Annotated in this window: 48 protein-coding genes and 5 pseudogenes (1 of these 53 running past the window's edge); 12 read left to right on the forward strand and 41 right to left on the reverse strand. The window is 58.7% G+C overall.

The window, feature by feature from the left end:
* Positions 1-123: 123 nt before the first annotated feature.
* Positions 124-201, forward strand: a pseudogene (locus PY649_RS26895) (integrase core domain-containing protein); the annotation flags it as partial.
* Between the two features lie 5 nt (positions 202-206).
* On the opposite strand, the pseudogene PY649_RS35200 reads toward PY649_RS26895, so the two are convergent.
* Positions 207-391, reverse strand: a pseudogene (locus PY649_RS35200) (IS110 family transposase); the annotation flags it as partial.
* Positions 392-466: 75 nt separating this feature from the next.
* Here PY649_RS35200 and PY649_RS26900 point away from each other — a divergent pair.
* Positions 467-655 (forward strand): annotated as a pseudogene (locus tag PY649_RS26900) (IS3 family transposase); the annotation flags it as partial.
* A 106-nt stretch (positions 656-761) separates the two neighbouring features.
* Here the strand turns inward: PY649_RS26900 and PY649_RS26905 are convergent.
* Both PY649_RS26905 and PY649_RS26910 read right to left on the reverse strand, forming a co-directional pair.
* Positions 762-1,697, reverse strand: coding sequence for a diguanylate cyclase domain-containing protein (locus tag PY649_RS26905; protein WP_285871924.1), 936 nt, complete (start codon positions 1,695-1,697; stop codon positions 762-764).
* 304 nt (positions 1,698-2,001) lie between these two features.
* Positions 2,002-2,217, reverse strand: a complete 216-nt coding sequence (locus PY649_RS26910; protein ID WP_285871925.1) for a hypothetical protein — start codon at positions 2,215-2,217, stop codon at positions 2,002-2,004.
* A 334-nt stretch (positions 2,218-2,551) separates the two neighbouring features.
* Here PY649_RS26910 and PY649_RS26915 point away from each other — a divergent pair.
* Positions 2,552-3,835: pseudogene (locus PY649_RS26915) on the forward strand (cystathionine gamma-synthase family protein).
* Positions 3,836-3,871: 36 nt separating this feature from the next.
* Here the strand turns inward: PY649_RS26915 and PY649_RS26920 are convergent.
* The 17 genes from PY649_RS26920 to PY649_RS26995 form a co-directional block, all read right to left on the reverse strand.
* The gene (locus tag PY649_RS26920; RefSeq protein ID WP_285871926.1) at positions 3,872-4,777 is read right to left on the reverse strand and encodes a tryptophan 7-halogenase; all 906 of its coding nucleotides are present in this window, start codon (positions 4,775-4,777) and stop codon (positions 3,872-3,874) included.
* Positions 4,689-5,018 carry an FAD-dependent monooxygenase gene (locus PY649_RS35205; protein ID WP_432761417.1) on the reverse strand — a complete coding sequence of 110 codons (330 nt, stop codon included), beginning with the start codon at positions 5,016-5,018 and terminating at the stop codon, positions 4,689-4,691. Before PY649_RS35205 ends, PY649_RS26920 begins: the two co-directional genes overlap by 89 nt.
* Positions 5,019-5,039: 21 nt before the next feature.
* Positions 5,040-6,947 carry a LodA/GoxA family CTQ-dependent oxidase gene (locus PY649_RS26925; RefSeq protein WP_285871927.1) on the reverse strand — a complete coding sequence of 636 codons (1,908 nt, stop codon included), beginning with the start codon at positions 6,945-6,947 and terminating at the stop codon, positions 5,040-5,042.
* A gap of 136 nt (positions 6,948-7,083) precedes the next feature.
* Positions 7,084-8,451, reverse strand: a complete 1,368-nt coding sequence (locus tag PY649_RS26930; RefSeq protein ID WP_285871928.1) for a T6SS phospholipase effector Tle1-like catalytic domain-containing protein — start codon at positions 8,449-8,451, stop codon at positions 7,084-7,086.
* Between the two features lie 80 nt (positions 8,452-8,531).
* The gene (locus PY649_RS26935) at positions 8,532-9,497 is read right to left on the reverse strand and encodes a hypothetical protein (protein WP_285871929.1); all 966 of its coding nucleotides are present in this window, start codon (positions 9,495-9,497) and stop codon (positions 8,532-8,534) included.
* A 201-nt stretch (positions 9,498-9,698) separates the two neighbouring features.
* Positions 9,699-11,120, reverse strand: coding sequence for a peptidoglycan-binding protein (locus PY649_RS26940; protein WP_285871930.1), 1,422 nt, complete (start codon positions 11,118-11,120; stop codon positions 9,699-9,701).
* 387 nt (positions 11,121-11,507) lie between these two features.
* Positions 11,508-13,040, reverse strand: a complete 1,533-nt coding sequence (locus PY649_RS26945; RefSeq protein ID WP_285871931.1) for an FAD-dependent oxidoreductase — start codon at positions 13,038-13,040, stop codon at positions 11,508-11,510.
* 356 nt (positions 13,041-13,396) lie between these two features.
* Positions 13,397-14,605 (reverse strand): NO-inducible flavohemoprotein, encoded by a 1,209-nt coding sequence (gene hmpA, locus PY649_RS26950; RefSeq protein WP_285871932.1) that lies wholly within the window; start codon positions 14,603-14,605, stop codon positions 13,397-13,399.
* 204 nt (positions 14,606-14,809) lie between these two features.
* Positions 14,810-15,753, reverse strand: a protein-coding gene (locus PY649_RS26955) for an IS630 family transposase (protein ID WP_285871933.1) whose coding sequence is annotated in 2 segments (ribosomal slippage) — positions 14,810-15,417 and positions 15,417-15,753 — 945 coding nt in all. Because the reading frame shifts where the segments join, the coding sequence is not laid out codon by codon here.
* A 315-nt stretch (positions 15,754-16,068) separates the two neighbouring features.
* Positions 16,069-17,691 (reverse strand): FGGY-family carbohydrate kinase, encoded by a 1,623-nt coding sequence (locus PY649_RS26960; RefSeq protein ID WP_285871934.1) that lies wholly within the window; start codon positions 17,689-17,691, stop codon positions 16,069-16,071.
* A gap of 2 nt (positions 17,692-17,693) precedes the next feature.
* Positions 17,694-18,422, reverse strand: a complete 729-nt coding sequence (locus tag PY649_RS26965; protein ID WP_285871935.1) for an SDR family oxidoreductase — start codon at positions 18,420-18,422, stop codon at positions 17,694-17,696.
* Positions 18,423-18,524: 102 nt separating this feature from the next.
* On the reverse strand, positions 18,525-19,586 hold the full coding sequence (locus tag PY649_RS26970; RefSeq protein WP_285871936.1) for an ABC transporter ATP-binding protein: 1,062 nt from the start codon (positions 19,584-19,586) through the stop codon (positions 18,525-18,527).
* 90 nt (positions 19,587-19,676) lie between these two features.
* Positions 19,677-21,110: an FAD-dependent oxidoreductase gene (locus tag PY649_RS26975; RefSeq protein WP_285871937.1), complete on the reverse strand. Its 1,434-nt coding sequence runs from the start codon at positions 21,108-21,110 to the stop codon at positions 19,677-19,679.
* A gap of 93 nt (positions 21,111-21,203) precedes the next feature.
* On the reverse strand, positions 21,204-22,502 hold the full coding sequence (locus PY649_RS26980) for an ABC transporter substrate-binding protein (protein WP_285871938.1): 1,299 nt from the start codon (positions 22,500-22,502) through the stop codon (positions 21,204-21,206).
* 24 nt (positions 22,503-22,526) lie between these two features.
* Complete coding sequence (locus tag PY649_RS26985; protein ID WP_285871939.1) at positions 22,527-23,360, reverse strand: carbohydrate ABC transporter permease; 834 nt, start codon at positions 23,358-23,360, stop codon at positions 22,527-22,529.
* Complete coding sequence (locus tag PY649_RS26990; RefSeq protein ID WP_285871940.1) at positions 23,350-24,219, reverse strand: carbohydrate ABC transporter permease; 870 nt, start codon at positions 24,217-24,219, stop codon at positions 23,350-23,352. Before PY649_RS26990 ends, PY649_RS26985 begins: the two co-directional genes overlap by 11 nt.
* Before the next feature lie 55 nt (positions 24,220-24,274).
* Entirely contained in the window at positions 24,275-25,378 is a 1,104-nt protein-coding gene (locus PY649_RS26995) for a LacI family DNA-binding transcriptional regulator (protein ID WP_285871942.1), read from the reverse strand.
* Between the two features lie 99 nt (positions 25,379-25,477).
* On the opposite strand from PY649_RS26995, the gene PY649_RS27000 reads away from it, so the two are divergent.
* Entirely contained in the window at positions 25,478-25,759 is a 282-nt protein-coding gene (locus PY649_RS27000) for a hypothetical protein (protein WP_285871943.1), read from the forward strand.
* A gap of 14 nt (positions 25,760-25,773) precedes the next feature.
* Here PY649_RS27000 and PY649_RS27005 read toward each other — a convergent pair whose 3' ends face one another.
* Genes PY649_RS27005 through PY649_RS27020 form a run of 4 tightly spaced genes read right to left on the reverse strand, consistent with a single transcriptional unit; the run spans position 25,774 to position 32,585 of the window.
* Positions 25,774-26,478: an alpha/beta fold hydrolase gene (locus tag PY649_RS27005; protein ID WP_285871944.1), complete on the reverse strand. Its 705-nt coding sequence runs from the start codon at positions 26,476-26,478 to the stop codon at positions 25,774-25,776.
* Between the two features lie 12 nt (positions 26,479-26,490).
* Positions 26,491-28,233 (reverse strand): alpha/beta hydrolase, encoded by a 1,743-nt coding sequence (locus PY649_RS27010; protein ID WP_285871945.1) that lies wholly within the window; start codon positions 28,231-28,233, stop codon positions 26,491-26,493.
* 27 nt (positions 28,234-28,260) lie between these two features.
* Positions 28,261-31,416: an efflux RND transporter permease subunit gene (locus PY649_RS27015; protein WP_285871946.1), complete on the reverse strand. Its 3,156-nt coding sequence runs from the start codon at positions 31,414-31,416 to the stop codon at positions 28,261-28,263.
* Positions 31,413-32,585 (reverse strand): efflux RND transporter periplasmic adaptor subunit, encoded by a 1,173-nt coding sequence (locus tag PY649_RS27020; protein ID WP_285871947.1) that lies wholly within the window; start codon positions 32,583-32,585, stop codon positions 31,413-31,415. The genes PY649_RS27015 and PY649_RS27020 overlap by 4 nt, the downstream gene beginning before the upstream one ends.
* Positions 32,586-33,045: 460 nt before the next feature.
* On the opposite strand from PY649_RS27020, the gene PY649_RS27025 reads away from it, so the two are divergent.
* A complete protein-coding gene (locus PY649_RS27025) occupies positions 33,046-33,546 on the forward strand; it encodes a YqhA family protein (RefSeq protein WP_285871948.1) in 501 nt (166 codons plus the stop codon).
* Positions 33,547-33,688: 142 nt separating this feature from the next.
* Here the strand turns inward: PY649_RS27025 and PY649_RS27030 are convergent.
* From PY649_RS27030 to PY649_RS27040, 3 genes and pseudogenes are all read right to left on the reverse strand, one after another.
* Positions 33,689-34,709 (reverse strand): annotated as a pseudogene (locus PY649_RS27030) (porin).
* 466 nt (positions 34,710-35,175) lie between these two features.
* Positions 35,176-35,463 carry a hypothetical protein gene (locus PY649_RS27035; RefSeq protein ID WP_285871949.1) on the reverse strand — a complete coding sequence of 96 codons (288 nt, stop codon included), beginning with the start codon at positions 35,461-35,463 and terminating at the stop codon, positions 35,176-35,178.
* 84 nt (positions 35,464-35,547) lie between these two features.
* Entirely contained in the window at positions 35,548-36,873 is a 1,326-nt protein-coding gene (locus PY649_RS27040; RefSeq protein WP_285871950.1) for a helix-turn-helix domain-containing protein, read from the reverse strand.
* A gap of 649 nt (positions 36,874-37,522) precedes the next feature.
* On the opposite strand from PY649_RS27040, the gene PY649_RS27045 reads away from it, so the two are divergent.
* From PY649_RS27045 to PY649_RS27070, 6 genes are all read left to right on the forward strand, one after another.
* The gene (locus PY649_RS27045; RefSeq protein ID WP_285871951.1) at positions 37,523-38,170 is read left to right on the forward strand and encodes a hydrolase; all 648 of its coding nucleotides are present in this window, start codon (positions 37,523-37,525) and stop codon (positions 38,168-38,170) included.
* A gap of 38 nt (positions 38,171-38,208) precedes the next feature.
* Positions 38,209-38,487: a XapX domain-containing protein gene (locus tag PY649_RS27050; RefSeq protein WP_285871952.1), complete on the forward strand. Its 279-nt coding sequence runs from the start codon at positions 38,209-38,211 to the stop codon at positions 38,485-38,487.
* Positions 38,484-40,370 (forward strand): amidohydrolase, encoded by a 1,887-nt coding sequence (locus PY649_RS27055; RefSeq protein ID WP_285871953.1) that lies wholly within the window; start codon positions 38,484-38,486, stop codon positions 40,368-40,370. Before PY649_RS27050 ends, PY649_RS27055 begins: the two co-directional genes overlap by 4 nt.
* Before the next feature lie 13 nt (positions 40,371-40,383).
* Positions 40,384-40,857, forward strand: a complete 474-nt coding sequence (locus tag PY649_RS27060) for a DoxX family protein (protein WP_285871955.1) — start codon at positions 40,384-40,386, stop codon at positions 40,855-40,857.
* Between the two features lie 230 nt (positions 40,858-41,087).
* Positions 41,088-42,437, forward strand: coding sequence for an alginate export family protein (locus PY649_RS27065; protein WP_285871957.1), 1,350 nt, complete (start codon positions 41,088-41,090; stop codon positions 42,435-42,437).
* 90 nt (positions 42,438-42,527) lie between these two features.
* Positions 42,528-43,217 (forward strand): YoaK family protein, encoded by a 690-nt coding sequence (locus tag PY649_RS27070; RefSeq protein WP_285871958.1) that lies wholly within the window; start codon positions 42,528-42,530, stop codon positions 43,215-43,217.
* 4 nt (positions 43,218-43,221) lie between these two features.
* On the opposite strand, the gene PY649_RS27075 is transcribed toward PY649_RS27070, so the two are convergent.
* From PY649_RS27075 to PY649_RS27130, 12 genes are all read right to left on the reverse strand, one after another.
* Positions 43,222-44,229 (reverse strand): ScyD/ScyE family protein, encoded by a 1,008-nt coding sequence (locus PY649_RS27075; protein ID WP_285871959.1) that lies wholly within the window; start codon positions 44,227-44,229, stop codon positions 43,222-43,224.
* The gene (locus PY649_RS27080) at positions 44,208-44,996 is read right to left on the reverse strand and encodes a formylglycine-generating enzyme family protein (protein WP_285871960.1); all 789 of its coding nucleotides are present in this window, start codon (positions 44,994-44,996) and stop codon (positions 44,208-44,210) included. Before PY649_RS27080 ends, PY649_RS27075 begins: the two co-directional genes overlap by 22 nt.
* Positions 44,965-46,026 carry an ABC transporter ATP-binding protein gene (locus PY649_RS27085; RefSeq protein WP_285871961.1) on the reverse strand — a complete coding sequence of 354 codons (1,062 nt, stop codon included), beginning with the start codon at positions 46,024-46,026 and terminating at the stop codon, positions 44,965-44,967. The genes PY649_RS27080 and PY649_RS27085 overlap by 32 nt, the downstream gene beginning before the upstream one ends.
* Before the next feature lie 4 nt (positions 46,027-46,030).
* A complete protein-coding gene (locus tag PY649_RS27090) occupies positions 46,031-46,843 on the reverse strand; it encodes a carbohydrate ABC transporter permease (protein ID WP_285871962.1) in 813 nt (270 codons plus the stop codon).
* A 57-nt stretch (positions 46,844-46,900) separates the two neighbouring features.
* Complete coding sequence (locus tag PY649_RS27095) at positions 46,901-47,824, reverse strand: carbohydrate ABC transporter permease (RefSeq protein ID WP_285871963.1); 924 nt, start codon at positions 47,822-47,824, stop codon at positions 46,901-46,903.
* 185 nt (positions 47,825-48,009) lie between these two features.
* Entirely contained in the window at positions 48,010-49,272 is a 1,263-nt protein-coding gene (locus PY649_RS27100) for an ABC transporter substrate-binding protein (RefSeq protein ID WP_285871964.1), read from the reverse strand.
* 365 nt (positions 49,273-49,637) lie between these two features.
* Entirely contained in the window at positions 49,638-50,495 is an 858-nt protein-coding gene (locus tag PY649_RS27105; protein WP_432761415.1) for an ABC transporter permease, read from the reverse strand.
* The gene (locus PY649_RS27110) at positions 50,488-51,255 is read right to left on the reverse strand and encodes an ABC transporter ATP-binding protein (RefSeq protein WP_285871965.1); all 768 of its coding nucleotides are present in this window, start codon (positions 51,253-51,255) and stop codon (positions 50,488-50,490) included. Before PY649_RS27110 ends, PY649_RS27105 begins: the two co-directional genes overlap by 8 nt.
* 52 nt (positions 51,256-51,307) lie before the next feature.
* Positions 51,308-52,333 carry an ABC transporter substrate-binding protein gene (locus PY649_RS27115; protein ID WP_285871966.1) on the reverse strand — a complete coding sequence of 342 codons (1,026 nt, stop codon included), beginning with the start codon at positions 52,331-52,333 and terminating at the stop codon, positions 51,308-51,310.
* Positions 52,334-52,549: 216 nt separating this feature from the next.
* Positions 52,550-53,317: an ATP-binding cassette domain-containing protein gene (locus PY649_RS27120; RefSeq protein WP_285871967.1), complete on the reverse strand. Its 768-nt coding sequence runs from the start codon at positions 53,315-53,317 to the stop codon at positions 52,550-52,552.
* A gap of 3 nt (positions 53,318-53,320) precedes the next feature.
* Positions 53,321-54,307: an ABC transporter permease gene (locus PY649_RS27125; protein WP_285871968.1), complete on the reverse strand. Its 987-nt coding sequence runs from the start codon at positions 54,305-54,307 to the stop codon at positions 53,321-53,323.
* Positions 54,308-54,378: 71 nt separating this feature from the next.
* A complete protein-coding gene (locus PY649_RS27130) occupies positions 54,379-55,308 on the reverse strand; it encodes a substrate-binding domain-containing protein (protein ID WP_285872026.1) in 930 nt (309 codons plus the stop codon).
* A gap of 413 nt (positions 55,309-55,721) precedes the next feature.
* Between PY649_RS27130 and PY649_RS27135 the strand changes: the two genes are divergently transcribed.
* Complete coding sequence (locus PY649_RS27135) at positions 55,722-56,636, forward strand: DMT family transporter (RefSeq protein ID WP_285871969.1); 915 nt, start codon at positions 55,722-55,724, stop codon at positions 56,634-56,636.
* A gap of 197 nt (positions 56,637-56,833) precedes the next feature.
* On the opposite strand, the gene PY649_RS27140 is transcribed toward PY649_RS27135, so the two are convergent.
* Together PY649_RS27140 and PY649_RS27145 are read right to left on the reverse strand one after the other, a co-directional pair.
* The gene (locus tag PY649_RS27140) at positions 56,834-57,271 is read right to left on the reverse strand and encodes a hypothetical protein (RefSeq protein WP_285871970.1); all 438 of its coding nucleotides are present in this window, start codon (positions 57,269-57,271) and stop codon (positions 56,834-56,836) included.
* A 201-nt stretch (positions 57,272-57,472) separates the two neighbouring features.
* On the reverse strand, positions 57,473-57,671 hold the final stretch of the coding sequence (locus PY649_RS27145) for a GlxA family transcriptional regulator (protein WP_285871971.1). Its footprint extends 752 nt past the window's final position; 199 of the gene's 951 nt are visible here — the last part of the coding sequence; its start codon lies beyond the right edge, outside the window; it ends in the stop codon at positions 57,473-57,475.

Raw genomic sequence — 57,671 nt, forward strand, 5'->3', positions numbered from 1 at the left:
TAATTTGTTCGTCCGTGAAACGGTTGCGCTTCATTCCCTGGTCCTCTCAATGGGCCAGAGCTTACTTCAAAATGGATTATTTCAACGGGGCAAGGTCAAATGTTCCCCCAGCTTTCGTAACGCGCCATCGCTGAATGGGCGGATGATTATAACCATTTCCGGCCGCACCCATCGCTGGGATATCAGACCCCGGCAGACTATGGCTAGCGAGCCCAATAATCTGCGGTTGCGCAAGCCTCGATGCCGACGAGGCAAGGTTTGGTCGCCTTAGAGAATTTGATCATCTCACTGCGCCGAAGGCCGCAGATTTAACAACAGCGCTATCCGCATCCACAACGTGAACATGAAAGCTGTACTTGGCGAGATCAAGACCTATCGTATTGGCAATCATAGTTGTCACTCCCCGCTGAAGAAGGGCCAATCATACCCCGGTCGAGCCGGAGCGGGGCCGTCTTCTCCATCAACGGGTCGGATGCGCGATGAACTGCTAAACGAAAGCCTGTTCTTTGGCCTCGATCATGCCCGCAGCGTGCGGGAGCCATCGCCGCAACCGGCTCCAACGCTGCGCAGTGAAAGCCTCGCGTTTCCAACGGTTGCTCACACCGCGCCGCTTGGCGTATTCAAAACCGCTGGGGCTCTAGTCGCCGCTGGATGAAAGTTCCATGGCAGGTCAGTTCACGGAGAACGAGTGGATACGATGGTTGCTCCTCAGCGCACGCGTGCTCATGCAGGTCACGATGGCGGCCGCGAACGGCCGAGAATCAATCAGGTGGCTGGCGTGAAGATCCTCGAAAAGTGGCGGCGCCGATAGCCGCTTTCGCGGCGTACAGCGCACGGTCAGCTCTTGTGAATAAGGCAGTCGGCGTCTCCCCTTCCGTGAAGGCAAATCCAATGGAGGCGCCGACCCGAAAAACGTGTCCGGAGCAATTCATCGGTTCTTGTGCCGCAGCGCTCAGACGCTCGGCGATGCCTTCGATTTTTTGCAGGCGCGTAGCTGGGCCAAAGAGCACGGCGAACTCGTCACCGCCAATACGGGCAATGAGCTCGGCGGATTGGCACACCACCGAGAGCCGGCGGGCAAACTCGACCAGACACTCGTCCCCAATGGCGTGCCCGAGAGTATCGTTGACGCTCTTGAAGCCATCGAGGTCGATGAGCATCAATGCGCCACCCGGTCCCCCGGGTTCACAGATTTCGGCAAGCCGGTTTTGAAACTGAGTGCGATTGGCAAGGCCGGTCATCGCATCGTGTTCAGCGCGATACCGCATTCCTTCGAGCAGCTTCCTTTCCTCGGTAATGTCCTGCTTGATACCGAAGAGACGGATCGGCTCGCCATTTCGGCACTCGACCGCTGCTGATATTCTAATCCATCGCTTCCCGACCCCAGGGGGCCGGATCTCGGCTTCCAGCGCGAAGCCGGAACCCGTCTCGATGGCATTGCTGCGGACCCTTTGCAGGCGATCGAGCGATTCTTCCGAATAGCTCTTCAAAACTTCGCTGCGCGCGACTTCGCTGCCGCGCTGAAGGCCGAATAGGTCATAGCTCCCATTGCTCCAGGTCAATTGTTCGCTGGGTAGTTGGCATTGCCAAACGCCCATGCGAGCCGCAGCAGAGGCCCGCTCGAAAATCTCAGCCTGAACGAGATCGGCCTCAAGCCGGCGGATGAGGCTGGTTTGATGCTCGATTTGCTGACGCAATTGCCAAATGGTCCGAGCGTGCAATGGGCTCATCAAAGCGGAGCGTAGACGACCTAGTAGGGAATAAAGCGCAGACTCCGGTGGACGAACCCCATCGCAACCGAGTTGAACGGCACCAGTGACCGTTTCATCTGCCGGATTCCCCATCTATGCCACCCATATTCTTTATAATATCTGTTTCTGGATGACCTTCATCCCGGAAATATTAAGCGCAGGGATGTTGTCATCACATTGTTAAAGACATTGCACAGAGCATCCGAGAGCACGTCAATTAGTCCATTCCGTTTGAGACGCGGTGTGAAAATCATGGGGTGATTTCACCGACCCGCGGATCATCCCAGCGGGTGATGATTTTAGAACTGTCGATACAGCCCACGCGAATATCGACGATCGACTGAAAGGCGGGCCATAAGTGCCACTGGTCGACAGCGAGTTTCATCAATTTGCGCAGCGCAGGCTTCAGAGCGGTTTCGATTGCAACCCTTTCGGGAACGCCATACTCGCTTTTTCGTTCTGCCATCGTTTCTCGCCCGGGGTCGGCCTATGACTGCCAATCTAGCACGCGCTTATTCGAGCTTTCCATTGAATAGTGGTTATTAATGAAGGAACGTTGAAAGAAAGCACTCGATTCTTCGCGGGATAGCTCGTTTATATCTGTCAATTCGGAAAATCGCAGCCGATTAAGCCGACAGCTCCGGACGACAAGGGCGCATGGATTTCCGCATCGACCGCAAAAGGATGCAGGCTGAAACGGCTCTACATTCCATCATCCCCAATTCGCTGCAAATCAAGCCGCCGATGTGATTTTGATGTATTTTGTCCTATCGGCAACGGCCCCGATACAGGAGATCATCATGACCGCTCCGCATCCTTCCAAAACCCACATCGGCAATCACGAACTGCATCCCGAAACACAGATGCTGAATTACGGCTATGATCCCGAACTCTCCGAAGGGGCAGTCAAGCCGCCGGTATTTCTCACGTCCACCTTCGTGTTCAAGACGGCCGAGGACGGCCGTGACTTCTTCGATTATGTTTCCGGCCGCCGCGAGCCACCTGCGGGAAAGGGGGCAGGGCTCGTCTATTCGCGCTTCAACCATCCAAATAGCGAGATTGTCGAAGACAGGCTCGCCGTCTACGAACGGACCGAAAGCGGCGTGGTGTTTTCTTCGGGCATGTCGGCAATTGCCACGACCTTGCTTACCTTCGTCCGGCCGGGAGATGCGATCCTGCATTCGCAGCCGCTCTATGGGGGAACGGAAACATTGCTGGCCAAGACCTTCCTCAACCTCGGCGTCGCCGCCGTTGGGTTTGCCGATGGAGTGAATGAAGGCTCGGTGCAGGAGGCGTCGGAAGAGGCAATGGCCAAGGGCCGTATCTCCGTCATCTTGATCGAGACACCTGCCAATCCAACCAACAGCCTGGTCGATATCGCGATGATCCGACGGGTGGCGGATGCAATCGGCGCAAAACAGGGACATATGCCAATCATCGTCTGCGACAACACACTGCTCGGACCAGTGTTCCAGCGGCCGATCGAGTACGGGGCCGATATCTCGCTCTATTCACTGACAAAATATGTCGGCGGCCATTCCGATCTGATCGCGGGCGCCGTTCTCGGTCGTAGATCGCTAATAAAGTAGATCAAGGCCCTTCGCGGCGCGATCGGCACTCAGCTTGACCCGCATTCCTGCTGGATGCTCGGCCGTTCGCTGGAGACGCTGCAAATCAGGATGGAGCGGGCAAACAACAACGGCCGTGCCGTCGCCGATTTTCTGCGTAATCACCCGAAGGTCGAGAAGGTCCACTACCTGCCCTATAACGATCCGGAATCACCTACCGGCCGGACTTTCGTCGCGCAATGCACCGGCGCCGGCTCCACTTTCTCCTTCGACATTCGCGGCGGTCAGCCCGCCTCCTTCAAATTTCTGAATGCGCTTCAAGTCTTCAAGCTTGCGGTCAGCCTTGGAGGGACGGAATCGCTCGCGAGCCATCCGGCCACGATGACACATTCCGGCGTTCCGGCCGATGTCCGCCAACGCATTGGCGTTCTGGAATCGACCATTCGCCTTTCGATTGGCATCGAGCATCCGGACGACTTGATCGCCGACTTGGAGCTGGCGCTGCAGGCTGCCTGACACCAGCGCAGCGCCAGTCTCTGTGGTCAGCAGGTCCTAGTCGGTGTGGGTCTGCGTCCCAGATCCGGCGACGCCGGGTCGCGTAGGGACGCTCCGCCTGCTCCAAAAGGGCTGATCTGGCCATCGCGTTTCCAATGCGTACCAGGCGGCCAAGTGAGCACGGTAAGCATCGACGACCCGAGCCATCGTTTGTGCGTAGTGTGCGAAAGCATCCGTGTCGCCGGCCAAGTCTCTTCTCAAGGCGCGAGCGGCCATGAGCCCTGAATAAAGCGCGTTGAGCAGGCCTTGCGAAGACAGTGGGTCGCACGCTAACGCAGCGTCACCCACCGCCAGCCAGCCGGGGCCGGCGGCGGCTTCCATCCAACTGCTATGCGCCGCGCAGTATCCGGCGTTGCCGACAGGCTGGAATCCCACTGTTGACAAAAGAGAGGCCAGATCGGTTTGCCTGCGAGCGCGGGCCAGCAAGCGTTCAGCTCCAGCCAACTCCTTCGCGACGGGCAAATCCGAATCGGTGTGGAAGGCCAGTACTCTTCGACCGTTCGGCAGGGGTGCGGTGTACCACCAGCCGTCCCGCTCGGCGATGGTGACGGTGACGCCGAGATCCCCCGATGACACGCCGTGACACCAAAGACAGGCGAGGCGATCGCCCGCTCGGTGGTGGTGTCCTAGCATTCTGGCCAAGGGCGCGGTGCGGCCGCCGGCATCGACCAGGAACCTACATCTGACGGTCAGACGACCGCTATGCCGGAGCAGCGTCAGTTGCCATCCATCGGCGGTCGAAATCAACTCCGTTGCCCGGGCCGGTGCTACCAAAGCCGCGCCCCGTTCGCTGGCGCTCCGGCGCAGCCAAGCGTCAAAAACGAGCGCGATCCAGATGCCATCCCGGTCCATCAGGATCGCGGATGCTGTCAGTCCATATCGTTTGCGGCCTGCCCCAAACACTGCGGGTCCCGTAGCGGGGGGCGTGGCCTTGGTTCTGGAAGTCCTGCCACAATCCCATATCCTGTAGCAGCCGACGGGCGGCGGCCGGAAGAGATTCCCCGATGCGGGCTACGGATGGCACCCTGTCATCCGCTTCGGCTCGCTCGACCAGAAGCGTTCGGTGAAACGGGGCGAGCAGCAGGGCAGTGGCCGCCCCGGCTGGCCCAGCCCCGACCACTACCACATCGGCAGTCAAATCCATCGTCACGGCGGTCTCGACCGCTTAGCGATGCAGCGATCGGGGCAGGCGGCGCACCTTGTCAATGGTGGACAGATCGGTAATGCCAGCGTCGTCGACAGCCGTCCTCTTCAGCAGCATGGCGCCACCGATAGGTTCATGGCGATCCTGCACCTCCATGACCGTGGGGAAGTCGCCACCCGAAGGACCCGGTCGGCTTTCCACCACGCCCAGATGATCAAAGTGTGCGATCATGTTGTTGATCTGGGTGACATAGGAGGCCTTAAGGTCCAGGGGCGCGTCCCAGTCGGCGCGGCGAGCGAAAGCGGCTTGCCGCTCCGCCAAGGGACGCTCAACATCCATGACGATATCGTAATCCTGACGAGACAGCACCTGGTTGGGAACCCGCGCCGGCCAGAAGGTCGGCACGTAGGGATCGTAGGCCTTTTCGTAGCCAGATCGGCAGCTAGCGGTGTCGCACTGCCAAGGCACGGCCATCCATCGGCTGATGCCGCCAGGTATCTGCGGGCCCAAGCAACCGTTGGGTGCCGACGCCGTGGCATAGGTTAGCGTCATCCCATAGTCGGGTTCTATCCATCCAACTGGGGCATGAGCGAAGCGGAACGGCGCGCGATACATGGTCAGTTCCCGCACGGGCCAGGTCATCTCGCAACCGGGATGGAAGGCATCGGCCAAGCAGAAATCCAGTGCTGCCTTGGTCAAGCTGTCGCCTTGTGCAGCCACCGGCACGTCCTCGATCCGGCGCGGGATCGGTCGGGCAGGGTCATAATCGGCATCGAAGTCACCGGCGGCCCATTGCTGCAATTGAGACAATTGCAGGTTTGTCAGGCTACTGTTCTGGCGCGGGGATAGGGCCGACGGCACATTCATGGCGTCGCCATAGAGCCAGGGCCAGGGCACTGGCGACCAGCTGTCGACCGTGTCGTTCCGTTCCAGACTGCCGGTTCGGAATTGGTTGGCGATAACCTTGCGCCATTCAGCGTTCACCGGATCGGGCGCCGCCAGTCGGGCGACAGTGGCTGGAGTAAGATCGAACAGGCCTTTCCAGCCGAAACCCGCAGCGAATCCCTCGTTTACCCATTGCAGACCGGCCAATCGCTCGAAGATCGGCAGGATATCGTTGGTAAAGGACGGGCGCTTGGGCTTGGTCAGCCAGTGATTCTGTACCGCAAGATCGCGCATCAGATCCCACATCGTGCGAACGGACTTACGGCACGGGCCATAATTGGGAGGAGCAATCACCACCCAGGCTGGTTCCACCGGCAGCGCCTTCCCGGCCAACTTCACCCCAGCCGTAACAGGCCCATCGGCAACGTCGTCATACCATGTGTCGTTGTTGGCAAAAGTCACTGCGATGGCGTCTGTATAGGACGCAGACATGCCATGCCCGCCCAGAACTAGCAACCGCCCGGCCTCGTCCGTTAGGACCGATCCGAGATAGACGGGAATACCCATGAAGGCGCCATCGTCGAACCGCTGTTCGGGCTGGCTTCCTCCGGAAATGGAACGTGGTGCAGGAGTGATTGCCAGCGCCTTGCGATCAGCAATTAGGGGATTGCGCAAGGTGGTCGGTGTCGAGCCCGGCGCCGACGCTTCAGGAATATCTAGTGCCAGTTGAAAACCGTACCAGGCAGCCTTTGTGTTTGCCAGTTGCACGGTCCATGCGATGTCGGCTTCCGCGTCGGTCAACTCCCGAACGATCGATCCCGCGGCATTCAGACCGTAGACGCGGAAACATGCCGCTTGGCGCTTCAATGCGCCGGTGCTGTCACGATACGAACCTGGGGGAAGTGGTAGAGGATCTGGCACCTCAGGCCCTATATACCACTCGGTCAAGCTATTTCCGACACGCGCAATGCCGATGGATGGATAAATTGCGGCCTTGACGATGACCTCGTCCAGCGCCCCATTGTCCGCAGCAACCTTCTCCATTGGTCGTTCCCCCGGTTTGCAACCGATGTTGCCTGTGAATTAGACAGCCGCATCGGTGACGAGTATGATAGATTAAAATACATCTCAGAGTTTGCATTTTAAATTGATCGCCACTGAGATCTTTTGTCCCGGTTACCTACATCAAAAATTTCAGCCGCTTCTTGGCAGCATGAAGAGCACCTAAGGCGCCCTCGCAATCCTCGGATGTTTGCGGAGCGAGTGGATTTCCGCTCCAGTCTACGATCAAGATATCGCGCGCAACGCTCGTTCCTTCCCTCTGCGCGGCATAGGTCCCGATGATCTGTGGCAGTACTGCGAGAAGGTTGCGGGGGGAATATATCCATTTTTCGTTGTCGATCTGGATGGTTTGGCCGAGGCGCTCGATTGCGGAAATATGCACCATTTCGCCGATCGGCTCGGCGTGTCTGTCTCGTGATACCTCAACTTGTCGTCGGAGCAATGACCCGAGCGGATAGTTCGAAATTGCACGAAGCGCCTGCGGATAAATCCTGTAATAGGATTTGCGCGGTTCGTGTTGGCGAGCAAGCGACCAGTCTTTGGTGACGGAATTTGGTGCGCCAGCATCGCAAGGAAAATCTTTAAAGTGGTGTTTGAGCCGCCGGATCATCCAGTCCAGCGTGATGTCGTCGAGAGCTTGCGGATAGTCGGCGGCGCGTCGTTCTTCTGGAACATAGCCGCCGCCAATGTCGCCATGAGCACCGGAGAACCACACCTGCTCGGTGACGCTTTTGAAATTCTTGAATCTTGGCTTCCGCCAAACCGTTGCTTCAAAGGGTTTGCGGTGTTCATCGATCGCAACTGCGTGCAGGTTGACCTTCGTGATCGAGGACAGATCGACATTGTGAAAGGCGAAGCGATCACGATTTGCTAGGAAGAATGGATCCAAGGGAACACCGAGCGCACCCACCGTGTCGAACACGCCGACGCAATCAACGCTGAATTTATCATGATCATGGGTGTATTGGTTGAGTTCACACCAAGTCCCCGGCAGGCGGTCATTCGGGTCGGTGCGGTAATAGCCCCAGGCGATCGGCTCCAGCTTGTCTGTGCAGTGCTCGGGTTTCAACAGACCAGCGGCCCCGAGATAGCCAACCAGGGACCGGGCGGTATAGGCACCGCGTGAAAACCCAAAGATGAAAATGCTGTCGCCGGGCGTGAAATGAAAGGACAGAAATTTGTATGCGCGGCGGACCTTAAGAGCGAGCCCATCGCCAAACGCGCCACCGCGAAGGCGGTCATGCGCGCTGGTGCCGACACCTCGCTCATAGTAGACAATGTTTTCCTGCCCATCACTGGTGAAGCCCTTCACCAATTTGGCATCGGTTGAACCGGCTCGCCCGGCCGGGGAGGGGGAGCTCGATGCGGCCGAGCCGACGGTCTCTGCAATGATTGTTTGGAGGCGCACGATATTCGTGTCGTTCGCCCCGACATCCTCGTCGTTCCAGGTGCCGTCAAGTAGCAGGATGATGCGTTTCGTTGCCATCGGCATCGCCTCTCAGCCAGGACTTTTATATGCAGACGTCGACCTAGCGATTTCGCTCCGCCATCGGGCGGCAGCCAACGCTAGGATTTGAAGAACATATTGACCAAATCGCCGGGCAGCGTCTGATCGCCCCTTGCAGCTTTCTCCGCCGTGAAGAACGACTTCAGACTTTCGCGAGCGCCGGGTTCGCGTATGGCACGCGATAGCGCGGCCCTCAGCTGCTCCGTGCGAAGATTGGCATTATCCGGACTGCCGCTCATCAAGTGGTTATACAGGATCCTTGCGATGAGAGCGTTCAGCCCAGGGTCCTCTCGGTCACTTTCCGTCAGTTGCCAGCGATCAATCGCCGAGACGAGGAACTGGAGCTCCTTCGGATCCTTCACCTGCACCGAGTTTGCCAGTATGGCGCTAAGCGATTGGGCACTGGTCAAGCCACTGCCGCCGGCGAGCATGCCAAGCGTTTGCGTTAAGGCGGCGGTGAGGTAGAGCCGGGTAATCAGGTATATGCCCAGAAATGCCAGCGCGAAGAAATAGACAAGCAGCAGGATCACCGGCCCATAGATTTGGCCTTTGTCGGTCCAAAGATATTCCGCGAATCCCTTTACAGACCGAATAATCGTCCCAATCTGTACGAGGGTCGCGCCAATCAGGAGCGTGGTAAGCCAATCCGATATGCGCTCCAGATTGGTGTTGGCAGCCAACATGGCATTCGTCTTGTCGGCTACGCTGCCGTCTGCGGCCGCACCCGCGACCGCCGCCCTTGCAGCGGGGTCGAGCGTTCTGGGAATGCCGAAGATGAAGCCCGCGACGCTTCCCGCTGCCGCGGCGGCGGCAGCCACGAGCAAATAGAGGCCGAAAAACTGGATAAAGGTGGTGTTTGATGAGGCCGGTAGGTTGTAAGCCGCGAGAAAAGCCACCGCTACCCCGAAAAGACCGAAGAGGCAGGTGATAGCTCCAATCTGGTAGGATGCATCATTGATCCTCCTCTCGCCGTCTTTAAGTTCCTGTACCGCGTGGCCGTTTCGCCGCCGCAAGTTATAATGCACAAGCGCGATACCTCCGCTGCAAACGACCAAAGCGCCCACAAGCGGCCAAACTGGCGGACCTGTCGCCGTGCTATCCGCACCGGCCGCCAGCCTGGGCCAAAAGAGCCCGAGCCCAAGGAGAATGCAGAATTCCTTCCGGAAATATCGATTTGGACAATTGCCATGGCGCATTTGCAGCTCGCTCGTTCGTTCTGCCCTTTGCTAGAGGGTCACCACCCCATCGTTTGTGAGCTGCTTCAAGATGACCGCAGCGCCGGGTTGCTTCGAAACGGCATCGTTGCTCCAGACGCCGTCGCCGATGTACTTTCCTTTCTTGTAGTAATTGGAATAGCTCCAGAGATAAGCGGTCGCATGTTTCTTGCGCCGTGGGCCCATGCCATTGAATTTTTCGAACAGGTATAGGATTCGGCTCAAGCTCCAATCCGATTGATCGGTGTAGCCCTCGTAGGCAAGAGCGTCCCGAGCGCTTTCTTCCCAGCTGAAGTTCGAGCGGTCCGGTGCCGGGCGTCCTTTGGGTACGTGGAAGGTGGGCGCAGTCAGAGGGTCGCCGTTGTGAAGATGCGTCTTGAAAACGCCAACGTCCCCCGATGCCTCCATTGCATGAAGCAGGGCGACAAAGAACCAAGGCATGTTTTCGCCAGGTTTGCCCTTCAACGTTGTGATGAATGATTCGTACCGTGGGCGGTTGTTCGCAATGCGCCGCGCCAGTTCGCTAATTTCTTCCCTTTTGTCTTGAACGACGCAGGTCGCGAAGAGGCGCTGATACTCGTTCTTGATATTGCCGTAGCTTGTCGAGTCCATCACTATCGCGCCAAAGTCGTCTGTCTGAAGAGCCATGGGCGTACTTGTGTGGTTATCGCTGGCCGAACCGCCGTTTGGGTTGCCGTCGAGTGATTGTGTCTCGTCAGGCCAGTACGGGAGGCCCAATGCCGCGCCGGTTTGAGGACCGACTTCGCCATCGGCAACGAGGCCCGTTGCGGCTTGGAAGGAATACACGGCTGCCTCAGTCGCGGGACCGAAAAGGCCGTCCACTTTTCCTGGATCGCACCCTTTATCTTTCAAGGCAATCTGTAGTTCCACGACATGGTCGTCGAAGATCGGCTCCTGTTGCTGCCTTAGGATCAATACTGTCGCAGCGCCGTTCTCAGCATCGCTGTTATTAGCTAGGCTCTGCGAATAGTCCACGCCGGGGAGAAGAACACCCAAATCCCAGCGTCGCCCTGCTATGGGGCCGATGCGAACCCCATATTGTGCACCTGCCGCCTCGTAGACGCGGCCGTCACCGATTGCTATCGCCACGTGGCCGATGCGCTTGATCGGCGAGTTCACAGGCTTCCTGATCAAAAAAGCGCCGGGAGTACCCGTTGCGACCGATACGGGAACTTGCCGACTGCTCGATTGAGCTTCATTGGCCCAATAACCAGAGTAAGGATCTGCGTGTTCCAAGTCGTTCGAGCCGCAGCCGAAGATGATCCCATAGGTTTGGTAGGCTAGCCATGAGCAATATTCAGCACAATCCCAAGGGCCATGCCAAGAAGCATTCGCCAGGGGAGCATGCGCTCCCAATACATATTTTTCTCCAAGATGATCGGCGGCATTCTTTAGAATTTCATCCCCACCCATAACCCCTCCATAAGCACAAAGGAGTACGCAACCGCAAATTACTTGCAGGTTTGTACATCGTGACAGTAGAGAGGCGCCCCCTGGAAATATTAATGCGGCACTTGATAAGGAAATGCAATCACAAATTTATTAGCTAACGCGAATGTATTGTCTTTGCAGTTATCTCTGGTTTATCAGACCCGCAGCAGAATTCGGTTAGGTTCCTCCCGGTCTAAGTCCGGCCACCGGATTGTTCGACACATAAATCCGGCGGATCGGGGCCATCAATTTAAGCGGGTTCGTGATGTCCTGGCGGACATTCCGCATTGGCCAGCTGAGCCTTTGCGGTCGCCTCGGAGCAGCCGAGGTCAAGCAGACGTCGGTCGCGCGGCACGATCCGATGACCCTTCAGGCCGTGCCCCTTTCCATCGCCAGTTCTGCCTCGAGGCTTTCGGTATCGCGGAAGATCGTGACGACCGCCAGAACCTGGCCGCCACGCTTGAAGCGCAGGAGACAGTCCTTCGCGGCAATGTCCCCCTCGAGGTCGATTGCATCCCATCCCTCGGCATGGCCGACATAGTTGATCGGAATGTCGTAATGCTGGCTCCAGAAGAATGGCACATCCGTGAACTTTACCCGGCGTCCGAGCATGTTGAGCGCCGCGGTCGCACCTTGCCTTTGCGCCACCACCCAGTGCTCCACCCTGATGTTCGCGCCGCTGCGGGGGTCGGGCCACCGGGCGATATCGCCGGCCGCATATATCCCTGGCACGCTGGTCTCGAGATAGGCATCGACCAGGACGCCCCGATCGGTGGTGAGACCGGCTGCCTCTGCGAGATCGACCCGTGGCCGCACGCCGATGCCGGCAACAATCAAGTCGGCGGCCAGCGTGCTGCCGCTTTTCAGTACGACCTGGTCCGAGCCGATGCTCGTCGCGGTTTCGCCAAGATGGAAGACGACGCCATTTTCCTCGTGCAGCCTGCGGATGAAGTCGCCCATTTTGGGGCCAAGCACTCGCTCCATCGGTCGTTCCTCAGGTGCCACTACATGCACTTCGACACCGCGGGTCCGAAGGGACGCGGCAACCTCGAGGCCGATGAAGCTGGCGCCGAGCACGACAGCGCACCGCGCTGCGCCAATTTGCGCGATAATCCTGCGGCTGTCGGCAAGCGAGCGCAGTGTGTGGACATGAGGCTGATCAGCGCCGGGTATAGTCAAACGCAGCGGTTCGGCGCCGGTCGCGAGCAGCAATTTGTCGAAGGCGACCTGTTCCCCACCGGCGAGCACGACCTCACGGGCACGGACATCGATGCCGGCGACCTTGGTTCCGAGACGCAGTTCGATGTTGTTCTTGGCATAAAAGGCTTCGCTGCGCAGCGGGATCCAGTCTTCGGGAGCCTTGCCCGCGAGATAGTCCTTCGAAAGGTTGGGGCGGTCGACGGGCGGCGCGTCGTCGTCGCTGATCATGACGATGGCGCCCTGATATTGTTCACGCCGCAATCTTTCTGCCGCGGCAAAACCGGCCGCGCCACCGCCGATGAGAACGATCCTTTCAGGAGATGGCCCGGCATTGCTTTCGCGCGCGGCCGGCGAGGGCTTTTTGCGCTTCTCGCCGACAAAAATCTTTCCATCGCGCTGCTCGACCGACCAGCAAGCGAGCGGTGATAGCGCCGGCGCGCGCAGGGCCTCTCCGGTGCGCAGGTCGAAGCAGGCGTGATGCCAGGGACAGCGGACGGTGTCGTCGGCGACGAGGCCGTCGATCAGCGGCCCGCCATAGTGCGAACACTTGGCGCCGACCGCGAATATCTCTGCTCCGCGACGCACCAGGAGCACGGGCTCGCCGTCGCGATGACCGACCAGCTTGCCGCCATCGGGAAGATCGGTGAGCGCAATGCCGAGGGCCAGATCTGGTCCGTTCGAGTTTGAATTGCTACCGGCCATTTTCTCCTCCGAAGGACACGCTGCCGGGATCGCCCCTTGCGATGTACGGTTACCCGCCAGGCAGCTTTTCTTGAGTTTTCCGCTATTTCGGCTCTTAGGCAAATGAATTCAGTGCGCGGCGGAGTGGAATTTACCTGATGAAGTCAGATGCGAGTTGCTTTCAGAAGACAGATAAACGGCGTCGATTTCTGGTCTGAGGAGGGCAGGGGATGTCGCCAGAGCATGTGGATGCGGTCAATGTGCACGGTCACTTTGACGAGTAAACCCCTCTGGAGGACCCGCGATGTCGATGCTCAGAAGCTGTCGGCATAATAGCATCAGGCGGCGGAGCGAACTCCTGCCGCCTGACACTCACCTTAAGCTGCCAGTTCGTCGGCTGGGCCGAAGAACTCGTAGTGGATCCTGTCCTTGGGAACACCCGCCCTGGCAAGTCCATTCACGAACACCGCGAGAAACGGCTTTGGTCCGCAGAGATAGATGTCGGCATCTCTGAGCGGCGTGTTCTCAGCAAGCCAGTCGAGGGTCACAAAGCCTTCCTGGTCGTAGTGAACGCCCTTCCGATCGTCGGAACGCGGCGTGCGATAGAAGATCGTGGACCTCATGCCGTCGCGGCCGAAGGTCAGCTTGCGGACATGATCACCCATCGCATGGACCTTGCCGTCCTCCGCACCGTGAACGTAGTAAACATTCGCAGCGCTCTCTTTTGCCGCTATGTCTTCGAGCATGCTTACCATTGGTGTCAGGCCGACTCCGCCGCTCAGCAAGACCACCGGTCGCGACGTATCCTCCTTGAGGAAGAAATCGCCCGCCGGCGGCGCCACCTCAAGCACATCACCGACGGCCACTTGGTCATGCAGGTAGTTCGAAATCAGGCCCGAGGGCTCGCGCTTGACGGAAATTCTGTATGTCTCACCGTTCGGCGCGGAGGAAATACTGTAGTTGCGGCGGTACTCACCCTTTCCTGGTACCTCGATCCGGAATGTCAGATACTGACCTGGGCGATGGCGGATGACCGGACCGTTATCTTCCGGCTTTAGGACGAAGGAGGTGATGATGTCGCTCTCAAGACGCTTCTCTGCGACGCGGAAGCGGCGCCAGCCGGACCACCCGCCCTCAGCAGAGCCCAGCTCGTCGTAGACCTGCTTTTCCCTGCCGATGAGGATATCCGCCAGGAACCAGTAGGCCTCGCCCCAGGCGGCGAGCACTTCGTCGGTCGCAGCCTCGCCCAGAACCTGTTTGATGGCGGCGAGCAGCGCATTGGCGACATGCGGATAATGGTGCTCCTGGATCTGAAGGCCCACGTGCTTTTGCGCTATGCGCTCAACCGCCGGCCCGAGCACGCCGAGGTTGTCGATATTTTGCGCATAGGCGAGGATCGCCTGTGCCAAGGCCTTCGTCTGCCGGCCGCCTTCGCCCTGGTTGGACTGGTTGAAGAGGTTGCGAACCTCCTCGTCCTTGAAAAGCAGGACATACATGGCGGCGGTGATATCCGTGCCACGGGCCGCAAGGGCAGGTACGGTGGCCTGCACGATTGCCTTGGTTGCCGCGCTCAATTCTTTGGCCATTTCGGATCTCCATGATTTCGATGATAGCGGGATCGATTTATGGCCTTAAACATTCATCTACAATATATCTTTTAGTTGCTAGGCTGTTCTGTGCGGTTCTGTCACAGGCGGGTGCAGTGAAAACGGGGTGGCATACGGGACGACTTGGGGGCTCGCGTAGGGGGCTGATAGTCGCGATCTGGCCGGTGTTAGAGCAGATCCTGTTCAATCCGGGTCATATCCGGCAGCCCTGAAGTAGTTGGCGCATTCTGGAGGAGTGAAGCGGGGTATCAAAGCACCGACTGCGTCCCACAAGGCATCGATCTTCCTCTCGGCCCTGCCGCGCAACATGGCCTTCAGTTTCGAGAATGCGTTTTCGATGGGATTGAAGTTGGGGCTATAGGGCGGGGGGAACATGAGCTTGGCACCGACACGCTCGATGGCATCGCGCACACCGGATGTTTTGTGGGCCGGTAGGTTGTCCATCACCACAACGTCACCGGCCTGAAGGGTCGGCAACAACACCTGCTCGACGTAGGCCAGAAAGACGTTACCGTTCATGGCGCCATCGTAGACAAACGGTGCGGTCATTCCGGTGAGGCGCAACGCTCCGGTAAAGGTCGTTGTTTTCCAATGGCCATGCGGCACACCGGCTCGGCAACGGTCGCCTCGAAGTGCACGTCCGCGCAGACGTGCCATCTTCGTCGAAAGGCCGGTTTCGTCTATGAAGATGAGTTTGTCCGGATCGAGGTCGAGCTGACCATCGAACCAGACGCGCCGGCGCTTCAGGACATCCGGCCGGTCTTGCTCCAGTGCATGTGCGGACTTTTTTTAAACGTCCATCCGCGGCCTCGCAGCCAGGCACCGAGCGCGCTCCGGCTAATCCTCAATTGCCGTTCAATGGACAAGCGCCCGACCATTTCATCGAGCGTAATATCTTTGCGCTCTTCGATCAGCTCAACAACGAATGCCTCGTGCGCATCCAGCGCAGACGGTCGTCTCCAACCTTGCGGCCGCGACGTCGGTTCACCGTCTTTCGCTCTTGCGATCCACCGTATTGCCGTCGAAATCCCAACTCCGAACCGAGCTGCGGCCTGCCGCGCCGACATGCCCGACGCAGACGCCTTCAATACGCGTAACCGAAGATCATCGCTCAGTGCCTGTGCCATCATCCACCTTTTCGCTGTGGATGTTGAATCAGATACGGCTCGCTACGTCACCTCACAATCGATTCATCGATCGCAGGACCTGCTCTAGCCGTCGGAAACGCCAGTTTAGCGGGCGGGAATTGTCCCGGCCTCGAGACCGGCTGGATCCTGTCGCCGCTTGTTTGCCGCCGGTAGTGAGAGGCCGGCGGCTTAGTCATGGCAAACGGAGAGGGCTGCAGACGCCCAGCAGCAGATAATGGGTTTGATCCGGCTTGTACGATCACATCCACGATCACCAGGCTGAGCCTGAACAATCACATCGCGACGCGCTCGCCATCAAGTATTGGATGAAATCTGCCTTGCCGCGTCCTGCAGATGCTGAAAAACCAGATACCTCTTTTTGTGAAGATCGCGAATCTTATCTCCGTGCGGGCGGTATATGGTGGAGAGACGCGACATCGATGTCATGGCTTCCAGCAGCGTCTCATACTGTCCCGCCGCCGTTGCGCCGAGCATGGCAGCACCCAGTAGGACCGGCTCCTCGGTATCGGCAATGGCCACAGGAAGGTTTGTTGTGTCCGCCAGCAACTGGCGGACCAAATTGCTTTGCGCGGCACCACCGCTTGCAACGATCGTATCGACCGCTATGCCGTCTCGCGAGAGCGTTTCCAGAAGCTGCCTGAGACCGTAGCCGATGCCACACAATCCGGCGATGTAAAGTGAAATCAGGCTGGGAATATCCGTTTCCAGGCCTAGTCCGGCGATGACCGCTCGCGCATTCGGATCGGCATGAGGCGACCGGTTGCCCAGGAATTCGGGCACCACATTAACGGAACCGGCGAGCTCCACCGCCTGTCCGAGACTCGGGGACAATCTCGTTGCCTGACGATCGAGCCAGGCGACAAGGGGCAGACCCTCGGCATCCGCGGCGTCGCGTGCGGCAGCTGAGGCTGGATGCATCGTCACAAGATGGTCAATCGCCGCTCCTGCCGCCGACTGGCCGCCTTCCGTCAGCCATAGATCCGGGACCATCGATGAATAATATGGCCCCCACACCCCCTTCACGAAGATCGGTCGGGCGCTCGACGCCATCGAGCATGCCGACGTACCGAAGATATAGGCTAGCCTCGTTTGGACGTCGCTTTGCCCTTTCTCGTCAGAACAGCCGAGCGTGCCTATGCCGCCGGCATGGGCATCGATCAGGCCCGCACCGACGGGCGTGCCGGCGACGAGCCCGAGCTCTCCGGCCGCCTTTTCCGTCAAGCCGTTGGCTAAGGGGGTACCCGGCTCGACGATATCGTTTCCAATCCGGACGAAGCCTTCGTCCGCGAGTTCTTCAAGACCGATCGCGCTGAAATAGGAGGCATCCCAACGTCTTACGTGCGCCAGATAGGTCCATTTGCAGGTGACGGTGCAGATGGAGCGGGCAAGCGATGCCGTCGCTCGCCAGCCGAGATAGTCTGCAAGATCGAAGAAATGTCCCGCATCGGCAAAGGACTGGCGCAGATTGCGCTTCAGCCAGAGCAGTTTCGGGCTTTCCATTTCCGGCGAGATGGTCCCGCCGACAAAGCGAAGCACATCATGCGTGCCCCGATTGATTTCGGCGGCTTCGCCGATGGCGCGATGGTCCATCCAGACGATGATGTTGCGCGCCGGGTCGCCCGAGGGGCCGACGGCGACAGGTGCGCCCTCAGGCGAAACCACAACGAGCGAGCATGTTGCATCGAAGCCGAGCCCGGCAATATCCGATACTGAGATGCTGGCCTTCGCGACGGCTTCGCGGACGCTCTCGCAAACCGCTTGCCAGATCTGCTCGCTGGATTGTTCGACGATATTGCCCGGCTCATGCCAGATGGCAATCTGGCGCTTCGCCGATGCCAGGAGGTGGCCGCCCTTGTCGAACACGCCTGCGCGGGCACTTCCCGTTCCAACATCGACGCCGATGAAAAACGCGCTCATGGTCAGAGATCCGTACTGAGGGGCAAGATCACAAGGTCGCGGATGGTGACATTGCGTGGCCGCGATAGCATGAACATAACGGCCTCGGCCACCTCCGTCGCCTCCATCAAGCCGCCGGCTGCGATCGCGTCATCGAGCTTCGCCTGAGGCCAATCGCTGATCAAGGCCGTGATGACGGGTCCCGGCGCGACGGCCCCCACGCGGATACCGTGCTTGGCGACTTGACGCCTGACGGTATGCACGAAGGCTTGGACAGCGTGTTTGGATGCGGTATAGATCGGTTCCCATACGACCGGTACCAGTCCCGCGATCGAGCTCGTCATGATGATGTCGCCGGTTTTCCGTTCCACCATATGCGGCAGGACAGCCTGCACGGATCGGAACGCGGCGTTGATATTGAGATTGAGCATGCGATCCCATGCGTCCGGATCGCCATCGACGACCTCACCGCCAATATAGGCACCGGCGTTGGCATGGAAAATGTCCAGCTTTCCAAACTGCGCCAGGATTTGCGGCATCATCGTCGATACGCTGGCGGGATCGGTCAGATCGATCGTCAGAGGGAAGGCGCTCGGGCCCAGCTCTTCACTTAATGCCGCAAGCGTATCGGCGGCTCGATCGATCAGAGCCACGCTGGCGCCCTCGCGCAGCAGGGAGCGGGCGCATTCGAGACCAATGCCCGAGGCAGCGCCGGTGACGGCTGCAACCTTTCCAGAGAACTCCTGTTTCATGTCTTTCCTTTGCTTCAATTGATGTCACGCAATGCGTGGTTATGGCTTGAGCCAACCTCCCAGGAGCGCGGAGCGGAATGCCCGCCCTGTCCTGTTTGGCGATCATTGGAAAAGATGGGCAGCACCGGGATCGAAAAGGAATTCGGCGTGGTCGCCGAATGCGAGCTCGACGTCGACAGGGATGGAAGCGACCACGCGCTCGCCGCCGCTCGTCTCGACCGCCACGATCGTTTCGGTTCCCAGCCGTTCGACCAGTCCAATCTTGCCGCCAACACCGGCTTCGCCATTGGCTGCCTTTCCCGGCTTCAGATATTGCGGGCGAATTGCGAGCCATGCAGCACTGCCTGCCGAAAAGCCCTTGCTGCGCACCGCGACCGGCGCGATGGCATCGGACGCGACGGTCGCCACATCACCGTCGACCGATTGAACGGCAACCTTGAGAAAGTTCATCTTCGGAGCGCCGATGAAGCCGGCTACGAACTTGTTCACCGGATTTTTGTAAAGCTCCATCGGCGAGCCGACCTGTTGCACCAGGCCACCGTCAAGAACGACGATTTTGTCCGCCAGCGTCATCGCCTCGATCTGGTCATGTGTGACGTAGATCATTGTTGCGCCGAGTTCCCGATGCAGTTTGGCAAGCTCCATGCGCATGTCCACGCGGAGCGCTGCATCGAGATTCGAAAGCGGCTCGTCGAAAAGGAAGACGCCGGGCTTGCGAACGATCGCACGGCCAATGGCCACACGTTGCCTTTGGCCGCCCGACAACTGGCTGGGCTTGCGATCAAGCAGATGCTCCATTTTGAGGATTCGCGCCGCTTCACGCACCCGCACGTCGAGTTCGGCTTTCGGTGTCTTGTTGAGCGAAAGGCCGAAACCCATGTTCTCATAAACGCTCATATGCGGATAAAGCGCATATGATTGAAAGACCATGGCGATCTCGCGCTCGCGGGGCTGCAACTCGTTGCAGAGCCGACCGCCGATGAACAGCTTGCCATCAGATATGTCCTCAAGCCCGGCGATCATCCTGAGAAGGGTGGACTTGCCGCAACCGGAAGGGCCGACAAAGACCACAAATTCGCCGTCCTTCACCTCCAGGTCGACGCCTTTGATGACGTCGACCGCGCCAAAGCTTTTCTTGAGCCCGGTCAGGCTTAAACTTGCCATGCTACCTCGCTTTTATTCCGGACAGGATGCTGTCGGCCGGCTATGCCGAGGACGTCAGCATCCAGTCTGCCTCTTGATCCCAACCGCGTCTCAGGCGTCTTCCAGGTCCCGCGCGCGCTCGGTGCTGTCTTTTGTGCGCAGATAGGCGCCCTTGGCGATCAGCTGGCGGCGAAGTTCCTTGACGTCGATATCGGCTGGCGCACGATTGCCGCGCACCGAGATCTTGGCCGCCCGCCCGGCCGCCTCGCCCATCGCCATGCAGGTCGCCATCACACGGATAGCGCCCATCGCCTCGTGTGTGGTGGAGATTGCTCTTCCCGCGACGATCAGGTTTTTCACCTTGGTCGGGATCAGCGAACGATAGGGAATGTCATAGCAGTCGCCGCACCAGATCAGCGTGCAGCCATCGTCAGCGGGGCGGTGGATATCGATTGGATAGCTTGCAACGGCAATGGCGTCGTCGAAATGGCGGCAGTCGAGGACATCTTCCTGCGTCATGACATATTCGCCGATGATGCGGCGCGTCTCTCGAATGCCGAGGAAGGGAGCCGTCTTGGTGAAATAGGCCTTTTCGAAACCGGGGACGTAGTTGATGAGATAGGTGACGATGTCGTCGATCTGCGCACGCGCCTCGATTTCGCCCATGGTGAGGCTGGCGGCCTCAGTGCCGTCGACGCCCTTGACGCGGGTCATGTTGATCCAGACCTCGCCCGCTTTCAGTCCGGTGATGATGATGGTGCGTTCGTTTGGTATCGTCAGGCCCATCTCCGCCTGGGCCTTGGCGATCTGTTCGCGCAGGCCGACGATGATGAACTGGTTGTTTTGGCCGAAATATTCCGCCGGGATAAAATCGGTCAGATAGGTGCGCGCCTGCGGTGGCTGGTTGGCAATGCTGAGGCGCAGCTTTTCGGTGTCGACGCCGGCCAGGCAGAACATCAGGGTCGGCGGTTGCATACCGCCGTTTTCATTGCCCTTTTCGCACGGCACGCCGGCACGATAGGCAACGTCTGCATCCCCGGTGCAATCGATGACGACCTTGCCGAGGATTGCGCCGCGGCCGCTCTTGCTTTCGGTGATGACGCCCCGGATCGTGTCGCCATCCATGACCACGCCGGCGCAGAACGTATAGAACAGCACCTCGACACCTGCCTCAGTCAGCATCTCGAGCCCAACGGTCTTCACCGCTTCCGGCTCGACGAGCGTGATACCCATGTGCAGGGGGCATGGGCGGTGTTCGCTGGCGGCATTGCGGACTTTCAGTCGGTCGATGAATTTTTGCGGCAGGCCTTCGATGATCTGGTTGCCCTTCTGTCCGAGGAAGCCGAGCACCGGCAGGCCAATGGTCATGTTGCCCCCGACGAAGCTGCGGCTTTCGATCAAGCCCACTCGAAGGCCGTCTTCGGCAGCGGCAAGCGCTGAAGTCAGGCCGGACGGTCCGCCGCCAATGACGAGCACGTCGTACTCGGCCATGACGGGGGTCGCCCGCGCGGGCTCCTGGATCGATCGGGTGGTGGTATTCAGCATTGTCCTGGTCTTTCTCGTGATGGACCCGTGAGGTCCGCATCAATCATGGCGATATCGCTCGTCCGGGCTCTGAGCCCGGACGAGCGTCGGATTTCAGGCTTGGAGCAGCGGCTTCACGCGCGTGCTGATCGAGGCAACCGCATCCTTGACCTCTTTGCGGCCGAGAACCGCGAGCTGGACTTCCTCGAGGAAGATCGATTGTGCGCGGGCCGCTTCGGGGAAGGGCGGGAAGGCGCCGCGGGCATTTTTCAAGACAGCGGCCGCGACATTTGCGACCGGATCGCTGGCTGCGAAAGATTGATCCGCATAAGTCGAGACGCGAACCGGGCCATTGCCGTTTTTCGCCATGCCGAGCGTGACGCGCTTGCTGGACAGTTCCTTGATAAACTTCCAGGACAGTTCCTTGTCACGGGAGTTCGCGGGGATGACCATGCCCCATGCCTCGACGATCGAGGACATCGGGATCTTGCCCTTGAGTTCGGCGGAGACAGGGAATTCGATCGCCTTGATCTTGCCGGGGAATTTGCTCTGTTCCTTGTTGTTGAGCTGTGCGAAGCGGGCGAAAGGAAGAACGGTAAAGGCGGCGCGGCCCTGTTGCAGCCAGGTCACCTGGTCATCATTCTTGGTGGTCGCATAGCTGCGCGGCAATGCGCCGCTTTCGAACATTTTGCGAAGAACTGTCAGACCCTTTTCCATCGCGTCGGGATTGGGCAGCAGCTCGAACTTCGCATTGATGAAATCACCGCCGAAAGCGCGAGCAAACATGACGGGGAAGACGGCCAGATCGCTTGCCAGCACCATGCCAGCGACCGGCGTGCCGGCTTTCGAGGTGAAGGTCAGCTTGTGGGCCTGTTCCACCAGTTCTTCCAGAGTGGTCGGTGGCGCAGAAATACCCTGTTCTTCGAGAAGGGCCTCGTTGTAGAACAGGCCCTGCGTCGCATGGCGGACCGGAATGCCGATGAGCTTGCCATCGACGGTCATGCCCTGCACGAGGCCGGGGGCAATATCGCCGAAATCCTCGATCCCGTCCTTTTTCATGTAGTCGTCGAGCGGCTCGAACATTGCGGCAACCTGTTTGGTTGCGCGGTTGTCGATGATGTAGCCGACGTTGAAGTCCGTCGTCTTGAGACTGGCCTCGCGGAAGAGGCGATCCTGCAACGGATTGGAATCGAACGTCGTCCAAACGATGTCTGCGTCGTTGGCGGATCGCCAATCCTTTATAAGATCGCCATCGCCCGTGCCGAGTACGGTCTGGTGCACCTTGTGACTGAGAACATTAAGTGTCTTGCCCGCCGCAAAGGAGGGCCTGGTGGTGAGCATGGCTGCGCCGCCTATGGCGGCTGCCCCTAGGAAGCCGCGTCTGGTGATATGCGTAGGTTTGTTGTCTGTCATAATTTTCCTCCCTTTCAGACAGAATTAGCCTTTGGTCGCGCCGGCGGTCAGGCCGGCCACGAGATACCGGTTCATAAAGACGACGAAGAGCAGCACTGGAATGAGCTGAACGGTCGATGCGGCAAACAGCACGCCCCAGTCGACGCCATCGATCGAGCCGATCATTTCCGAAATCACAAGCGGGGCGGTCTTGGCTCGAGTGGCGGTGAAGATGAAGGCGAACAGGAACTCGTTCCAGGCGAACACCACCACGAAAACGGCAACAGCCAGAATGCCCGGCGCCGCAAGCGGCACAATGACCCGCCGAAGGATCGTAAGACGCCCCGCACCATCGATCTGCGCAGCTTCGTCCAGCTCCCTTGGAATCTGATCGATGAAGGTTCGCATCAGGACGGTGCCGAGCGACACGAAGAAGGTCGCGTCAAGCACCATCAGAACAATATGCGTGTCGTTCAGACCAATCGCATTGATGATTGGAAAGAGCGGCAGGGTGACGACGATCGGCGGAATGAGACGGACAATGATCAGGAACATCACGCTCGCATCGAGCATCCGGCTGCTGTAGCGCGAATAGACATAGCCGGCTGCCGTGCTGGCGGTGATCGCGATGATCGTGGCTCCGGCGGTGATGATGGTGCTGTTCAGCAGGCCGTCGAAGAAAGTGCCCCAATTGTTCCAGAGTTCGACGTAATGCAGAACCGTTGGCGAAAAGACGAATTTCGGCGGTACCGCGAAAATGTCCTGCCCCGGCTTGAAGGACGATAGGACGATGAAGGCGATCGGGAACAGCGACCAGGCGAGGACTGCTGCGACGGCGATCGCTTTCCCTATTCCGATGGCGAGCTTTTCAATGCGCATTGCCGGCCACCTTCTTGCGAAGAAGGAAGACATATCCCGCCGCGAGGATGAGTGAGGCGAGAACCATGATCCAGGCGGTGGCCGCTGCCGTGCCGAAAGCGTTGAAGCTGAATGCTTCCTGATAGAGATAGACCGCAACCACTTCCGTCGAGCGGGCAGGGCCGCCCTGGGTCAGCAACCAGACCTCGGAAAAGATGCGGAAAGCAAAGATGTAGCGGAAGAGCAGTGCCACGACGATTGCCGGTCCCAGCAGCGGCATGGTTACCCGGCGGAAGGCGTCGAAGGGGCTCGCGCCGTCGATTCGTGCGGCCTCATAGAGGTCTTTCGGGATCGCCAGCCGTGCTGCGTAAAGAATGATGAAGGTGAAGGGCAGATGCAGCCAGATGGTCAGAAGACCGATCATGATCAATGCATGCGACGGCTCGAAGGACCAGTCGAGCATCGGCAGCCCGAGCCATGTCAGCATGGCGGTCACAGGGCCGATATCTGGATCGAAGAGAAAGCGCCACATGGCGACCGCGATGACTTCGCTGACCGCATACGGCGCCAACACGCAGACGAGCAGGATGCGCCGGCATGGCAGGCCGCTCGCAAAAAGGAGCGCTATTCCCAATCCCAACGCCAATTCGAGATGAACGGCGAAAACGACGATGAGCACCGTGTTTCCAAGCGCGACTAGGAAGGCTGGATCGCTCAACACCTTGAAATAATTGTCGAGGCCGACGAACGTCGCCGACTGGCCGAAACTCGAGGCGTTGAGGCTCAGCCACACGACGTAGAGCGACGGAATGACGATGACGCTCAGGGTCAGTATTTGCACCGGTGCGAGAAAAGGTATCGCCTCGGTGATCTTATTCATGCGCAAAATGAAGCTCCTCCCATGCGAGCATGTTTTGCCGGCGCCATTTCGGCACCTAATGGATTCGGTTGGGCCTCTCTTTGGCCGCGTTGTCTATGGTCTCTCCCGGCTGCTCCTCCGCCGGCTTGAGACCTTCCCCTCGCGATGGATCGGCAAGTCTGCGGGTTGATTCTCTGACCTTAAGGCTTGTGTTGAGAATGCTGGGGTGCGGTTCGGAGACATCGCCTCCGATGCGGATCTGCAGGCGCTCCCATGCAAGGCGTGCGATTTCGTCGACGGGCTGGCGAATGGCCGTCAACGCCGTCTTACGGGCGCTCATCCAGGTGTAATCGTCGAAGCCGATGATCGAGACCTGCTCGGGAATATCGACACGCTGCCTTGCGAGGGCGGTCAGCGCCGCAAGTGTCGTGACATTCGTCAGTGCGAAGACGGCCGATGGCAACGGGTGACGTTCCAGCCAATGTGCGAAAATTTCAGCGCCGCGCTCTGCGTTTGATCCAAGCTCGATTGCGGTGGGCTCGCGACCTGACATTTTGTGAATGATGGACACGGCACCGCGGACGCGTTCGCGGATCGGCGCGATGTCGAGACTCGATGCTGCGAGCACGATGTCCTTGTGCCCCATCTCGACAAGATAGCGCCCGGCAATCTCGCCCGCTTCGAAATTGTCGATCGTCACGGTATCGGCCACGGCAGATTGGGTGATGACGCGGTCGACCAGAACAGTTGGGATATGAGCCACTTCGCGCGCGAGCACCGCCGGCACGATATCCGAACACGGGACGGCAATAATGCCGGAAGGCCGCCAGCCCAACAGCGTTTGAAGCCGCGACTCCTCAAGCTGTTTGTCGTCGCGAGAGCTGGCCACGATGACGTCGTAACTGTCCTTCAACGCCATGACTTCGATACGGGAAATGAGCGAGGTGAAGAACGTATCGTCGAGATCCGGCACGAGCACCCCAACCACCCGCGCCTTGCCGGACTTCAATTGCGAGGCTGCGCGATCGATCTGGAAAGAGAGCTCTTTTGCGGCCTTCTCGACCCTTTTCTTCAGCTCGTCGTTTACCGGCTTGCGGCCGCTGAAGACATTCGAGACGGTCGCAATGGAAACTCCGGCGCGCTTGGCCACTTCCGTCAATGTCGCTCGCTTACGCGTCACCGCATCCTCGCTGTTAAACGTTTTACAGTTAAACGTTTAACAGCTTTTGGACTTTCCACAAGAGGCAAATTGCCTTTACCCTTCAAAATCTGGATCTATATGTCGGAAGTGGCTCGTGAGCGGATTTGGGCCGAATGGATTGATCGGCCACAGCACTGGATGGACACCTATCACAAAGGCGGCCACCAGGTGTTTCTGGAGCGCTTCTGGCTCGATCACGTCAGCAGATGGCAGGATTTATTGCCCGGCCAAATTGTCTCTTGGAAATCGCATGTGCGGCAGGCGCTTTATGACGATGAAAGTGGGGACGGCTCGATCCCGGATGGAGCTCGGGTCGTGATCTTTCACGGCAAGCCGCGTCCTTGGGATATCGGGTGGTAGCGCGGCCTTCTTCTTCACCGAAGCATTGTAAGGATGGTCGCACTCGCCTCCTGCAATGTTAGGCCGTGATGAAATGCGCCCCGTTCCAGGAAGTTGATGGTCTCGGCAACCACGATCGGATTGAACATCATGAACGTGTGGGTGGCATGCACGACCAAATGATCCTGCGCGCCATCCAACCGTGTCGACGCGACGGATACCTTTCCATCGTTGGGGCCATCGATGATCGAATTGAAAACCGGATTGACGGATATGTCGCCGGCGATGATTCCCACCGGATAGTCGGGTTTCGGCAGAAGTTCCGGCACGGCTTGCGCGCCGGTTCCGAGTTCGAGACCTGCCGGGCCGTTGATCCAAGCAAATGGCGGCATGTCGCCGAAGATATCCACGATCTCCGAACCATGGTTGGGTGGGGCGAGCATGACGACCCGTCCCAAATTCTGAGGCCGCGACTGTGCCAGCCAGTGGCGAACCAGAATTCCTCCCATGGAATGGGTAACGAAATTCACTCGCCGCGCGCCGCAGGCCTCGACTGCACCTCCGACATGGCGCGCAAGCTCGGCAATCGGCGCGCGCGTTGAAGGATATGCTCTATTGACGATCAGAAATCCCCGCCGCGCCAACACCTTCTCGATAAGCCAGAACGATCCGCTGCCGCGAGCAAGCCCGTGCATCAATACGACGGATTCCGTCTCGTCTCTTTCGTTGCTTATCGCCATACCGACAAATGCTTAGCCTCCTCGTCCTTCGTAACCGGGCTGCGGAGCTTCCTTGGTCGATGTTGAGCCAGCCTTTTCCGGCGCTTCGAAATGCTTCTTGAGGGCGGCCAGTTGATCCTGGGACCATCCGTTCACATCCGTCACCGCAATCCAGGCGTCGATATAGTGTTGGGGCGCGTAGACATGACCGAATCCCATCGGTGTTTTGTTGGCGACGAGCATATCCAGTATCAGCTGGAAGCCGGTTATGATCGGATACCATCTGAGTTGCGGCGACACATCTTGCCCTAGCGGCTCGCGCATCCAGTCGGGCGCCTTGTAGAAATCCTTGACGTTGAAAAAGACAATCGGATCGCTGGCATATTGGAGATACACGATCCGGATCGGGCCCCAGGGCTGTGACGTCTCCTGTGGGGGAAAGCCGTTTTGGTTCATGAAACGGATCATCCTGCCGTCGCGAAACTGCGGCAGCCGCGCGAGCGATCCGGCATTTCGCTCGTCGGTGACGGTTTGCCAGGTGGGGCTGACAAAAGGTGGACCGCTCCAGAGCGCGCCTTGTATGGGATCGTCCATCATTTCGAAAAGCCGGGCGGATTGCTGCGAGTTCATCGCGCCGAGGCTCAGCCCGTGAAGATACAATCTCGGCCGCCTGTCTTTCGGCAACGTCGTCCAATAGCCGTAGATCTGCGAGAACAAGGCTCTTGCCGTCTCCGCACCATATTCGGACTGGGCAAGCAGGGAAAGCGGACTGCTGAGATAGGAATATTGGACGGCCACGCTCGCGATATCACCATCGTGAAGATATTCGACGGGGTTTATGGCGGCCGGGTCGATCCAGCCCGTACCGGTCGGGGTGATCACGATCAAAACCGAACGAGAAAAGCCTCCCTGGCGCTTTAGCTCCTCCAGGGCTAGCCTCGCTCGCTCCTGCGGCGTGCTCTCCGATTGCAGCCCCACATAGACGCGGATCGGTTCAAGGGCAGGTCTTCCGGTGACGGCGCTGATGTCGCTCGCACGCGCACCGGAGGCTACGAATTCTCTCCCGGCCCGGCCAAGCTCATTCCACGCTACAAGCGAACCAGCGGCTCCAGTCCTGCCGTTTTCGAGAGGCTGGGGCCGTTCGGGTTCAAGCAACGCATCGAATTGACGGTATGACGCATCGAGTACCTCGAAGGCTGCCCGAGCCAGGACGCCGTTTGCCATGGACCAAAATAGGAGGGCTGTCACCGCGATCGCCAAGACCATTGCGATGCGTTGCGGGATGTATCGTCGCATCAGTCCGTAGAAGATTGTGGCGAGCACTTTTGCCAAACGTCCGAGCGCCAGCAACAACATAAAGGTGAGGGCGGCAACCCCCACTATCAGGAAGGGGTTGATGCTTTCGACTTGCGGCATGCCCACGGCGGCCCGTACGGAATTCTGCCAGGCAGTCGAGCGCCATAGGGAAATGACGACAAAGGCGAGACTGATCGCCGCCGCTGGGTAGCGTATCAGCGCTTGCGCTTTGCTTCGTCGCGGCGGCTCCAGGTCTGTCCAAAGCCAGGTGAGGAAGACCCCCAGGGCATAGCCGATAAAAAAGCAAAGCCCGGCCAGCACTCCCTGCGGCAGCATATCGCGCGGCACCAGCGTCGGCGTCAACGCCGACGCGAAAAGCAAGGCGCCCAAAATTAAGCCCAGCCCAGATAGCGGACCGAATCCCACGACAGCAATATCCGCCCACCAAGACTTTCGCGTTGCTGCTGTGTTCCCGCTCATGCCCGCCCCAGATCTCCTAACCCGCCTCTAATCCGGAGCTGCCGTGGATTTGCCGCTTGAGGCGATGCGATCGGCACCGAAAAACCGGCGTTTGACGGCCTCCCTGACCGTCTGGACGAATATATACAATAACGGGATGATAAGCAGGCCGACGATGGTCCCAATCAACAGTCCCCCCAGAACGGTCACGCCGATCGCCTGTCGGCTGCCCGCGCCCGCACCAGTGGCGAGGACCAAGGGCAGCACGCCGAGCACGGATGCCATCGCAGTCATCAGCACTGGCCTGAAGCGCTGAGACGTTCCTTCGATTGCCGCTTCCATGATGCTGTGGCCTTCTTCCCGGCGCTCCTTCGCAAACTCCACGATGAGGATCGCGTTTTTCGCGGCAAGCCCAATCAACAGCAGCAGGCCGATTTGCGCGTAGATGTTGAGATCTATGCCGCCGATCACGAGAGCTCCCAACGCTCCCAAGACGGCGACCGTCACCGACATCATCACGGCTAGAGGGACGCTCCAGCTTTCATACTGGGCAACGAGGAAGAGGTAGGTGAAAACGATCCCCATGATCAGGATGATGACCGTCTGACCGCCGGCCTGCTTTTCCTGAAGAGCAAGACCCGTCCATTCATATCCGAAACCCGGTGGAAGCTTTTCGGCTGCGAGCGCCTCCATCGCGTTGAGGGCGCCACCGGTGCTTGTGCCTGCGGCAGCCTGCCCATTGATCGACGCGGACGGGAAGAGATTGTAGCGGTTGATGGAATTGGGACCGTAAACAGTTGAAATGGAAAGCAACCCCTGCAACGGCACAAGGTCCCCGGATTGACTTTGCACTCTTAGCCGCTGGATGTCCTCGATGCGCATTCGGAAGTTCGGTTCATCTTGAATGCGAACCTGGTATACGCGCGAAAAAATGTTGAAGTCGTCCACATAGGACGATCCGAGATGCGCTTGCAGTGTGCTGAAAATCGCCGCGGGCGAAACGCCAAAGAGTTCCGCGCGCCTCCTGTCTATGTCGAGATAGATCTGAGGCGCGTTGGCGGAAAACGTGCTGAAAACATTTGTCAGGCTCGGGCTCCGGTTCGCCGCGACAATCAGGCCTCGCATCACTTCGGCGAGTTCTTCCTGGCTTTGCCCGGCGCGGGCTTGAAGACGAAAATCAAAGCCGCCGGTCGTGCCGAGACCGGGAATCGCTGGTGGGTTGAACGGTACGACGGACGCAGTCGAAATCGCGCCGAACTGAGCGCGCAGTCGGTTCATGAGAGCAAAAACGCTTTGATCGGCTCCGCGCTCGTTCCAGGGTTTGAGCGCCGAGATGACCATCCCGGAATTGGAGCCGCTGGCGCCGATCATGCTCGATCCGGAGATCCCGATCGTATTTGCCACCCCCGGCGTCCGTTGCAGCAAGGAGGTTACTGTCGCAATTGTCTGTTGCGTGCGTTCAAGTGAGGCTGAATCCGGCAACTGTACGTTGACGAATAGATAGCCCAGGTCCTCCGCCGGAACAAAGCCTACGGGGAGCACTCGATAAAAGCCGTAGATGCCGCCGACAATCAATAGAAGAACCGCGGCGCTGACAGCAATCCGGCGGGCAAATTGATCCAGCAGGCGCAGGTAAAAGCGTCTTGAAGTGTCGAGCCCTCGGTTTACCTGGTTGAAAATCCCCGAGCGCGTCTCCCTTGCCGGCCGAAGTATGAGAACACAAAGTGCTGGACTGAGCGTCAGGGCATTGATCGTCGAGAAGGTGATCGTGACCAGAATAGTAACCGCAAACTGACGATAGAGCGTGCCGGTGATGCCGGCCAAAAAGGCGACCGGCACGAAAAGGGCGGCCAGCACAAGCGTCGTGGCAACGATTGGACCTGTGACCTGGCTCATCGTACGCAGTGTTGCCTCGCGTACGTCCACGCCAGCTTCGGTCATGACACGCTGAACGTTCTCCACCACGATGATCGCGTCATCCACCACCAGACTGATGGCCAGTATCATGGCGAACATCGTGATCGTGTTCGCTGAATATCCCATGAGGTAAAGCACGGCGAAACCGCCCACCAGGGAAACCGGTATCGTCAGTGTGGGGATGACCGTCGCTCGCCAGTCTTGCAGGAAAATGTAGACGACCACCACGACAAGCACGAAGGTGAGCGCCAGTGTAACTAGAATCTCCTGAATCGTCTGCCGAACGAAAGCGGTGGTGTCAAAAACGACCGTGGATGCGACATCGTCGGGAAACTGCGCGGACAATGTTTTCAGCTCACCGAGGACAGCGTTCGATACCGCAAGCGCATTGGCGTCAGCCGATTGATAGACGACGACCGTCGCGCTCGGCTGCCCGTTCAGGGTTGACGTCGTATCGTAGGATTCCGCGCCGAGTTCCACCCGGGCAACATCGCGGAGGCGCACGATCGCTCCATTCCGGTTGGTGCGAATAATGATGTCGCCGAACTCCGTGGGGTCGGTAAGCCGTCCTCTTGCCTGAACGGTCAATTGCAACTGCTGGCCCGATGTCAATGGAGGGGAGCCCAACTGGCCGGCGGATGCCTGGGCGTTTTGCGCTTGGATGGCCGTAGTCAGGTCGGCGGCGGTCACCCCAAGGGCCTGCATGCGGTCCGGGTTCATCCAGATGCGTATGCTATAGGTCGGGCCAAAAACGCTTGCTTCCCCGACGCCAGGCAGACGGGCGATCGCATCCCGGATATTGATCATCGCATAGTTGCTGAGGAAAACGTCGTCCTTCGTGCCCTTGGGCGAGTAGATCGCAAAACCGAGCAGCATGCTGGACGAACGGGTTCGGACCGACACGCCGGTTTGGGTGACGGCAGCAGGAAGGCGTGGCGTCGCCATTGCGACGCGATTTTGGACGTTGACCTGGGCAATGGCAGGATCCGTGCCCGGCGCAAACGTTACCGTCAGGCTGTAGCCGCCGTTGTTGGTGCTCGAAGACGACATGTAGAGCATGTCCTCGACGCCGTTCACCTGATCCTCTATCGGCGCTCCCACGCTTTGCGTCATGACGCCCGCATTGGCGCCCGGATAGCTCGCCGTCACCTGGACTTCCGGCGGCGTGATCTGGGGAAATTGGGCGACCGGTATCAGGAGGAGTGCGATACCTCCCGCGATCATCATGACGATCGCAATGACCATCGCAAACCGTGGTCTCGCAATGAAGAGCGCGGAAATATTCATTGTACCGAACCGGGTTGTGATGCCGCTGGGGCCAAGGAAGTCACGCTGCTATCGGCGGGTGGTGCCTGAGTGGCTTTGACAGTCAAGCCCTCGGAGACGTTCTGCAGGCCATCGACGATGAGTTTCTCGCCGCCTTTCAGCCCATCATCAACCACCCAATTTCCACCGACTTGCTCGGAAACCTTTATCCGCCGCAGCTCGACTTGGCTCTTGTCGTTGACCAGCAGCACGAATTTGCCGTCGCGATCTTGTTGAACCGCGCCCATTGGCGCTATCGGTCGCAGCTTCTTTTCGGATTCCGACACGATGACAGTTACGAACTGGCCCGGAATGAGCAAGGACTGCGGATTGGGAAACAGTGTTCGAATTGCGAGCGTTCCGGTTGCCTCATCGATTTCGTTTCCAAAGAACTCGATTTTTCCCGGCTCTGCATAGGTCTGACCGTTCGATAACCGCAGAGTCGGCTCATACCGCTTTGCGAGATCCTCCTTGCTGATATCGCCGGCGGCAGCACGTAGATCGAGGATCGAGCGGTCGCTGAGGGAGAATACGACGCGGATCGGATCCAATTCGACGATACGCGCCAGTATCTGCGAACTGCCGCTGATGAAGCTTCCATCCGACAATTCGGCTGCCCCGATGCGTCCATCGATCGGGGAGGTGATCCGGCTGTAGCTGAGGTTCAGTTCGGCTTGGCTTACGCGCGTTTGCGCGGACAACAGGTTCGCCTGTCCGGTTTCGACAGCAGTTTGGCTTTGTTCCAATGTCGCGCGCGTGACAGTTTGGCCGGTCAGCGATTGATTGCGTGCGAGTGTGCGTTGCGCATCCGCCAGGCTTGCCTGAGCGCTGGCAAGTGCTGCGTTGGCATCCGCCAGAGATATATCGAGCGAGCGCCGATCGATAAGGAAAAGATCCTGGTCCTTCTTGACCAGCTGGCCTTCGTTGAAGAGGCGCTTGTCCAGGAAGCCCTCGATCCGCGAGCGGATATCGACGGCATTGACCGCCTCCACACGTCCGACGAATTCGTGTTTCGGCGAAACGTCTTCGATCGGCACGCTGATGACGCCGACGGATGGTTCAGTTTGCGCCACCGCTGCCTGCGGTGCGGACATCAAAGCTAGAAGCAATGCAACCAGGTAAGCCTGCGGAACTCGACGTCGCACTTTCATCGAACGGTCTCCAACAGAAGCGAGATGGTTTCTCAACTTGAGCGTATGGAAGCAGTCATCAGATCAATGGCAATTGGCGAGGTGGATCAACGCGGAGATAGAACGAGGCAAGGTTTCGTCCAGGGGTAGATATTCTGCTTTTGCTTTCCAAATAGCAACCAACCTACACGTCAGAGCGCATCGTCGGCTTTTGATCTTAAGCTGGGTTGGACGCGAGCTTTTCGATCAAGCCGTCTGCGTCGCTATTGCTGCAGATGACGGCTTCGATTTCCGTGGCTGCGATCTTACGCTTCTCAGGCACTCGGGTCATATTTCACAGATGCGGCTTGTTGCGGTTCGGCCGCTGGCCGTGCTTCAATGTAGCTTCCGTATTTAGGAACTTCGCCTCATCAGGAAAGTAACAAGCAGCCCTTAATCTTTCTCCCGCCTCATTGACGCTTGCAGCTCGATCGGAGAGACAATGATAAACATCTTGCTGAAGTTACGCTTTATAATAGCGCTCGCCTCTATCGGTGTTATTGCCGCCGCCGGTTTGATGTTCTGGGAAGGTCTGATCACGTTGTGGCATGCCTACGCCGTTGTGAGAACAGATCCGGACCTTGCCGTGATCGCGGCCGTCATGCGGGCGACGGATAAGCTCTTATTCGCGATTGTCCTTGTTATCTTCGGATGCGCCATTACCCTCGGCTTTCTGATCGAACCAACGCCGGAGCGTCGCGCGGCGCTGCCTGAGTGGATGATCATCGATAGCGTCGCCGAGCTCAAAAATCTCTTTATCCAGATGATCATCCTCTATCTGGTGGTTCATTTTGCCACGCTGGTGGCCGAGACCGATCAGATGCTGCAGTGGAACGCGCTGGTCTTGCCCATTTCGGTCCTGCTATTGGCCGCGGCCATGAAGCTGATCGCCGGCTCAAATCCGCACGCGCGTCCGGCAGAACGCCCGGTTGCAGGCAAATAATCCTCCTGTTCACGCGACATGGAGGGAGATCCTATCGCCGCGCCATTGGGGATTACGGAAATGTTAGCGACAGAACTGAAAAAGGCCCGGAGGGAAACCGGGCCTTCTCCCATCTCTGATCGGAGGTCGAATTCAGATCAGATTAGAAGCTACGCTCGAAGCGGAGAATACCAGCCCACTGATCTTCGTTGATCGAATCCCAGTTGGTGTAGGTGACTTCCGGCTCGATGAGCAGGTTCTTGACCGGCTTCCACTTGATGTTCGTCGTCGCGGAGAAGATCTTCGAGTCGGTGTAAGCCAGCTGCAGGTTCCACTTCAGCTTGTCGTTGATCGGAACGCCAACGCCGCCCCAAACTGCCCAATCGCCCCAGCCGATACCAGAAGCGTCGCCGCCACCGTTCGCGCCAGCGTACTTGTTCAGCTTGTCGCCGTCCGTGTTCCAGCCGCCCATCAAGAAGGCCGAGAAGACGCCGAAGTCAGCATCGACACGAGCCTTGACAGCGCCTTCTTCGACGATGGAGTCATAACCACCGACGACCTTGAAGGACCATGCGCCCGCCTTGTAGCCAGCACCGGCGACAACGTCCGGAGCGTAGTGATCCGAGCTGTCTTCCCCGTTAGCACCGGTAGCGCCCTTGCCAGAGTTGGTGTCTTCCACCGAGATCACCGCCGTGAAGCCGTTGCCGGCATCATAGTTGTAGGTGATCTGGTTGAGTTCGTACGGGCCGTCATAGACTACGTCGTCGTTGATGACGTCGCCGGCGTAACCGGTGAATACGTTAAACTGCGAGTCTTCCTTACCGATGGTGAAGCCGCCGAGGCTGATGCTGCCGTGAAGGAAGTTCGTGCCCGTGGAGCCGCCTTCCTGCCAGTCCCAACGCAGTTCCGTGTTGGTCTTCAGCGGACCGTATTCGGTGTCGGTAGCCGTCTGCAGCTGCAGTTCAGCGCGGGTATGCCAGAGCGTGCCACGAACGTCGTTCGGGTTGTAGGCATTGTACCATTCACCTTCCGTACGAACCTTACCGCCGATCTTGAGGCAGGTTTCGGTTCCCGGAATGAAGAAGTAGCCTGCACCGTATGCGTCGCAGATGCGAACGTATTCGAGCACCGGATACTACTGCAAGCGCAGCAGCGGAGCCGAGAAGAAGGCTCTTGATATTCATTTTTTCTCCAATCTGTGTGCCTGATCGGAACGACCCGGAGATTATCCGTGGCGTTCATTCATCTGGCTGTTCCCTTTTTTGGAAGCCGTTGGACTTCCGCGGGCAACATAGCGAGGGAAGTACTGTAGCCAATAGAATATTGCGGCGAATCTATAAAAGTACATGACATAAATGTGTCATAGATGCAGAAATACATCACAAAAATAAGCAATATTGAATATATATACGAAAAAACATCATTAGAAATATTAAGAAACACATCATTTGTGCACGTAATACTTATCAGTAGCATTCGCATGATAAGACTATATTATCATTTGATAAGGTATTATTATTATTTTCTGCCGAGTTATCGCAAGGAATCACCTTCTCAGCGCGGTGGAAAGCCGCGCACCTGCGACCTTCACGGCGGCGGACAGCCATGTCGGGCAAACCATCCGATGTTGGTGTTACGGGTGTGAAAAGTTCACTCGGCGCCGATCAAGACCAGGCACGGCGCCGCGATTTTATGAATGGGTATGGTCGCATAGGCCGGTTTTCGGGCGACGTTCTCAATACAAATCAGCAAATCCGCTGTTTTGCCCAGATCTCTTCCGGCTGTTCTGGCAAGCAGGTCCTTTGCCAAAGCCATCTGATCTTCTCTTCGGCTATTCTCCCAGTCGGCGAGCGTCGATTCGCGGGTCAACCGAGCGGCCGAAGCTGAAGTTGAGACGAGCGCCGATAGCCCTGCAATAAGTAACATGCGTCCCTTCACGGTGATCTCCTTCCGCATGCCATCAGCTATGCAGCTACCATCTCTTCTCTGACTGCGAATGCTCGCTTGCGTTCTGCCCACAATCTAGCACTGCGACCAGCGGTATTCGGCCGGTGTCACGCCAGTAAACTTGCGAAAGTGGCGGGCAAGGTGGCTTTGATCAAAGAAGCCGGTAGCAAGCGCGATATCGGAAAGCGGCAAATCGGTGCGCGCCAACATCTCCTGAGCCGTCTCGACGCGTCTTTGGGTGATATATGAATGTGGGGAAGCACCGACCGTGCGTTTGAACTCGCGCGCGAAATGATAAACGGAGAGACCCGCAACCGCCGACAGATCAGCAAGCTGGATTCGCTCGATCAGATGCTCCTCGACGTATGCGTGCACACGGCGGAGGGCGCTGGGCGAAAGACCACCGCGAACGGGCGCAACCGGTTCGGGGACCGTCATTGCATTCAGCATATCGAGGCGTGGGCGCACATGGAGCACAAGACCCGCTCGAGAGCTGCAGGGCGGAGTAATAAGCGCAAATCGAATGTCTTCAGAGCCGACGGTCACCAATTGCGCCAGAAAATCATTGCCGGGCCGGGCCCGGAAGAGATCCTCATTTCGCCTGAAGATGTTCCAGAGGCTGACCCCGTTCGTTATCTTTTGATCGTCAAGGGCAAGCGAGACTCGCGCAGCGCGATCGGCGCCCTGAATTCTATGATCACAATCGACTGCCACCAGCATGCCCGGTTCGCCGGAGCTTGACTTGATGGTAACGACCCATTCGCGGTGGAACTTCTCCCGAAAGAACCGTTCCTCGATGGCGCGCGCGGCAGCTGTCGTGAGCACCCCGGTCAGCGCGTGCGCCCGTTCTGACAAACTTGGATCGACCGAGGATATGTTCAGGACGGCCATTAATCTTCCGTCGATCCCGAAGAGAGGGGCGCCGGAACAACTCAGATGCGTGTGCTGGGTTCGAAAATGATGTGCCCTGTGGACTGTAATCGGCCGCTCCTCCGCGAGGCAGGTCCCGATGCCGCTCGTCCCGTGGATCTCTTCCGACCAGACACCGCCCACGCAGCTTCCGAGGTCTCGAAGATGAAGTGTCGGCATGACCTCGCCTCGGAGGTCGACCGAAACGCCATTTGGATCGGCGAGCAGCGCGGCGTAACCGGCAACTCGAGTGGTGCCGTAAAGGCGATCAATCTCGTCGCGGGCGCTGCGGACGAGCTCTTCTGAGCGCTCGAGCACCTCCTTCAGCTCCGTTGGCGCGAGAACGCGAGGGATGGCCTCGGCCGCGGGATCCAGGCCGTATTTAAGAATGGATCGTTTCCAGGATGCCTCGAATTCCTCTGCGTGCGGCGAGGAGCCGTTTCCCTCTACGACCGAATAGATGCGTTCAGCGTGTTGGGTTCTCTTCCTCATTGGTCGGCGAGAGGAGCCGTCGTCCAATATCACCCTTGATCATCTTTCTTCGAATTGAGGAACACGCGGCAGGTCAAGACTTTGATATTTACGCGCCGACAGGCGTAACACGGATTCCACAGAAATATACAGGATTTAGTCTCCAAATCGCGATTTTCTGACACGGCATCGCGCCCTTTTCCTCCTCCGCACTCGGCTGCATTTCCCGCACGTTGTCCGGTCGGCTCGACACCAAAACTAACGGTTTAAAGTAGGACGGTCGGACATCGGAGCGCGTCAGCGATCATGCCGATGGTCCTTCATCAAGCAGGTGATTCGGTGCTGGATCGCCAGGCCCCTTTGTCCTTCATCGGCGGCCTGAAACGAGCAAGTTCGTCCTCTGGCCCGCAACCTTGTCCAATAGCTGTCAGGCTCTTTCCGACACATTGCCGGCAACAAAACGCCGGGCCAGCGCGGAGAGTTAGAATGACGGGTGAGTAAGAGGGGCGGCGGCGGAGATCGCTCGCATTCGATATTTCGCCGAGAAGTACCATCGATTTTTGTCACCCACAGCATCTCCAGAACTGGACCGGTCCTCCGTTCGTCCGCCGCACGATCATGCGCGGCGCGATCAGTCACCCCAGTGCAACGTCCAGAAAGGATCGCATCCATGTCAAATCTCGATATGCTTACTCCTCAGAACAGCGCCATCGCCCTGATCGACTATCAGCCCGCAATGTATCAGGGCGTGCAATCGCACGATCGCATCGTCCCGTTCAACAACGTCCAGATTCTGGCCAAGACCGCGAAGCTGTTCAAGATTCCTACGGTCATCTCGACCGTGGCATCGAAGACCTTTTCCGGTCCGTTCATGCCGGAAGTAACCGATCTCTTTCCAAACCAAGACATCATTGACCGTACCTCGATGAATGCTTGGCTCGATGCCAATTTCCGCAAAGCGATGCACGCAACCGGCCGAAAGAAGATCGTCATTGGCGGGCTGTGGACCCACGCCTGTGTGCTGTTCCCGACACTCGACATGCTCAAGGAAGGCTTCGAGATCTATGTGCCGGCAGATGCCTGCGGCGACGTCTCGCCCGAGGCACATACCCGTTCGATGGAACGGATGATCCAAGCCGGCGCCGTGCCGATCACTTCGCTGCAATATGTGTTCGAGCTGCAGCAGGATTGGGCCCGGCTCGAGACCTATGACGGGGTCATGGACATCATCAAGGCCCATTCACCTTACGGCATCCAGATCCGCTTCTCGAAATGGGCGCTCGGCGACCACGCCAGCGAGGGCGGAGCCGCAGCGTAAGCCATTCGTCTCTTCCCCTCTCATCGAAGAGGAACGTCATGAAATTGTACCTTTTGTCTCTCGGTGCCGGCCTTCTGGTCGGCATCATCTACAACCTGTTGCAGGTCCGCTCGCCGGCGCCGCCGCTGGTCGCACTTGTCGGTCTGCTCGGGATTCTGGTCGGCGAACAAGTCATCCCTGTCGGAAAACAGGTGCTTGCGGGCACTGCCTTTGCGGCAGCCTGCGAGAAAACGCAGGCGATCGCCCACGTTTTCGGTCAACTGCCCGGCCGGCACGCCGCGGCCCAAACCAAGCATGTCGAGGAGAAACAGTCATGACGTCCTCCGTCGCTGACCTGGTCCTGCACCACGGATTGATCAAGACGCTTGACCAAACCAACCCATCGGCAACGGCCGTGGCCATCAAGGACGGTAAGTTCCTCGCCGTCGGCCACGACGCCGAGATCATGGCGTTCGCCGGGCCTGATACCAAGGTCATCGACCTCAAGGGCAAGCGTGTGCTGCCAGGCCTCATCGACAACCATACCCATGTCGTTCGCGGCGGTTTGAACTTCAACATGGAATTGCGGTGGGACGGCGTGCGCTCGCTGGCCGATGCCATGAACATGCTGAAACGGCAGGTGGCGATCACGCCGCCGCCGCAATGGGTGCGCGTCGTCGGCGGCTTCACCGAGCACCAGTTCGCCGAAAAACGGCTGCCGACCATCGACGAGATCAATGCGATCGCCGCGGATACGCCGGTCTTCCTGCTGCATCTCTATGATCGCGCCCTACTGAACGCCGCGGCACTCCGGGCCGTCGGCTATACAAAGGACACGCCCGAGCCGCCCGGGGGCCAGATCACCCGCGATGCCAACGGCAATCCGACAGGGCTTCTTTTGGCAAAGCCCAATGCTGGTATTCTCTATTCCACCCTCGCCAAGGGTCCGAAGCTGCCCTTCGACTATCAGGTCAATTCCACCCGCCATTTCATGCGGGAATTGAACCGCCTTGGGGTCACGGGCGTCATCGATGCCGGCGGCGGCTTCCAGAGCTATCCCGACGACTATGCCGTTATCCAGAAGCTCGCCGACGAGGGGCAGATGACGGTGCGGCTTGCCTACAACCTGTTCACCCAGAAGCCGAAAGCGGAAAAAGAAGACTTTCTCAGCTGGACGTCGTCGGTGAAGCATAAGCAGGGCGACGACTATTTCCGCCACAATGGCGCCGGTGAGATGTTGGTCTTCTCCGCCGCCGATTTCGAAGACTTCCGCCAGCCGCGTCCGGACATGCCGCCGGAAATGGAAGGCGAGCTGGAAGAGGTCGTGCGGATTCTTGCCGAAAACCGCTGGCCCTGGCGTCTGCACGCCACCTATGACGAGACGATCTCGCGTGCCCTCGACGTCTTCGAGAAGGTCAACCAGGACATCCCGCTCGATGGGCTGAACTGGTTCTTCGACCACGCCGAGACGATCTCCGATCAGTCGATCGACCGTATCGCCGCCCTGGGTGGTGGCATCGCCGTTCAGCATCGCATGGCCTATCAGGGCGAATATTTCGTCGAGCGCTACGGCCACGGCGCTGCTGAAGCCACACCGCCGATCGCCCGCATGCTAGAAAAGGGCGTCAGGGTCTCCGCCGGCACGGATGCCACGCGTGTCGCCTCCTACAATCCGTGGGTTTCGCTTTCGTGGATGATCACAGGCAAGACCGTAGGCGGCATGCAGCTTTATCCCCGCGCCAACTGTCTCGATCGCGAGACGGCGCTGCGCATGTGGACGGAGAATGTCACCTGGTTCTCCAACGAGGAAGGCAGGAAGGGCCGCATCGAGAAGGGCCAGTTCGCCGACCTCATCGTGCCCGACAAGGACTTCTTTGCCTGCGCCGAGGATGAGATTTCCTTCCTGACCTCCGAACTCACCATGGTCGGCGGCAAGATCGTCTACGGAGCCGGCGAATTTGCCGATTTCGACGAAAATGAAGTTCCGCCTGCCATGCCCGACTGGTCGCCGGTCCGCAGCTTCAAGGGCTATGCCGCTTGGGGTGAGCTCGAGGGCGCCGGCAAGAATTCCCTGCATCGCCGCCTGATCGCCTCATGCGGCTGCGCCAACGACTGCAACGTCCACGGCCACGCCCATGCCAATGCCTGGACCTCGAAGCTGCCGATCGCCGATCTCAAGGGCTTCTTCGGCGCGCTCGGCTGCTCCTGCTGGGCGGTTTGAGGAGAGAGGCGCGATGTCGATGATCGTACGGAAGCCCAGAAAGGCGCAACCTCACACCATTCAAGCAAGATTTGCCGCAATGGCCCGGCCGATCTTCGGCTCGTCGGCCATACGTTTTCTCGCCTATCTCGGCCTCTGCGCCGCCTATCTGCAGGGCGGCCTCAACAAGCTGACGGATTTTAACGGCGCCATCGGCGAGATGACACATTTCGGCCTGTCGCCGGCGGCGCCTTTCGCTGTGCTGGTGATCATTATGGAGTTGGTTGCTTCGTTGATGATCCTGACAGGTTTCTTCCGCTGGCTCGGCGGGCTTGCGCTCGGTGCTTTCACTCTGCTCGCCACTTTCCTGGCGCTGCGTTTCTGGGAACTGCCACCAGGAATGGAGCGCTTCATGGCAGCCGATTCCTTCTTCGAGCATCTCGGCCTCGTCGGCGGCTTCCTGCTCGTCGCCTGGCTCGATCTCGATGCCGACAAGCGTTCAAACTGATCCTGCAATGGCTTTTTATTGGAGAACGCCGACGACGCTGCGGCTGCTGGGCGCGCGTGAGACGCCACGAGTGACAGCCGGTCAACCCACTAATCCATTTCCGATTTGAATGAGCTTGGACCATGATTTTGACTAGAAATCCTCCCCTTGCTGGTGACACAGACGTACGGCGTCGGCCGACCGGTGGGTTTTGTCGATACGGGAAATGGCTGCCTCTTTGTTTGCTCGCCATGACAGTTCTCCCGACCGGAGCGCTGGCGGCCTGTGAAACGCCCGCCTACAAGCCGTTTCGATATGATGAGAACTACAGCTATCTCCAAAATCCGGCCTGCCGCACAGACTTTTGGGATCCGATAAAGTATATTCCGATTGGCGGTAATCCTGACGTCTATCTCAGTTTCGGCGGCGAGTTGCGCGAGCGCTTCGAGCAATATTGGTCTCCTAATTTCGGGTTGGGGGGCGTAAGCCCGAACGGCTACCTCCTCCATCGGCTCCTCCTGTCGGCAGACCTCCATGTGGGTCAGAATTTTCGAGCCTTCGTTCAGCTCGGCAGCCATTTTGCACCGGGCAAAAATGAGCCGCTGTCGCCGACAGATGAGGATGCGCTTGATCTGCAGCAAGGCTTCTTCGATGTTCGCCTACCAATTGCGGGCGACATTGATCCAACTGTCCGGATCGGCCGGCAGGAACTGGCGTTTGGTTCGCAACGACTTGTGTCCGTGAGAGAGCCGCCGAATATCCGTCGCAGTTTTGATGGGGTCAGCGTCTTCGACACGATCGGAAACGTGACATACGATGCCTTTCTGACGCGTCCTGTTAAATTGGCAAAAGGTGTCTTCGACGATGAGTCCCTCAATTCGCAGGCGTTCTGGGGCTTATACACGACCGTCAACGTCACACCCCATTTGGGGATCGATCTTTACTATCTCGGCCTCGAAAACGACAGCGCGCGGTTCGGAACGGTTTCGGGAGATGAGCAGCGCCAAACACTTGGCACCCGCTTCTTCGGGTCTTCTAAAGGACTGGACTGGAATTTCGAAGCTGCCGGCCAGTTCGGAAGGTTCGCCGGCCGCGATATTTCCGCGTGGACCGTGGCGTCCGACACTGGGTACACCCTTTCTAATGTCCTCTGGACACCGCGCCTCGGCCTGAAGGCCAACATCGCCAGCGGCGACCACGATCCCAACGACCACACGCTCGGTACGTTCAATCCGCTGTTTCCGAAGCTTGGATACTTCAGCGAGGCTTCTCTGATTTTTCCAAGCAACTTCTTTGACCTTCAACCTAACGTCACGCTTTCGGTAACAGACAAAATCAGCGTGACAGCGGGTTGGGATTTCCTGTGGCGCGAGACGACAAACGATGCCATCTACATCGGGTCGGGCAGCCCGGTACCAGGTACCGCAGGGCGCGGCGGTCGTTACACCGGCAGCCAGGCGTCGCTTAATCTTGACTGGCGGGTCAATCGTCATATCGAGGCTACCGCCAGCTATGTGCACTTCTTTGTTAGCGATGCAATGCGGCAGGCGAATGCCAGTGACGTCGACTTCGTGATGGGGTCAGTCGCATATAAATTCTAAAACGATGGAGATCAGCTCATACGAGTCGTTGGAGAATCAGCGACATTGGGAAACAACTACACAATATTGAGCGCCAATAGGAGTGACACGATGAAGCCAGCTCTTCCAGCGATGCTCAGCGTCAATGCAGGCTATGTCGATACCGCCGGCTTCCTGATGCTTCAGGGCCTGTTCACAGCGCATGTGACCGGCAATTTCGTCACTTTCGGCGCTGCCGTGGCCCTGGGTACCACCGGCGTCGTGGCAAAGTTGTTGGCGTTACCGATGTTCTGTCTCGTCGTGATTGGCTCCAGGTATATGGCGCCGGGGCTCGCCCGTATCGGGCTGCAGCCGCTCCGCACGATGTTGGTGGTGAAGCTGGCGCTGCTGGTCGCCGGGGCCGTGCTGGCAGTCCGGCTCGGTCCCTTTCCCAATGGCGACGCATGGCCGGCGCTTATCACCGGCATGGTCCTGGTCTCGGCGATGGCGATCCAGAATGCGGTGCATCGGATCCACATGGCCAGCACACCGCCGACCACATTGATGACCGGCACGACGACGCAGATCATGATCGATCTCGCCGACATCATGCGCGGTGTAGCGCCGGAGGCGGCTGGTGCCATCACTTCTCGGCTTACCCGAATGACCGCTAACGTCATCGCTTTCGCCCTTGGCTGTGGGGCAGCCGCACTGGCCTATGTGCAGGTCAAAGATTGGTGTTTTGTCATCCCGCCCGTCATTGCCCTGATCACCATGTTGATGTCAGGCGAACAGCCGAAGACCGATGTAAAAGCGGCATGACAGGTCAGCGCGCAGCTTCGTAGGTTAGAAAATAGAGGTTGCCGCCGAGTTCGGAAACGACGATCCGCCGTTCGTCCCAGACGAGAACGGACACCGGCCGGGTCAGGCCATCGAGAATGATCTTCCGGTCGCCTGTCGTCTTGTTGATTTTCAGCAACCGCCCGCTACCCTTTTGGAAACCTTGCTTCTGGTCGAATGTGCCGTGTTCGAGGACAAGCACATCCCCATCGCTGTCGAAGGCGATGCCGACGGGTGCATTCAGTCCTTCGACCTCAGGCTGCGGCTTTGGCGCATCGTCGGCCTCGGGAAGGGAAACGATCTTTCCACCGCCGGCAAGGAAGGGAAAGCCGCCGAACAGAGAAACATAGAGGCGCTGGTCGCGGAGGGCGATGCCGGTCGGCACTGCGTCGACGTCGTAGGTGCCGCCTTCCGCGAACTCGGTCGGTGAAAGGCTCCGTAGCGCCGCGGCCGCCTCTGTCAGGCGGCCGAAGGTCAGGAGCGTGTTTCTTCGTCCGTCCGCCTGCACGCGCTCCACGCTGTTTCGCGCGGAGTCGATCACGTAGTAGGTTCCGCCCGAGACGATCAAATCGAACGGATTCCAGAAATCGTTGCTGATGATGCGGGCCCGACCATCGGTGCCGACCGCAATGAGGGCATGGTCAAACGCATTGTCGTCGGCATCGACAGGTTTCCATCCCTGGGCGACGATATAGGCATCGCCGGCACGCACCACATGATAGGGGCCGGTCGGGTCGCCCATCACGTCGGGGCCATGCGGAAATACCGGGCCGAACGGAACAAGCTTGCCATCGGCGCCACGCCGATAGAGGCGTCCGCTCGCGAGATCGCTGAAGAGCAAATCCTCGCCGTCGCGCGACAGGCCTGCGAAGGCCGCGCCCGGCATGTTGAAGGTCTCGAGCTCATAGCCGGGCGCAACTATGGGCTCCGCGCTGGCACTGGCTGCCAGGAGCAGAATACCTGCGGCAATCATCAAGGCGCGGATCGGACGCATCGGAAACCACCATTGGCTGAGAAGCGGAAATCGGGATCATAGGCGAGACGATACGTCGTCGTAAGATGCTTTGGATCGCTGTTCCACGAGCCGCCGCGGAGTACGCGATAAGACCCGACGTTTGCCATCCGCGGCCCGCCTTCATAGGGGGCGTAGAGATCGGCGGTCCATTCCCAGACATTGCCGACAAGATTGAGGACGCCCTCGGCGCTCGCGCCGTTGGTGAAGGAGTCAGCTGGTGCGGTCATGGGATAGCCATCGCGATCATCGGCAGAGCAGCAGGTATCGCTGCCGGAATTCGCCCGCGTGTAGTCCGCCGGAGCGTCGCCCCATGGGTAACGGCTGCCCTTCGTGCCTCGCGCTGCCCTCTCGTATTGCTGCTCGGAAGGAAGAGCCAGGCCATAGTAACGGCAAAAAGCATCGGCGTCTGACCAGCTTACCCCGACGACCGGCCTGTCGTCCAATCCCAGGATCGGATGATCCGTGTAGAATGCCGACCGATGACCGGTGGATTTGACGAAGCTCCGGTATTGCCGGTTCGTGATCTCGGTGCGATTGATGGCGAAGGCTCGGCCTTCCAGCACGCGCCGCGGCCGTTCGTTTTCGGGGCCGTCATCGTTGCCGAAGACGAATGCACCGGCGGGAATCTCGATCAGCGGATTTCCGTCAATACCGCCGGCATCGCCAGCCCCCGCGCGCGATGCGAGGATGATTGCCAGCGCCACGCCAAGCAGGCTAGAAATCGATGCGAAGCTGCGTCTCTCCATCGAACAAAAACACCCGATCCGTGGCAATCTTGATACCGATTTCTTGATCGATCTGACCGGCGAAACTCTTGTCGGCACGCAGGGTCATCAGCCGTCCTCCCAACCGGACGCTGACAAGCGTGTTCTCGCCGGTAAGTTCCACCGAATAGATCGGCGCAACCAGGTTGACGTCGCCTTCTTCGGCTCCGGCCACGTGAACGTCTTCCGGACGGACACCGAGGACCGTGTGGGAGTGGGTGGCCCGACCGATGCCCCCCAAGGTTAGCCCGTCGCTGACGAATACACCGTCCCCCACTTCTCCCGGAATGAGGTTCATCGGCGGCGAGCCGATGAACCCAGCAACGAAGAGAGTGCGTGGGTCGCTATAGATTTCCCGCGGCGTTCCAAGCTGCTCGATGACGCCCTTGTTCATCACCGCCACACGATGGGCAAGCGTCATCGCTTCTATCTGGTCATGGGTAACGTAGATGGTCGTGACCTGCAGTTCGTGCTGGAGGTGTTTCAGTTCGGCCCGCATCTGGGTGCGGAGCTTGGCGTCGAGATTGGAGAGCGGCTCATCCATCAGAAAGACCCGCGGGGTGCGAACAATCGCCCGGGCGAGCGCCACGCGCTGGCGCTGGCCGCCGGAGAGTTCCTTCGGAAGCCGCGACAGCATCGTTTCGAGCTCCACGCGTCGCGCGACCTCGAGGATGCGTCGCTTGCGTTCGGCGGGCGGCACTTTGCGAATCTTCAGCGGATATCCGATGTTATCCTCGACCGTGAGATGCGGGTACAAGGCGTAAGACTGGAAGACCATTGCGACGTCGCGATATTTCGGCAGAACACCGTTGATGCGGTCCGTATCGATGTAGATGTCGCCCGAGGTCGCCTCCTCGAGGCCAGCGATCATGCGCATGGTGGTCGTCTTGCCGCAGCCGGATGGGCCGAGCAGAACGAGAAATTCCTTGTCCCTGATTTCGAGGTTGAAATTGGCCACTGCAAGGAATTCGCCGAACTTCTTGTAAACGTTGTTGAACGTGACGGACGCCATGGTTTCAGCCTTTGACCGCGCCGAGCGACAGTCCCCGGACAAGGTGCTTCTGGACGATCAGCGCGAAGACGATGATCGGGACGCTGGCGAGGAAACCGGCAGCGCTGATCTCGCCCCAATGAGTCGTGTACTGAGTGACGCGGCCGGAAATGCCAACCGGCAGCGTCATAGAGCGCTCCGTTTGGGTAAGGATCAGCGCGAGCAGGAATTCATTCCAGGAAAGGATCAGGCTGAAGATCGCCGTTGCGGCTATGCCGGGTCGTGCCAGCGGCAGGGCGATCCGCAGAAAGGCGCCCCAGCGCGTGTCACCATCGACCATCGCGGACTCTTCAAGTTCGGGTGGGAGATCCTGGAAGTAGCTCTTCATCATCCAGGTCACAAAGGGCAGGTTGAAAGCGGTGTAGGCGACGACGACGGCGAGTTTGGTGTTCAGCAAGTGGAAAAAATTGAAGAAGATGAACAGCGGGATGATCGTCGCAATCGGCGGCATCATGCGTGTCGACAGAATCCAAAACGATATCTGGTAGCGCCATCGGCCCGGATATTCGAAACGGGCGAGGGCGTAGCCGGCCATGGTGCCGAATATCAGGGAAACGATCGTCGTCGCCGCGGCGATGACAAAGCTATTGAGGGCGTAGATCAGGAACGGCTGCCCTATGAAGGCCGCTTCATAGTGCTTGAGGGTCGGCGGAAAATCGAACCACACCGGCGGGACGGCGAAGATGTCGATGTCGAGCTTGAATGAATTCTGGGCGAGCCAGTAGACGGGAAAGATGGTGACGAACAGCGCGAGTGCCACGCCCAGATAGGCCAGCATCCGGAGTATCCCTTCACCGGTTCGATGCCATGGGCGGGTTGCCATCCAGTGCCCCTCTCAATCCGCCAGCCGCAATCGCTTGATGAACCAGGTGCTGAAGCCGACCGTTACGAACAGCACCACCAGCGAGACCGCCGCGGCATAACCAATGTCGACGAATGTGAACGCGACCTTGAAGATATAGAGGCTGAGCGTTTCGGTTGCTCCTGCTGGGCCTCCTACGGTGAGAATGAACACCAGATCGAACAGCCTAAGCGCATCCATGATCCGCAGGAGCAAGGCGATCGCGATCACCGGCTTGAGAAAGGGTATGGTCAGGTCCCAAAACTGACGCCAGGCGGAGGCGCCGTCGACTTGAGCCGCCTCGTAGGGCTCGGTCGGCAGGCTTGCGAGCCCGGCCAACATCAGCAGAAAAATGAACGGCGTCCACTCCCAGACATCCGCTGCGATGATCGTTGCCATGGCGAGGTTGACATCGCCAGCCCATGCCTGGGCGGGTAATCCAAGCCGGTACATCAGCTCGTTGAGTACGCCGAATTGCGGCTGATAGATAAGCTTCCAGGTCAGCGCCACGGCGATCGGTGGAATCATCATTGGGATCAGCAGGATTGTCTTGAGGAAATTCAGCCGGCGAATGAATTTATCGAAGAGCAGTGCAAGGCCGAGGCCGAGGAGGAATTCAAGCGTCACCGCGCTGAGGGTGAACACCACCGTGTTCTTGATGGCGAGGTGAAGTTCCGGATCGGAGAGCATCCGCACGAAATTGCCGAGGCCGATGAACTCGCGAGGGACACTCGGATCGGGGCTGATTCTCTGTACCGCCGCGGTGAACATGTAGACAGTCGGAAAGAGCGTCAGCCCGGCGAGCAGCAGAAGAGTGGGCGCCAGCATGAGGATGCGAAGGTGACGTTCCGTCCATTGCTCCAGACCGCCGGCCGGTCGAAGTTGCAGGACCAACACGTCGCTTTCGGACCTCGCCATCAGCCCCTCCTACGAGCTCCTCTCCCGGCGCAGTTGCTGTCGTTCTTCGGAGGCGGGGTTTTGAACCCCGCCCACTCCAGCTGCTCCCTCCCACATGGTTCGCCGGATCAGGACCGACGGACAAGTCATGCTGTAGGTCGACATGGTCTAGCGGTCGTCACGCATTCGAATGGATGCACGCCGCGTTAGTACATGTTCGTAATCTTCGAGATCGACTCCTGCGCGTTCTTCAGGGCCTCGTCCGGTGTGATGGTGCCGGCAACCGCTTTGGAGAGCTCGATGCCGAGTGCGTTCTCGATCTCAGGCCACTTTGGATGGCGTGGCCGCGGCGTCGAGAAGTTGATCGCCTGCATCAATATCGGGTAATGCCGGAATTGCGGCTGCGACGTCAGTTCGGGATCGGTAAACACCGAGAAGCGGACCGGCGGATTGCCGCGCTTGGCGGAAATCTTCATCTGCTCGGGCGAGGTGGCCCACATCATGAAGTCGAAGGCTTCCTGCTTGTTCTTCGAAGCCGACATTATGCCCATGGTCCAATGTCCGATTTCCGATGAGCCGGCATGTGAGCCTGCCGGCATCGGCGCATAGGAGATCTTGCCAACCACCTGGCTCTGGCTCGGGTCCTCGAAGGTGGCTACCCAGTTCGGCCAATTGATCGACGAAGCGGCGATGCCCGATGTCATTGCTCGGCCGACATCCTCGGGCGCAAAGCTTTCGACGCCCTTCGGCGATATCGACTTGAGCGTCATGAACATCGTCATCGCGTCCTTGGCTTCCTTGGTGTCGAGCGTCACCTTCGTACGGTCGGCATTGAAAAGATTGGCGCCGTACGACCACAGGATCGGCATGAAATCGGCGACGACGTTATTGCCCTGTCCACCGCGGAACACATAGCCGTAGTAGCGTCCTCCGCCGTTATCGGTGATCGACTTTGCTGCCTTGTAGACTTCGTCCCAGGTTGCGGGCTGGCCTTTGAGGCCTGCTTGAGCAAACTTGGCACTGTCGTAAAAGAACATCTGTGCATTGCCGACATAGGGAATGCAGACGAACGGACCCTTATTGTACGGGTTGCGGCAAACCGCCAGCGACTTGGCCAGGAAATCATTGTCGGGGCCGGGAATCCCAATTTTGGCGAAATAGCTGCTGAGATCCTCGAGATGGCCATTCTCGGCAAAGAATGGGATCCATGGATCGTCCATCAGCACGATATCGAAAGCGCCTGATTTTGTCTGGCCGGCATTCGCTGCCTTCTCGAAGACATTGGCATAAGGAGCCTGGACGATCTCGACCTTGGTACCCTTCAATTTCCCGTAGTCTGCGGCTGCAGCTCTCAGGCCGTCGCCCTCGCTGCCCGAGGGTACCAGCATCGTGATGTCGGCCCATGCGTTTCCGTTGATTGCAAATGTGGACGCCGCAATCGCCAAGGTCAGAAACAATTTGCGAAGCATTGTGCACCTCCCACGCGATCGGCGCGCCGGCGGCTAAATATGCCGGCCGCCTCCTCCACGAAATCGCGTTTTTCCAAAAAATTATTCTAACACATCAGGCGTTTAATGCGGAGATGTATATTAGAGTTATATGAATATAACCCGCGGACGGTCTGCACTAAGCTTCCGCGTCCAAAGAACTGCCTGCAGCCTGTGGTGCGGCGACTGGCGGTGCTGTCTGCCCCTGCCGAAGGTCGCTTCTAATCGCTGTGACCGGTCGTTCCGATGGGCTTCCAGAGAAGGTTCGACCATGCAAAATTCCACGCCGGCTCCCAGGTCGGCATTGCAATGCCAACACTTTGGTCCACCGGAATGGCGAGCGACATCTATTCGCGCCAGCTGAGGAACCGCCGCTCGACCTGGCTGATGACAAAATTCACGATCAGACCCATGATCGACAGGATGGCGACGCCCGCGAAGAGCTTTTCGAGATCGTAGAGCGAACCGGCCTCGAGGATATAGGAGCCGACACCGTATTGCGCGCCCAGCATTTCAGCCGCGACGAGCAGGATGATCGCGATCGAGATGGAAACGCGCAGGCCGGAAAGGATCGCAGGGAAGGCACCGGGCAGCACGATCTTGCGGACGATGGACCACCAGCTCAGCCCGAAGCTCTGGCCCATGCGGATCAGCGAGCGGTCGACGTTGTCGACTGCCCCATAGGTGGCGACAACTGTCGGCGCGAACGTGCCGAAAGCGATCAGGGCGTATTTCGACATTTCGTCGATGCCGAACCAGATGATGAAGAGGGGCAGCAGCGCGATCTTCGGAATGGGAAAGAGCGCGGCCACCAGAGGAACGAGGCCGGCGCGGACATAGCTGAACAGGCCGATCAGCACTCCGAGCGAGATGCCGACCGAAATGCCGAGGGCCGCACCGATGAAAAGCCGCTGCAGCGAGGGGATCAGATGCTTCCAGAGGCCACCGGTCTGCCAGAGCTGCAACAGCGTTTCGAGCACGGCGGTCGGGCGCGGCAGAGTGAGGCTGGTGATAAAGCCGGTGCGGGTTCCGATTTCGGCAAGCACGAGCAGAACGGCGAAAACGGCGAGCGCCATGCCGCGAACCGGTCTTGGCGCAAAGCCGCCGCCGCGGAACGGCACGGGCTGCACCGGCAAAGCCTTCTGCCCTGCATCTTCGTTTTTGGATACGCTAGGTTGCGCCGGAAGTGTGCGGACATCAGACATTGACCAGCTCCTTGTCGGCGGCCATCGCTTCTTCCCGCATCAGCTCCCAAAGCTGCTTCTGCTTTTCTTCGAGCACCGGATCGCCGAGGTGGCGCTCGGACAACGGGATATCGATATCGACGATTTCACGGATGCGCCCCGGACGGCGCGACAGGATGACGACGCGGTGGCCGAGCCGGACCGCCTCATGGAGATTGTGGGTGACGTAGACCGACGTGAAGGGCTGGCGGGTCCAGAGTGAAATCAGGTCGTCCATCAAGAGTTCGCGGGTCTGGCTGTCAAGCGCCGAAAGTGGCTCATCCATCAGCATCACGGCGGGGCGTACAGCAAGCGCTCGGCTGATTGCGACCCGCTGGCGCATTCCGCCCGAAAGCTGCTTGGGCAGGGCGTTGCGGAACTCCGAAAGTCGCGTGCGCTCCAGGACATTCGTGACGATATCGTCCATTTCGCGGCGGCCGAGGCCATGATCCTCGAGCACGAGCTTGATATTGCCCTCGACCGTGCGCCAGGGCAGCAGGGCGAAGTGCTGGAAGACATAGGTGAGCGGGTTGAGACAGTCCTTTGGGGGCTGGCCGATCTGCAGGACTTCGCCGGAGGAGGGGCGTTCCAGCCCGCCAAGGAAACGCAGCAGGGTAGACTTGCCGCAGCCCGAAGGGCCGATCAGACAGGCGATCTGCCCCTGGGGGATATCGAGGGAGATGTCGCGCAGAACCTCGACGGATCCGTAGTAATGATTGATGTTTTTGAGTTTCAGGTCCATGAAGCCTCCCCGCCGGAGACCGCTCGGGCCTCCGGTTTGCTGCGCAAGCCCATCAGATCGTCTTGACGTAGGACGTATCGAAAAGCTGGTCGTTGGTGATGGAGTCCTTGACCATGCCCTCCGACTTGAACCATTCGAGCTGCTCGATGCAGCTATCGAGCGAAATTGCCATTCCCTTGTTGATGCGCATCGCCCCTTCGATCAGGTTCTGCTTGGCGACCTCATAGGGGCTGTCGCTTTCGACATATTTGTAGCAGATCTTCGCCAATGCATCGCGCTCCCCGTCGTCTGCGGTCTTGTCGACGAAGGCGGCGTTGTAATCGTCTATCGCCTTGGAATAGGCTGATATGAAAGACTGGGTGAGCGAGCGGTCGTCCTTGGCATTCTTCGTTGAGGTAAAGCCGGTCGTCACCTGATAGTTCGGCGCGTAGTCGGAGACGAGGCCGATCTTCTTGGCCGCACCTTCGCGGATCATCTTGTTCGCCACATTGGCCTGAATGGCCCAGGCATCGATCTGGCCGGTCGATAGCGCGCCGACGATCGCGCCAAGCTTCTGCAGCGGGCGAAGCTGGATGTCGGCAAGATTGATGTTGTTTGCCGCGGCGATCTTATGAGCCATGAAATGGAAAGACGAACCGGCCGTCGTGATACCGAAGCTCTTGCCCGCCAGCTTGGAAGGATCGGTCAGGCCGGCATCATAGGCCTTGTTCGATGCCAGGATAACGGCCCCGACAATGCCCTTTTCTTCCGTCAGCGCGCCGCCGACGACCTTGATTGCACCCTTCTGGGCAAGGCTGATAAGACCGCCACTCATTGCCGTCACACCGAATTCGGCATCGCCGGACGCGATCGCCACCGCCATTGGCTGGGCCGCTTCGAAGAACTTCAACTCGATGTCGAGGCCGGCATCTCTGAAGTAGCCGCGTTCATAGGCGATGAAGCTCGGCGCATGGCTGGCAAGATTGAGGACTGCGAGATTGCGCGTCGTCGCAGCGCGCGCCGGCATTCCAAATGCGGCTGCCGCGCCGGCGGCGCCCATAGCCATGAGTGCCTGACGGCGGTTCAAGGTGAAATTCATGTGGGGGTATCCTCCAATGCCGACGCGCTTGACGGCGTCATACATCCTCACTGCCACTCAATGCCGTTGAAGACAATGAAAAATCATCAGGCCTCCATACCTTTAGGACATGACGAGGGTGGCCCGTTCAGTACGGTGCCCAATTGGGGCATGGCGTGAAGGCTTGAGCCCGTGTGAATACCATCTCAGAGCACTAATTTTGATGCTGAAACACGCTCACCCCCCAACAGCATTGAGCATCTCCTCTCCCGTGATAATCCTTTCGACCTCCTCGATTGTCGTCTTTTTCGGGTCTATGTCGTCTGCGACGACCCTTCCGCCTCGCATGACGACGATCCGGTCGACCACTTGAAACACATGGTGGATGTTGTGGGCGATGAAGATGCAGGAGTGGCCGGTGTCGCGTGCTTCGCGAACGAAGCGTAGGACCCCTTGCGTTTCGGCAACGCCCAGATTGTTGGTCGGCTCGTCTAGGATGATCAGGTCGCTATCGAACTGCATGGCGCGGGCGATCGCGACGGCTTGGCGCTCGCCCCCGGATAGGGCGGTAATGGCGGTTTCCGGCGGAATTTCCTTTTTTATACCGACCCGCTTCAAAAGGTCCCGAGCAGAGGCGTTCATTGCCTCTTGGTCCAATCGGCCGAAGAGGCGGCTTCCCCTAATGGGTTCCCGCCCCAGGAAGAGATTTCGGGCAATCGACAGCTGCGGAACGAGTGAGGAATCCTGAAAAATCGTTTCAATTCCGTTCGCGATTGCATCTGCCGTGCTCTTAAGTTCGACTTTTCGCCCCTTGATGATGATGTCTCCGGTCGTCAACGGCACGGCGCCGGATAGCACCTTGATCAGTGTTGATTTGCCAGCACCATTGTCGCCGAGCAGGCCCACAACCTCCCGCGTCTTGACGGTGAGGCTGACGTCGCGGAGCGCATGGACGCGGCCGTAGAACTTGTTGATCTTCTCCATGCGAATAAGGTCTTCGGCCATGGTCTACACTCCCGCGTTGTGTCGCCGCTCGAGCCATGAATGAAGCGCCATCATGCCGAGAATGATGGCTCCAATGAAAATATTATAGGCAAGCCCGGGTACCCCGACCATCACGATACCGTTTCGCATGATGCGCAGAATGAAGATGCCGAGCACGGTTCCGACGATCGTACCCCGCCCGCCCGTCAGCACCGTTCCGCCGATGACCACCATTGCGATCACCTCAAGCTCATAACCGGTTCCGCTATTTGGATTTGCCGCCGACGTGCGGATCGAACTGATCACGCCCGCAAGTGCCGCCATGGCGGAAGACGCCATGAACAAATAGATCTTGGTTCGGTTGACATTGACGCCGCGAGCACGCGCCGCGTTGGGATTGCCGCCCGAAGCCTGTATCCAATTGCCGATTTTCGTCTGCGTGAGGACAAAATGGGCAGCATACGCCGCCAATGCGAACCACAGCACCGACATGTACATCCGGAAGCCGCCAATGAAGAAGCTCCCGGCCAAGAGTGCGGCAAACCAGTTGCCTCCTGCTGTCCAGGTGTGCTGGGGAAAGCCGTCGGTGATGTAAAGGGCGGTGCCTCGCACAACCAGGAGCATGCCGAGCGTCACCAAAAAGGACGGGATGCTCAGCTTTGTAACGAACCACCCGTTCGCAAAGCCAATGAAGAGGCTGAGAGCGAGTGCCACGAGGAAGGCGGCACCGAGCGGCATCAGATTGCCGTTGAACACTGTCCACATCAGAACGGCAGAGAAGCCGAACACCGAACCGACGGACAGATCGAACTCCCCGGCGGTCATCAGCAGGGTCATCGCCAACGCGATAAGTCCGAGTTCGACTGTAAAGGAGAGAGTGTTGCTGATGTTTTGAAGTGAGAGGAAATCCGAATTGAATGACCAGAAGATCACAAGCTCAAGGACCAGCAGGACAAGTGGACCGAATTCGGGTTTCGAAACAAAGCGCTGAAGAAGGGAATGTTGTTGCATGGATGCTCACCGATTAGGGTGTGCCACCCGGCTTGAACCGAGTGACACAGCCAGTAAGTCTTTCGACGACGCTATTTGCCTGCGAGAATTTTGTCGTAGATCGCTGCTTTGTCCTTTTCATAGAGGGCGCCGGTGATGATGTTGAAGCCGGGCGGGATCTTGTCCGCCGCCATGGCTGCTATTGACAAAGCCATGTAGCTGGTTGCCTGCGGGTCCTGCCATTGCGCGGCATTCACGTAACCCGTCAGAACTTCCTGTGTGGTATCGGGCGAGTTGCCCCAGCCGACGACCGGGATTTCGCCAGGCTTTACGCCAACCTGATCAAACACCCGCTTGATGCTTCCGGTTACGAGGTCGCCGAGCCCGATGATTGCCTTGACCTTCGAACGATTGGCGGTGAGGTAGTCCGACATGCGCGTGATGATTTCGGCCTGGTCGAGCGTCGCGTCCGTCACTTCCCAGGTGATGTTCAGCGGCTTGAAGACGCTGGATATTCCTTCTTCTTCCTGCACGCCGTAAGTCGCGCCGGGAACCTCCACAGGCATCCAGACGAAGTCACCGGATTTCACCAGCTTCTTGTCGACCAGATATTGCGCCCAGTTGTGGCCGAAAGCCTTGTTGTCACCACCGACATAGGCATTGAAGCTCGCCTGAGGATCGGGCGTGTTGAAGTTGATGATTGGGATATTGGCGGCGTTGGCTTCCTTGACGACCTGGACGAGGCTGCCGGGGTCGGGACTGGTGGTCACAATCCCGGTAGCTCCCGCCGAAATTGCAGCCCTCACAGCCTCTTGCTGTGCAGGAACGTCACCGTTGTGGAATGATGTGTTGACCTTGTTGCCGGTGTCATCAGCCCAGAGCTTGGCCCCCGCCAGAAAATAAGTCCAGACGGGATCCGCCGGCGAGCCGTGCGAAATCCAGTAGTAGGTTTTGCCCTGCGCGTAGGCCGCCGAAACGAAGCCCGCTCCGGCGGCAATGACGATCGCCGAGAGTAAGGTAATAGCTTTCTTTAGCACGTGAAAACTCCTCCCTTGGCCCGGTCGTTTGGCCGGGCTGTTTGATTTGCTGACCTCCCAGTCAACATCAAAATGATTTGCATGCCTGCGTCATTTTGACGTCCTAGAGCCAGCCGGAGGTTGAAGGAGTTGTCAAGCGGCTCCGGTCTTGAATCTGAGCCGTCGGAGCAGAATACGAAGTTGTGAATGAACCAGGCCGTCAATCCCGATGGAACGGCGGGAATCGAGACACTGCGTCGGTCGCCATGTGGCCGACGCGATGGCGCCGCAAGAACGGTGCGCGCCGCTATTTTGCTGGAGATGGTGAATGTGCTTGAACGACGGGTCGGGCGGCCTTGCGGGGAAAACACAAAACCGGTTAAAGCCCGCGCATACATCTAATTTTCGGGAGGGACGCCATGAGTGTTCGCACGGTCGGTAATTCCGGCAATGTCTTGGTCATTGGCGTGCTTTTGATGTTGCTCGGCGATTTTCTCTTTTCGCTGAACGATGCAATGGGCAAATGGCTGGTCGCGAGCTTCCCTGTCGGGCAAGTGCTGGTGGTGCGCTCGTTCGGCTCTTTTCTCATCCTCGCGCCGTTGATCGCAAGGCAGGGAGGCGCAACGCTCTTCCGCATCGAGCGCGTGCCCCTCCAGGTCCTGCGCGTTGTTTTGACGACCGGCGACGTCGCGCTGTTTTACGCCGCCGTCGCCTATTTGCCGCTTGCGGATGTCATGACCTTCTATATGGCCGGCCCCATCTACGTCGCGGCTCTTTCACATTTTTTCCTTGGCGAAACGATCGGATGGCGCCGCTGGCTCGCGGTCGTCGTCGGCTTCATCGGCGTTGTGATCGCGCTGAGGCCCTCCGCGGCGATGCTATCCTGGCCGTCGATTTTTGCTCTTGTCGGTAGTCTATCCTTTGCGCTGACCTTGGTGCTCGGCCGTCGCCTGCGTTTGACGAGCGATGTGACACTAGTCACTTGGCAGACGGTTGCCGCGCTTATCACCGGTCTGGTGCTCAGCATTGGCAACTGGCGTTCACCGTCAGCACTCGATTTCACAGCCATGCTGGCGCTTGGGATCGTAGCCGGCAGCGCTCACATGATGATCACCCGCTCGCTGAAGCTCGCTCCGGCTTCGCTGCTTGCCCCGCTGCAATACAGTCTGCTGATCTGGGCGATTGCTCTCGGCTTCCTTTTCTTCGGCGATCTTCCGGACAGTCAGATTCTGGTAGGCTCCGCGGTCATTGTGATCGCGGGGCTCTTCATTTTCCACCGAAAGAATCTTACGGGGGACATTCCCAAGGAAGCCATCCCGCCGGATGGGCACTGAACCTTGCAACATGCCGCCCCCGGCATGTGCCGCCCTATCGTCCATCCGCCAGGCGTCACACAGCGACCCTTGAGAATCTTCATTCTCAGGGATTGCCAAGCCAACATTTAGCTGCCGATAGCCTACTTATGCGATCCAACCAAGTTGGAGGCGTCGCCGCAAGGCCAACGGCCTAAAGCCGGCAACGCCAAGGTAGACTATATCGTCAGCATCCTGCGCAACCGGGCAAACAGGCTCGGTGGCCTTCCGGCGAGCAGCGGACGAATGGAGCGTGCAACTACGGAAGAACTGACCGTTTCGCCGAAATGGCAGTAGCAGACAATTCCGTGCAGCTCATGATCCGTGAGTTCGAAGAAGCGCTTGGCTTCCCCGTAGCTGTCATTTTCCAAACCAGCGGCGCGAAGAACCGGATCTGCAAAGGCGACGGAGATTGGGGAACTATCCGTCCGCATTGCCGCCCTGGTCTCGCTAGGCTGAAATTCGGTTTCGCGCAAAGTGGAAAGAAATTGTCGGGGACTCCGCTCGAGAAGATCTATCCAACGTTCGAGCCGTTGGGTTCGCGACATCTCTCGATTAAGGAAATCCTGATCGACTTTTGCAATTTTCTGCAAGTCATCGCGTGCATGCTGCTTCATCTCGGCCTCCTATATGGCGATAGTTGGTCCCCTTCGATGTAACTTCAGCCCGCCATGATGATTATCCCAAAGAGACGAGATGTCCAGTCACGTTGGGCTGCCCATGATTTGCGGAGCGAGAAATATGATGCGCTGAGCGCGCTGATCTCCGGGCTGAACGCGGCGGGACGATCGAAAGTTCGCGCCTCACCGTCGATCGTCTTATCCGAAATGATCGCGAAAAGCCTGCGGGGTCGTGCCGAATGTTTTAAGGAAACTCCGCCGCATGGTCTCGTCCGAACCGAAACCGCAGCGGATGCGTGCCTGGCGAACGGAAAAGCCCTGCTCCAGGAGGCGCCGGACGGCCTCCACACGGATATCCTCGACGGCCCTGGCGGGCGTGCGGCCGGTTGCCTGCCGA

Source organism: Rhizobium mayense, from assembly GCF_030272705.1.
Taxonomy (GTDB): Bacteria; Pseudomonadota; Alphaproteobacteria; order Rhizobiales; family Rhizobiaceae; genus Rhizobium; species Rhizobium mayense.

Bases quoted from the DNA above. Each gene is read 5' to 3' on its own strand.
- PY649_RS27090 (WP_285871962.1), bottom strand. From the start codon at position 46,843: ATGCTGGCCTATCTGGGCGTGGCACTCGCGCTGTTCGTCACCATCTTT.
- hmpA (WP_285871932.1), bottom strand. From the start codon at position 14,605: ATGGCCAAAGAATTGAGCGCGGCAACCAAGGCAATCGTGCAGGCCACC.
- PY649_RS27140 (WP_285871970.1), bottom strand. From the start codon at position 57,271: ATGAAGCAGCATGCACGCGATGACTTGCAGAAAATTGCAAAAGTCGAT.
- PY649_RS26960 (WP_285871934.1), bottom strand. From the start codon at position 17,691: ATGAGCGCGTTTTTCATCGGCGTCGATGTTGGAACGGGAAGTGCCCGC.
- PY649_RS27040 (WP_285871950.1), bottom strand. From the start codon at position 36,873: ATGAGGAAGAGAACCCAACACGCTGAACGCATCTATTCGGTCGTAGAG.
- PY649_RS27095 (WP_285871963.1), bottom strand. From the start codon at position 47,824: ATGGCGAGGTCCGAAAGCGACGTGTTGGTCCTGCAACTTCGACCGGCC.
- PY649_RS27100 (WP_285871964.1), bottom strand. From the start codon at position 49,272: ATGCTTCGCAAATTGTTTCTGACCTTGGCGATTGCGGCGTCCACATTT.
- PY649_RS27085 (WP_285871961.1), bottom strand. From the start codon at position 46,026: ATGGCGTCCGTCACGTTCAACAACGTTTACAAGAAGTTCGGCGAATTC.
- PY649_RS27070 (WP_285871958.1), top strand. From the start codon at position 42,528: ATGAAGCCAGCTCTTCCAGCGATGCTCAGCGTCAATGCAGGCTATGTC.
- PY649_RS26975 (WP_285871937.1), bottom strand. From the start codon at position 21,110: ATGCTGAATACCACCACCCGATCGATCCAGGAGCCCGCGCGGGCGACC.
- PY649_RS27105 (WP_432761415.1), bottom strand. From the start codon at position 50,495: ATGTCTGATGTCCGCACACTTCCGGCGCAACCTAGCGTATCCAAAAAC.
- PY649_RS27125 (WP_285871968.1), bottom strand. From the start codon at position 54,307: ATGCAACAACATTCCCTTCTTCAGCGCTTTGTTTCGAAACCCGAATTC.
- PY649_RS26965 (WP_285871935.1), bottom strand. From the start codon at position 18,422: ATGAAACAGGAGTTCTCTGGAAAGGTTGCAGCCGTCACCGGCGCTGCC.
- PY649_RS26970 (WP_285871936.1), bottom strand. From the start codon at position 19,586: ATGGCAAGTTTAAGCCTGACCGGGCTCAAGAAAAGCTTTGGCGCGGTC.
- PY649_RS27000 (WP_285871943.1), top strand. From the start codon at position 25,478: ATGTCGGAAGTGGCTCGTGAGCGGATTTGGGCCGAATGGATTGATCGG.
- PY649_RS27065 (WP_285871957.1), top strand. From the start codon at position 41,088: ATGACAGTTCTCCCGACCGGAGCGCTGGCGGCCTGTGAAACGCCCGCC.
- PY649_RS27120 (WP_285871967.1), bottom strand. From the start codon at position 53,317: ATGGCCGAAGACCTTATTCGCATGGAGAAGATCAACAAGTTCTACGGC.
- PY649_RS27135 (WP_285871969.1), top strand. From the start codon at position 55,722: ATGAGTGTTCGCACGGTCGGTAATTCCGGCAATGTCTTGGTCATTGGC.
- PY649_RS26985 (WP_285871939.1), bottom strand. From the start codon at position 23,360: ATGCGCATTGAAAAGCTCGCCATCGGAATAGGGAAAGCGATCGCCGTC.
- PY649_RS27045 (WP_285871951.1), top strand. From the start codon at position 37,523: ATGTCAAATCTCGATATGCTTACTCCTCAGAACAGCGCCATCGCCCTG.
- PY649_RS27110 (WP_285871965.1), bottom strand. From the start codon at position 51,255: ATGGACCTGAAACTCAAAAACATCAATCATTACTACGGATCCGTCGAG.
- PY649_RS27025 (WP_285871948.1), top strand. From the start codon at position 33,046: ATGATAAACATCTTGCTGAAGTTACGCTTTATAATAGCGCTCGCCTCT.
- PY649_RS27075 (WP_285871959.1), bottom strand. From the start codon at position 44,229: ATGCGTCCGATCCGCGCCTTGATGATTGCCGCAGGTATTCTGCTCCTG.
- PY649_RS26945 (WP_285871931.1), bottom strand. From the start codon at position 13,040: ATGGCCGGTAGCAATTCAAACTCGAACGGACCAGATCTGGCCCTCGGC.
- PY649_RS27005 (WP_285871944.1), bottom strand. From the start codon at position 26,478: ATGGCGATAAGCAACGAAAGAGACGAGACGGAATCCGTCGTATTGATG.
- PY649_RS35205 (WP_432761417.1), bottom strand. From the start codon at position 5,018: ATGGATTTGACTGCCGATGTGGTAGTGGTCGGGGCTGGGCCAGCCGGG.
- PY649_RS27050 (WP_285871952.1), top strand. From the start codon at position 38,209: ATGAAATTGTACCTTTTGTCTCTCGGTGCCGGCCTTCTGGTCGGCATC.
- PY649_RS27020 (WP_285871947.1), bottom strand. From the start codon at position 32,585: ATGAAAGTGCGACGTCGAGTTCCGCAGGCTTACCTGGTTGCATTGCTT.
- PY649_RS26980 (WP_285871938.1), bottom strand. From the start codon at position 22,502: ATGACAGACAACAAACCTACGCATATCACCAGACGCGGCTTCCTAGGG.
- PY649_RS26940 (WP_285871930.1), bottom strand. From the start codon at position 11,120: ATGGGTGGGGATGAAATTCTAAAGAATGCCGCCGATCATCTTGGAGAA.
- PY649_RS27010 (WP_285871945.1), bottom strand. From the start codon at position 28,233: ATGAGCGGGAACACAGCAGCAACGCGAAAGTCTTGGTGGGCGGATATT.
- PY649_RS27015 (WP_285871946.1), bottom strand. From the start codon at position 31,416: ATGAATATTTCCGCGCTCTTCATTGCGAGACCACGGTTTGCGATGGTC.
- PY649_RS27080 (WP_285871960.1), bottom strand. From the start codon at position 44,996: ATGGAGAGACGCAGCTTCGCATCGATTTCTAGCCTGCTTGGCGTGGCG.
- PY649_RS27060 (WP_285871955.1), top strand. From the start codon at position 40,384: ATGTCGATGATCGTACGGAAGCCCAGAAAGGCGCAACCTCACACCATT.
- PY649_RS27055 (WP_285871953.1), top strand. From the start codon at position 38,484: ATGACGTCCTCCGTCGCTGACCTGGTCCTGCACCACGGATTGATCAAG.
- PY649_RS26925 (WP_285871927.1), bottom strand. From the start codon at position 6,947: ATGGAGAAGGTTGCTGCGGACAATGGGGCGCTGGACGAGGTCATCGTC.
- PY649_RS26910 (WP_285871925.1), bottom strand. From the start codon at position 2,217: ATGGCAGAACGAAAAAGCGAGTATGGCGTTCCCGAAAGGGTTGCAATC.
- PY649_RS26990 (WP_285871940.1), bottom strand. From the start codon at position 24,219: ATGAATAAGATCACCGAGGCGATACCTTTTCTCGCACCGGTGCAAATA.
- PY649_RS27115 (WP_285871966.1), bottom strand. From the start codon at position 52,333: ATGAATTTCACCTTGAACCGCCGTCAGGCACTCATGGCTATGGGCGCC.
- PY649_RS26930 (WP_285871928.1), bottom strand. From the start codon at position 8,451: ATGGCAACGAAACGCATCATCCTGCTACTTGACGGCACCTGGAACGAC.